The sequence below is a fragment of the Vibrio sp. genome, assembly GCF_038138445.1.
GTDB lineage: Bacteria > Pseudomonadota > Gammaproteobacteria > Enterobacterales > Vibrionaceae > Vibrio.
The window spans coordinates 1-54,566 of the sequence record NZ_JAYQDQ010000014.1; the positions used below are offsets into that span (position 1 = coordinate 1).

Annotated in this window: 51 protein-coding genes and 1 tRNA gene; 30 read left to right on the plus strand and 22 right to left on the minus strand. The window is 42.5% G+C overall.

Annotation, left to right across the window (positions count from 1 at the left end; all coding sequences use genetic code 11):
• Nucleotides 1-92: 92 nt before the first annotated feature.
• From AAFM34_RS06105 to lolB, 6 genes are all read right to left on the minus strand, one after another.
• Nucleotides 93-169, minus strand: a tRNA-Met gene (locus AAFM34_RS06105).
• 268 nt (nucleotides 170-437) lie between these two features.
• Complete coding sequence (ychF, locus tag AAFM34_RS06110; RefSeq protein ID WP_341661003.1) at nucleotides 438-1,529, minus strand: redox-regulated ATPase YchF; 1,092 nt, start codon at nucleotides 1,527-1,529, stop codon at nucleotides 438-440.
• Between the two features lie 10 nt (nucleotides 1,530-1,539).
• Entirely contained in the window at nucleotides 1,540-2,130 is a 591-nt protein-coding gene (gene pth, locus AAFM34_RS06115) for an aminoacyl-tRNA hydrolase (protein ID WP_341661004.1), read from the minus strand.
• A 149-nt stretch (nucleotides 2,131-2,279) separates the two neighbouring features.
• Complete coding sequence (locus AAFM34_RS06120) at nucleotides 2,280-3,224, minus strand: ribose-phosphate pyrophosphokinase (RefSeq protein WP_284190642.1); 945 nt, start codon at nucleotides 3,222-3,224, stop codon at nucleotides 2,280-2,282.
• A 29-nt stretch (nucleotides 3,225-3,253) separates the two neighbouring features.
• Nucleotides 3,254-4,123, minus strand: coding sequence for a 4-(cytidine 5'-diphospho)-2-C-methyl-D-erythritol kinase (gene ispE / locus AAFM34_RS06125; protein ID WP_341661005.1), 870 nt, complete (start codon nucleotides 4,121-4,123; stop codon nucleotides 3,254-3,256).
• Entirely contained in the window at nucleotides 4,120-4,737 is a 618-nt protein-coding gene (gene lolB, locus AAFM34_RS06130; RefSeq protein ID WP_341661060.1) for a lipoprotein insertase outer membrane protein LolB, read from the minus strand. Before lolB ends, ispE begins: the two co-directional genes overlap by 4 nt.
• A gap of 163 nt (nucleotides 4,738-4,900) precedes the next feature.
• Between lolB and hemA the strand changes: the two genes are divergently transcribed.
• The 8 genes from hemA (at nucleotide 4,901) to ybaK (ending at nucleotide 12,778) form a co-directional block, all read left to right on the plus strand.
• Entirely contained in the window at nucleotides 4,901-6,157 is a 1,257-nt protein-coding gene (gene hemA / locus AAFM34_RS06135) for a glutamyl-tRNA reductase (RefSeq protein WP_341661006.1), read from the plus strand.
• 55 nt (nucleotides 6,158-6,212) lie between these two features.
• Nucleotides 6,213-7,301: a peptide chain release factor 1 gene (prfA, locus tag AAFM34_RS06140; RefSeq protein ID WP_341661007.1), complete on the plus strand. Its 1,089-nt coding sequence runs from the start codon at nucleotides 6,213-6,215 to the stop codon at nucleotides 7,299-7,301.
• Nucleotides 7,301-8,170, plus strand: a complete 870-nt coding sequence (gene prmC, locus AAFM34_RS06145) for a peptide chain release factor N(5)-glutamine methyltransferase (RefSeq protein ID WP_341661008.1) — start codon at nucleotides 7,301-7,303, stop codon at nucleotides 8,168-8,170. Before prfA ends, prmC begins: the two co-directional genes overlap by 1 nt.
• A 2-nt stretch (nucleotides 8,171-8,172) precedes the next feature.
• On the plus strand, nucleotides 8,173-8,556 hold the full coding sequence (locus AAFM34_RS06150; protein WP_114786804.1) for a SirB2 family protein: 384 nt from the start codon (nucleotides 8,173-8,175) through the stop codon (nucleotides 8,554-8,556).
• 19 nt (nucleotides 8,557-8,575) lie between these two features.
• Nucleotides 8,576-9,385, plus strand: coding sequence for a SirB1 family protein (locus AAFM34_RS06155; protein WP_341661009.1), 810 nt, complete (start codon nucleotides 8,576-8,578; stop codon nucleotides 9,383-9,385).
• 36 nt (nucleotides 9,386-9,421) lie between these two features.
• A complete protein-coding gene (kdsA, locus tag AAFM34_RS06160) occupies nucleotides 9,422-10,273 on the plus strand; it encodes a 3-deoxy-8-phosphooctulonate synthase (protein WP_341661010.1) in 852 nt (283 codons plus the stop codon).
• Nucleotides 10,274-10,561: 288 nt separating this feature from the next.
• Nucleotides 10,562-12,220 (plus strand): bifunctional UDP-sugar hydrolase/5'-nucleotidase UshA, encoded by a 1,659-nt coding sequence (gene ushA / locus AAFM34_RS06165; RefSeq protein ID WP_341661011.1) that lies wholly within the window; start codon nucleotides 10,562-10,564, stop codon nucleotides 12,218-12,220.
• A gap of 72 nt (nucleotides 12,221-12,292) precedes the next feature.
• Entirely contained in the window at nucleotides 12,293-12,778 is a 486-nt protein-coding gene (ybaK, locus tag AAFM34_RS06170; RefSeq protein ID WP_341661012.1) for a Cys-tRNA(Pro) deacylase, read from the plus strand.
• Nucleotides 12,779-12,871: 93 nt separating this feature from the next.
• Here the strand turns inward: ybaK and AAFM34_RS06175 are convergent, their stop codons facing one another.
• Nucleotides 12,872-14,119 (minus strand): uracil-xanthine permease family protein, encoded by a 1,248-nt coding sequence (locus AAFM34_RS06175; RefSeq protein ID WP_341661013.1) that lies wholly within the window; start codon nucleotides 14,117-14,119, stop codon nucleotides 12,872-12,874.
• Between the two features lie 256 nt (nucleotides 14,120-14,375).
• Here AAFM34_RS06175 and AAFM34_RS06180 point away from each other — a divergent pair, with 256 nt between their 5' ends.
• Nucleotides 14,376-15,581: a DUF2066 domain-containing protein gene (locus AAFM34_RS06180; protein ID WP_341661014.1), complete on the plus strand. Its 1,206-nt coding sequence runs from the start codon at nucleotides 14,376-14,378 to the stop codon at nucleotides 15,579-15,581.
• Between the two features lie 66 nt (nucleotides 15,582-15,647).
• On the opposite strand, the gene AAFM34_RS06185 is transcribed toward AAFM34_RS06180, so the two are convergent.
• The 4 genes from AAFM34_RS06185 to AAFM34_RS06200 all read right to left on the minus strand — a co-directional run bounded on the left by AAFM34_RS06185 (nucleotide 15,648) and on the right by AAFM34_RS06200 (nucleotide 18,565).
• The gene (locus tag AAFM34_RS06185; protein WP_341661015.1) at nucleotides 15,648-16,067 is read right to left on the minus strand and encodes a DUF2069 domain-containing protein; all 420 of its coding nucleotides are present in this window, start codon (nucleotides 16,065-16,067) and stop codon (nucleotides 15,648-15,650) included.
• Nucleotide 16,068: 1 nt separating this feature from the next.
• The gene (wrbA, locus tag AAFM34_RS06190) at nucleotides 16,069-16,638 is read right to left on the minus strand and encodes an NAD(P)H:quinone oxidoreductase (RefSeq protein ID WP_341661016.1); all 570 of its coding nucleotides are present in this window, start codon (nucleotides 16,636-16,638) and stop codon (nucleotides 16,069-16,071) included.
• Nucleotide 16,639: 1 nt separating this feature from the next.
• Nucleotides 16,640-16,984, minus strand: a complete 345-nt coding sequence (arsC, locus tag AAFM34_RS06195; protein WP_341661017.1) for an arsenate reductase (glutaredoxin) — start codon at nucleotides 16,982-16,984, stop codon at nucleotides 16,640-16,642.
• Between the two features lie 126 nt (nucleotides 16,985-17,110).
• Complete coding sequence (locus AAFM34_RS06200; protein ID WP_341661018.1) at nucleotides 17,111-18,565, minus strand: M48 family metallopeptidase; 1,455 nt, start codon at nucleotides 18,563-18,565, stop codon at nucleotides 17,111-17,113.
• A gap of 278 nt (nucleotides 18,566-18,843) precedes the next feature.
• On the opposite strand from AAFM34_RS06200, the gene AAFM34_RS06205 reads away from it, so the two are divergent.
• The 3 genes from AAFM34_RS06205 (at nucleotide 18,844) to AAFM34_RS06215 (ending at nucleotide 22,224) form a co-directional block, all read left to right on the plus strand.
• Nucleotides 18,844-19,080: a sulfurtransferase TusA family protein gene (locus tag AAFM34_RS06205; protein WP_341661019.1), complete on the plus strand. Its 237-nt coding sequence runs from the start codon at nucleotides 18,844-18,846 to the stop codon at nucleotides 19,078-19,080.
• Nucleotides 19,073-20,149 (plus strand): AI-2E family transporter, encoded by a 1,077-nt coding sequence (locus AAFM34_RS06210; protein ID WP_341661020.1) that lies wholly within the window; start codon nucleotides 19,073-19,075, stop codon nucleotides 20,147-20,149. The genes AAFM34_RS06205 and AAFM34_RS06210 overlap by 8 nt, the downstream gene beginning before the upstream one ends.
• A gap of 203 nt (nucleotides 20,150-20,352) precedes the next feature.
• A complete protein-coding gene (locus AAFM34_RS06215) occupies nucleotides 20,353-22,224 on the plus strand; it encodes a methyl-accepting chemotaxis protein (protein WP_341661021.1) in 1,872 nt (623 codons plus the stop codon).
• Between the two features lie 85 nt (nucleotides 22,225-22,309).
• On the opposite strand, the gene hydA is transcribed toward AAFM34_RS06215, so the two are convergent.
• From hydA to AAFM34_RS06240, 5 genes are all read right to left on the minus strand, one after another.
• Entirely contained in the window at nucleotides 22,310-23,752 is a 1,443-nt protein-coding gene (hydA, locus tag AAFM34_RS06220) for a dihydropyrimidinase (protein ID WP_341661022.1), read from the minus strand.
• Nucleotides 23,753-23,805: 53 nt separating this feature from the next.
• Nucleotides 23,806-25,293, minus strand: coding sequence for an NCS1 family nucleobase:cation symporter-1 (locus AAFM34_RS06225; protein ID WP_341661023.1), 1,488 nt, complete (start codon nucleotides 25,291-25,293; stop codon nucleotides 23,806-23,808).
• A 40-nt stretch (nucleotides 25,294-25,333) separates the two neighbouring features.
• Nucleotides 25,334-26,602: a Zn-dependent hydrolase gene (locus AAFM34_RS06230; protein ID WP_341661024.1), complete on the minus strand. Its 1,269-nt coding sequence runs from the start codon at nucleotides 26,600-26,602 to the stop codon at nucleotides 25,334-25,336.
• 185 nt (nucleotides 26,603-26,787) lie between these two features.
• Nucleotides 26,788-28,284, minus strand: coding sequence for a CoA-acylating methylmalonate-semialdehyde dehydrogenase (locus AAFM34_RS06235; protein ID WP_341661025.1), 1,497 nt, complete (start codon nucleotides 28,282-28,284; stop codon nucleotides 26,788-26,790).
• A gap of 19 nt (nucleotides 28,285-28,303) precedes the next feature.
• Nucleotides 28,304-29,626, minus strand: coding sequence for an aspartate aminotransferase family protein (locus AAFM34_RS06240; protein ID WP_341661026.1), 1,323 nt, complete (start codon nucleotides 29,624-29,626; stop codon nucleotides 28,304-28,306).
• A gap of 68 nt (nucleotides 29,627-29,694) precedes the next feature.
• Here AAFM34_RS06240 and AAFM34_RS06245 point away from each other — a divergent pair, with 68 nt between their 5' ends.
• From AAFM34_RS06245 to AAFM34_RS06285, 9 genes are all read left to right on the plus strand, one after another.
• Nucleotides 29,695-30,696 carry a LysR family transcriptional regulator gene (locus AAFM34_RS06245; protein WP_202408469.1) on the plus strand — a complete coding sequence of 334 codons (1,002 nt, stop codon included), beginning with the start codon at nucleotides 29,695-29,697 and terminating at the stop codon, nucleotides 30,694-30,696.
• A gap of 11 nt (nucleotides 30,697-30,707) precedes the next feature.
• Nucleotides 30,708-31,370: a TetR family transcriptional regulator C-terminal domain-containing protein gene (locus AAFM34_RS06250; RefSeq protein WP_341661027.1), complete on the plus strand. Its 663-nt coding sequence runs from the start codon at nucleotides 30,708-30,710 to the stop codon at nucleotides 31,368-31,370.
• 300 nt (nucleotides 31,371-31,670) lie between these two features.
• Nucleotides 31,671-32,816, plus strand: coding sequence for a 7,8-didemethyl-8-hydroxy-5-deazariboflavin synthase CofG (gene cofG, locus AAFM34_RS06255; protein WP_341661028.1), 1,146 nt, complete (start codon nucleotides 31,671-31,673; stop codon nucleotides 32,814-32,816).
• Between the two features lie 20 nt (nucleotides 32,817-32,836).
• Nucleotides 32,837-34,075 (plus strand): 5-amino-6-(D-ribitylamino)uracil--L-tyrosine 4-hydroxyphenyl transferase CofH, encoded by a 1,239-nt coding sequence (gene cofH, locus AAFM34_RS06260; protein ID WP_341661029.1) that lies wholly within the window; start codon nucleotides 32,837-32,839, stop codon nucleotides 34,073-34,075.
• Nucleotides 34,072-35,031 carry a 2-phospho-L-lactate transferase gene (gene cofD, locus AAFM34_RS06265; RefSeq protein ID WP_341661030.1) on the plus strand — a complete coding sequence of 320 codons (960 nt, stop codon included), beginning with the start codon at nucleotides 34,072-34,074 and terminating at the stop codon, nucleotides 35,029-35,031. The genes cofH and cofD overlap by 4 nt, the downstream gene beginning before the upstream one ends.
• Nucleotides 35,031-35,654, plus strand: coding sequence for a 2-phospho-L-lactate guanylyltransferase (cofC, locus tag AAFM34_RS06270; RefSeq protein WP_341661031.1), 624 nt, complete (start codon nucleotides 35,031-35,033; stop codon nucleotides 35,652-35,654). The genes cofD and cofC overlap by 1 nt, the downstream gene beginning before the upstream one ends.
• A complete protein-coding gene (cofE, locus tag AAFM34_RS06275) occupies nucleotides 35,647-36,459 on the plus strand; it encodes a coenzyme F420-0:L-glutamate ligase (RefSeq protein WP_341661032.1) in 813 nt (270 codons plus the stop codon). Before cofC ends, cofE begins: the two co-directional genes overlap by 8 nt.
• The gene (gene npdG, locus AAFM34_RS06280; protein WP_341661033.1) at nucleotides 36,456-37,136 is read left to right on the plus strand and encodes an NADPH-dependent F420 reductase; all 681 of its coding nucleotides are present in this window, start codon (nucleotides 36,456-36,458) and stop codon (nucleotides 37,134-37,136) included. The genes cofE and npdG overlap by 4 nt, the downstream gene beginning before the upstream one ends.
• Nucleotides 37,137-37,160: 24 nt before the next feature.
• Nucleotides 37,161-38,168 (plus strand): TIGR03842 family LLM class F420-dependent oxidoreductase, encoded by a 1,008-nt coding sequence (locus tag AAFM34_RS06285; RefSeq protein ID WP_341661034.1) that lies wholly within the window; start codon nucleotides 37,161-37,163, stop codon nucleotides 38,166-38,168.
• Nucleotides 38,169-38,243: 75 nt separating this feature from the next.
• On the opposite strand, the gene bcp is transcribed toward AAFM34_RS06285, so the two are convergent.
• Nucleotides 38,244-38,711 (minus strand): thioredoxin-dependent thiol peroxidase, encoded by a 468-nt coding sequence (bcp, locus tag AAFM34_RS06290; protein ID WP_341661035.1) that lies wholly within the window; start codon nucleotides 38,709-38,711, stop codon nucleotides 38,244-38,246.
• 12 nt (nucleotides 38,712-38,723) lie between these two features.
• Nucleotides 38,724-39,266 (minus strand): glycine cleavage system protein R, encoded by a 543-nt coding sequence (locus tag AAFM34_RS06295; protein WP_341661036.1) that lies wholly within the window; start codon nucleotides 39,264-39,266, stop codon nucleotides 38,724-38,726.
• A gap of 250 nt (nucleotides 39,267-39,516) precedes the next feature.
• On the opposite strand from AAFM34_RS06295, the gene dapA reads away from it, so the two are divergent.
• Nucleotides 39,517-40,395: a 4-hydroxy-tetrahydrodipicolinate synthase gene (gene dapA / locus AAFM34_RS06300; protein WP_341661037.1), complete on the plus strand. Its 879-nt coding sequence runs from the start codon at nucleotides 39,517-39,519 to the stop codon at nucleotides 40,393-40,395.
• 53 nt (nucleotides 40,396-40,448) lie between these two features.
• Nucleotides 40,449-41,474, plus strand: a complete 1,026-nt coding sequence (gene bamC / locus AAFM34_RS06305; protein ID WP_341661038.1) for an outer membrane protein assembly factor BamC — start codon at nucleotides 40,449-40,451, stop codon at nucleotides 41,472-41,474.
• Nucleotides 41,475-41,544: 70 nt separating this feature from the next.
• Here bamC and AAFM34_RS06310 read toward each other — a convergent pair whose 3' ends face one another.
• Together AAFM34_RS06310 and rnt are read right to left on the minus strand one after the other, a co-directional pair.
• The gene (locus AAFM34_RS06310; protein WP_341661039.1) at nucleotides 41,545-42,870 is read right to left on the minus strand and encodes a Na+/H+ antiporter family protein; all 1,326 of its coding nucleotides are present in this window, start codon (nucleotides 42,868-42,870) and stop codon (nucleotides 41,545-41,547) included.
• Between the two features lie 26 nt (nucleotides 42,871-42,896).
• Nucleotides 42,897-43,556, minus strand: coding sequence for a ribonuclease T (rnt, locus tag AAFM34_RS06315; RefSeq protein WP_341661040.1), 660 nt, complete (start codon nucleotides 43,554-43,556; stop codon nucleotides 42,897-42,899).
• Between the two features lie 194 nt (nucleotides 43,557-43,750).
• On the opposite strand from rnt, the gene AAFM34_RS06320 reads away from it, so the two are divergent.
• On the plus strand, nucleotides 43,751-44,635 hold the full coding sequence (locus AAFM34_RS06320) for an OmpA family protein (protein ID WP_341661041.1): 885 nt from the start codon (nucleotides 43,751-43,753) through the stop codon (nucleotides 44,633-44,635).
• A gap of 58 nt (nucleotides 44,636-44,693) precedes the next feature.
• Here AAFM34_RS06320 and gloA read toward each other — a convergent pair whose 3' ends face one another.
• Nucleotides 44,694-45,110: a lactoylglutathione lyase gene (gene gloA / locus AAFM34_RS06325; protein ID WP_114786836.1), complete on the minus strand. Its 417-nt coding sequence runs from the start codon at nucleotides 45,108-45,110 to the stop codon at nucleotides 44,694-44,696.
• A 188-nt stretch (nucleotides 45,111-45,298) separates the two neighbouring features.
• Between gloA and AAFM34_RS06330 the strand changes: the two genes are divergently transcribed.
• Genes AAFM34_RS06330 through AAFM34_RS06345 form a run of 4 tightly spaced genes read left to right on the plus strand, consistent with a single transcriptional unit; the run spans nucleotide 45,299 to nucleotide 52,092 of the window.
• Nucleotides 45,299-47,743 (plus strand): hypothetical protein, encoded by a 2,445-nt coding sequence (locus tag AAFM34_RS06330; RefSeq protein ID WP_341661042.1) that lies wholly within the window; start codon nucleotides 45,299-45,301, stop codon nucleotides 47,741-47,743.
• A complete protein-coding gene (locus AAFM34_RS06335; RefSeq protein ID WP_341661044.1) occupies nucleotides 47,734-50,124 on the plus strand; it encodes an integrase in 2,391 nt (796 codons plus the stop codon). Before AAFM34_RS06330 ends, AAFM34_RS06335 begins: the two co-directional genes overlap by 10 nt.
• Before the next feature lie 10 nt (nucleotides 50,125-50,134).
• Complete coding sequence (locus AAFM34_RS06340) at nucleotides 50,135-50,716, plus strand: hypothetical protein (RefSeq protein ID WP_341661046.1); 582 nt, start codon at nucleotides 50,135-50,137, stop codon at nucleotides 50,714-50,716.
• Nucleotides 50,713-52,092, plus strand: coding sequence for a site-specific integrase (locus tag AAFM34_RS06345; protein ID WP_341661048.1), 1,380 nt, complete (start codon nucleotides 50,713-50,715; stop codon nucleotides 52,090-52,092). The genes AAFM34_RS06340 and AAFM34_RS06345 overlap by 4 nt, the downstream gene beginning before the upstream one ends.
• Nucleotides 52,093-52,238: 146 nt before the next feature.
• Here AAFM34_RS06345 and AAFM34_RS06350 read toward each other — a convergent pair whose 3' ends face one another.
• Nucleotides 52,239-52,559, minus strand: coding sequence for a helix-turn-helix transcriptional regulator (locus AAFM34_RS06350; protein ID WP_341661050.1), 321 nt, complete (start codon nucleotides 52,557-52,559; stop codon nucleotides 52,239-52,241).
• Nucleotides 52,560-52,662: 103 nt separating this feature from the next.
• Here AAFM34_RS06350 and AAFM34_RS06355 point away from each other — a divergent pair, with 103 nt between their 5' ends.
• Together AAFM34_RS06355 and AAFM34_RS06360 are read left to right on the plus strand one after the other, a co-directional pair.
• Nucleotides 52,663-53,208 (plus strand): hypothetical protein, encoded by a 546-nt coding sequence (locus AAFM34_RS06355; protein ID WP_341661052.1) that lies wholly within the window; start codon nucleotides 52,663-52,665, stop codon nucleotides 53,206-53,208.
• 1 nt (nucleotide 53,209) lies between these two features.
• The coding region (locus AAFM34_RS06360; protein WP_341661054.1) for a DEAD/DEAH box helicase family protein at nucleotides 53,210-54,566 on the plus strand (1,357 nt) is incomplete at its 3' end.

Consider the following 54,566-nt stretch of genomic DNA (forward strand, 5'->3'; position numbering starts at 1 on the left):
CCTTGCGGCGCCAGAACCTAAATCTGGTGCGTCTACCAATTCCGCCACTTCCGCATCTATTCCTAAAGACTTTAAATTAAAGCTTTTAGGAATGGTGGCTACGACGGGATTTGAACCTGTGACCCCATCATTATGAGTGATGTGCTCTAACCAGCTGAGCTACGTAGCCATACCATATTTTGTTCTCTTCAATAACTTAGTTTATTGTTGGGAACGGCGCGCATTATGCGAAGTTGAAGCAAAGCCGTCAATAGTTTTTTTGAATAAATGCCGTGAAATCAACTGTTCGGTTTCTTTTTAAACAAAGAGCCGTGTTAATGAGTAAAAAGTGATGGGAAAATGAAGCACATTTACTAAGTTTATTTATTTGATTACTCGGGTGAAAAAATAAAGCCAGCATAGCTGCTGGCTTTTATTGTCAATGACTTGCGTGGAAATTACACGTTGAAGCGGAAATGCACTACGTCACCATCTTTGACGATGTAATCTTTACCTTCTAAACGCCATTTACCCGCATCTTTAGCACCACTTTCACCTTGGTACTGGATAAAGTCTTCATAGCCAACGACTTCTGCGCGAATAAACCCTTTTTCAAAGTCAGTATGAATTTTGCCAGCGGCTTGAGGAGCGGTAGCGCCAACAGGAATTGTCCATGCTCTGACCTCTTTTACGCCAGCAGTAAAATAAGTATGTAGAGTTAAAAGCTCATAACCTGAACGTATTACGCGGTTTAACCCAGGCTCTTCAATGCCCATGTCTGCAAGAAACTCTTCTCTGTCTTCATCTTCAAGCTCTGATAGCTCAGATTCTATGGCTGCACAAACAGGCACCACAACATTGTTTTCCTTTGCAGCAAATTCGCGCACGGCATCAAGGTACGGGTTGTCTTCGAATCCATCTTCATTGACATTGGCAATGTACATGGTTGGTTTGAGAGTTAGGAAGTTGAGGTATCCAATTGCAGCAAGTTCTTCTTTTGCTAGCTCGACAGTTCGAGCCATACCGCCTTCTGTAAGTACAGGTAGAAGTTTTTCTAAAACGACTAATTCGAACTTGGCGTCCTTATCACCGCCTTTGGCTTTTTTGGCATTGCGTTGGATAGCACGTTCACATGAATCTAAGTCTGCCATTGCCAATTCGAGGTTGATCACTTCAATATCTTCAATTGGCGAAACTTTCCCCGCTACGTGTACGATATTTTCATTTTCAAAACAACGCACTACGTGGCCAATCGCATCAGTTTCGCGGATGTTAGCTAGGAATTTATTACCTAAGCCTTCTCCTCTTGAAGCGCCAGCAACTAGCCCCGCGATATCAACAAACTCCATCGTGGTCGGGATGACTTTCTGTGGGTTAACTATTTTTGCTAGGGCGTCAAGGCGCAAGTCTGGTACAGGAACGACGCCAGTATTTGGCTCGATTGTACAGAATGGAAAGTTAGCTGCTTCGATTCCAGCTTTAGTTAGTGCGTTGAACAGGGTTGATTTACCTACGTTTGGTAAACCAACGATGCCACATTTAAAACCCATGATAATAACCTTATTCTGCTTTGAACGTGTGTAGGCGGTTTTGTGCTTTTGCCAAGCCGTCTTTGAGTAGTATATCTAAGCTGCGTACTGCTTCATCAGTAACAGCGTCAAGAAGCTCTTGCTCCTTAACCGGTGCCTTACCCAATACAAAACCTGCTACTTTGTCTTTGTGCCCAGGATGGCCGATACCTATCCTCAGGCGGTAAAAATCTTTGCAATTACCTAATTTATTTATGGTGTCGCGCAGGCCATTATGCCCGCCGTGCCCGCCACCTTTTTTAAACTTAGCGATACCTGGAGGTAAATCCAGCTCATCGTGTGCGACCATGATTTCTTCAGGCTTTATTTGGTAGAACTTTGCTAAAGCGGCAATCGATTTACCTGATAAATTCATAAACGTGGTCGGGATGAGCAAACGGAGATCTTGTCCATGGATGATCATCCGGCCTGTTACGCCAAAAAACTTGGGTTCATTTTTTAGTATGATGTTATGGGCACGCGCAAGTTCTTCAACAACCCAAGCCCCCGCATTGTGTCGAGTTTTTGAGTACTCAGGGCCAGGGTTAGCGAGTCCGACAAGAAGTTTAATTGATTGGCTCACAGTAAAGATCTCTGTTGGCATCTTAAAAGCGCGGTATGATAACACAGAAATATTCATCTGGGCGAGGCATAGATTGCCTGAGATGAAGTGGAAAAATAAAACACCTCAGTGAGAGGTGTTTAAAATATTGTCTATGTGTCTAATTTGACTTAATTGAACATCGCAGAAATAGATTCTTCATTGCTTATACGGCGAATCGCTTCTGCCAGCATACGAGATAGACTTAGTGTGGTCACCTTGCCTGTTGCTTGCATTTCTTTTGATAGTGTAATTGAGTCAGTGACTATGACCTGATCTAGAACTGAATTTTTGATGTTTTGATGGGCGTTACCGGAGAAAACAGCGTGAGTGGCGTAGGCAAAAACTCGCTTAGCCCCACGTTCTTTGAGAGCTTCGGCTGCTTTACACAAAGTACCGCCTGTGTCGATCATATCATCAACAATTACGCAGTCTCGATTTTCGACATCACCAATCAAGTTCATGACTTCAGACACGTTCGCGCGAGGTCGACGTTTATCAACAATCGCGATATCAATATCGCCAAGCGCTTTCGCCGTCGCACGAGCCCTAACAACACCACCTAGGTCAGGTGATACCACAACAGGGTTCTCAAGTCCTCGAGCTTCCATGTCATCAAGAAGAACAGGTGTACCAAAGATGTTATCTACTGGAACATCAAAGAAACCTTGAATCTGCTCAGCGTGTAGGTCGATGGTAAGTACACGGTCAACACCAACGTTCGATAGAAAATCTGCAACGACTTTGGCTGTAATGGGTACACGTGCAGAGCGCACTCGGCGGTCTTGGCGTGCATAACCAAAATAGGGGATAACTGCTGTAATACGGCCCGCAGAAGCGCGGCGCATTGCATCAATCATCACGACTAATTCCATTAGGTTATCATTAGTGGGTGCGCAGGTAGATTGAATGATGAAAACATCACTACCACGTACATTTTCGTTGATTTGAACAGCGACTTCGCCATCAGAAAAACGAGAAACAGTTGCATCACCAAGAGAGATGTAAAGACGATCAGCAATACGTTGGGCTAGTTCAGGTGTAGCGTTACCAGCAAATAGCTTCATATCAGGCACGGTAGAAACCTCAGGGTTGCGTCCAGTATTTAGATTATATTATGTACTAAGCGATAGTTAGCAAGTGTCTCATAAAGAGGGGAAATATTTTTCCCTCTAGCTACAAAAGCTGAGACATGGTCAGGTAATAATTCAAGAACCTTGTTGGCCTTGTTTTGGCTTGAAAACTCAGCAAAAACGCAGGATCCGGTCCCTGTAAGTCTTGACGGCGCATATTGTAACAGCCATGAAAGTTGCTTATCAACCTCTGGGTACAGCATTCGCACAACTTTTTCGCAATCGTTTTCGTATTGACTATTCAGAAGCGAATCTAGATCACGTTTTGGTGAGTTTCTGTGCAGTTTCGAATGAGAAAATATCTCTGCGGTGGCGATAGATACTCCTGGCCTCACTACTAGGTAGTATTTTTCTTCGGGCTGAGCTTTTGCTAGTTTTTCACCGACACCCTCGGCGAAAGCAGCGAATCCCTGTGTGAATACTGGAACATCAGCGCCAAGAACTAAACCAATCTGTGCAAGTTCATTTTGAGATACATTCGTCTGCCAAAGATGGTTTAGCGCAACAAGCGTGGTGGCGGCATTGGAAGAGCCGCCACCAATACCTCCACCCATGGGTAATTTTTTATTGAGTTTAATATGAGCGCCATACGTGCAGTTCGTCTTTGTTCTTAAGGCATCCGCTGCTCGATAAATAAGGTTATCTTTAGTCGGTACACCTGGAAGTTCAGGTTCAATGGTAATCTCGCCAGTGTGATTGGCCGTTATAGTGAGTTCGTCGCCATAATCTAAAAACTGAAATAGGGTCTGTAAGTCGTGATAACCATTGTCTCTTTGCCCTGTAATGTACAAGAATAGATTAAGCTTTGCAGGCGATGGCCAAAGGGTGGTGTCATGGATCATTGTTCAATATTCCAGTCGGAGATGATGATATTTATTTTGATATTTCCTTGCGTCAACTTGAGTTTGTGTGGCAATGGGAGTGTTTGGTGTTGATATTGAACGTCTTGATAACTTAGATAATCGAGTTGCCAAACTTTACTCTGAACTTGTTTAGTCAGCGATGCTAAAGTATTGGTGTCGTTAAGCACAAAGTTATCGGCGCCTTCAGGACTACCTAAAAACCAACTATTGAGCTGCTCAACCGGCAAATTCAGCCCAGTGAGGCGATAAATAAGTGATTGAGCATCATTAGAGGTAAAAGTTTCATCCTGGTAAGTCTCAATGGAGGAGCCCTCGGGGGTAATTTTTAGGTTGAGTGCTGTTTGGCCAAGAAAAGTAGTTAGCCGCAGCTGTTTAAAGCTTGAGCTGTGTTTCCATTGGAAGTTGAGTGACTGGCGCTGCTCGGGTGAAATATAACCGAGTTTCCCATTGGTATTGTATTTATTTATTGAGGCAAGTTTTTGCTGTTGTGTTTGCCATTCAACATTCGTAGTACTTGGATCAATGGAAGCACAACCTGAGAGAAACAATCCACTGAGCATAAAAGTGATGAAGAGACGAGAATTGACCGTCATTGTGTAATATTTGTCCATACTGAATGGTGTCGGTGGGCCAGAGTATACCATTGAAATCACGAAGTGATGAAAACATATCCTTAATGGCCTTTAATTAAATTGGGGCATAAAGTAAAATTCTGTCCTTGTTCGCTTATTCGCTGCTTCAGAGAAACTTGATTACATGTCATTGCTTGCTATCGGTATTAACCATAATTCGGCTTCCGTTGAACTACGAGAGAAAGTCGTATTTGGGCCGGAAAAATTACCACAAGCACTTAAGCAATTAGGTGATAATCCATATGTAAATGGTAGTGTTATCATTTCTACCTGTAATCGAACTGAAATCTACTGTGATGTTAAAGCATTAGGAAAAAGTAAAGTCATCGATTGGCTTGCTCAATTTCATCAAATTAGTCCTGAAGCCTTAAAGCCCAGCTTATATGTTCATGAAGAGCAGGCCGCAATTCGTCACTTGATGCGTGTATCATGTGGGTTGGATTCTCTTGTCTTAGGTGAACCCCAAATTTTGGGACAGGTAAAGCAGGCATATTCTGATTCGCGTCAGCATCAATCTGTTGACACGGCAATGGATAAACTGTTTCAGAAAGTCTTCTCTGTTGCAAAACGCGTTCGTACAGAAACCGATATCGGTGGTAATGCTGTTTCGGTAGCGTATGCGGCTTGTACACTTGCCAAGCATATTTTTGAGTCACTGCGTGAATCTACTGTTCTGCTTGTTGGTGCTGGCGAAACCATTGAGTTGGTCGCTAAACACCTCGCAAGCAACGGCTGTAGTGATATGATAGTTGCGAACCGAACCTACGAACGTGCCGAGCCTTTGGCTGAGCAATTTGGCGCACAAATTATTGGCTTGCCAGAAATACCTAATCATCTCGCTCGCGCAGATATTGTGATAAGCTCCACCGCTAGTCCCCTGCCCATTATTGGAAAGGGTATGGTCGAGACCGCATTAAAAGCTCGCCGACATCAGCCTATGCTATTGGTCGATATCGCGGTTCCTAGAGATATCGAATCTCAGGTTGCTGAGCTGGATGATGCTTATCTTTATTCAGTGGATGATTTGCAATCGATTGTTGAAAACAATATGGAGCAACGTAAGGTCGAGGCCATTCAAGCTGAAGCGATTGTGAGTGAAGAAAGCGCGACATTTATGTCATGGTTGCGTTCGTTACAGGCAGTCGATAGTATTCGGGACTATCGTAAAGCAGCCAATGATATTCGTGAAGATTTGCTTAGCAAAAGCTTGCAGTCTTTAGCAGCAGGCACAGACCCGGAGAAAGTGCTGCTTGAGCTTAGTAATAAGTTGACCAACAAATTAATCCATGCCCCAACTCGAGCTCTGCAAAGTGCCGCTGAGCAAGGCGAGCCTGCCAAGCTTGCGACATTACGACAAAGTCTGGGTCTTGAAGACTCTTAACACCCTTGGTTGGTTTCTGCCAACCAACTAAATAGAACCCTGAGTTAATAAAACTATGAAAGCCTCAATTCTAACTAAGCTAGAAACACTCGTTGAACGATATGAAGAAGTTCAGCATTTACTTGGTGACCCTGATGTCATTGGTGATCAAGACAAATTCCGCGCCCTGTCCAAAGAATACTCCCAGTTAGAGGAAGTAACTAAGTGTTTTCAAGCTTATCAGCAAGCTCAAGAAGATCTGAAAGCGGCTGAAGAAATGGCAAAAGAAGATGATGCTGAGATGCGCGAAATGGCGCAGGAAGAAATCAAAGAGTCGCGAGAGAGCATTGAGCGCCTCAATGACGAGCTGCAAATCTTGCTCCTACCAAAAGATCCAAATGATGATCGCAATTGCTTCTTAGAAATTCGCGCAGGTGCAGGGGGAGATGAAGCGGGCATTTTTGCCGGAGATTTATTCCGCATGTACAGTAAGTTTGCGGAAAAAAAAGGTTGGCGTATTGAAGTGATATCGTCCAATGAGTCTGAGCAGGGCGGTTACAAAGAAATGATTGCCAAAGTCAATGGCGATGGAGCATACGGTATATTAAAGTTTGAGTCAGGCGGACATCGTGTACAACGAGTCCCTGCAACAGAATCACAAGGTCGAGTGCACACTTCTGCCTGCACGGTTGCCATTATGCCAGAAATTCCAGAAGCGGAAATTCCAGAAATCAAAGCAGCAGACCTAAAAATTGACACCTTCAGAGCTTCTGGAGCAGGTGGTCAGCACGTCAACACAACAGATTCTGCAATTCGTATCACTCACTTGCCGACAGGGACAGTGGTTGAGTGTCAAGATGAACGTTCTCAGCATAAAAACAAAGCTAAGGCTATGTCAGTGCTTGCTGCGCGTATTATTCAAGCAGAAGAAGCTAAGCGTGCCGCCCAAGAGTCAGATACTCGCCGAAACCTACTTGGTTCTGGTGATCGAAGCGATAGAATTCGTACCTATAACTACCCACAAGGCCGTGTTTCAGATCATCGTATTAACCTAACGCTTTATCGTTTGAGTGAGGTAATGGAAGGTGATCTTGTCAGCTTGATTGATCCTGTTATTCAGGAACACCAAGCGGACCAGCTTGCTGCCTTGGCAGAGAATAATTAATGAAGCAATCATCTAGCGTTGAAGATACGCTAAAATCTGCGACTGAAAGATTAACAGTAAGTGGCAGTGAATCGCCTTCTCTCGATGCATCAGTATTGCTCTGTTATGTACTAGGTAAACCTAGGTCTTTTCTTTTGACTTGGCCTAATAAGGTCTTGTCTATCGAGCATGCACAGGCGTTTGAGCAAGTTTTGCAGCGTCGTATCAAAGGGGAGCCTGTTGCCTACATTTTAGGTGAAAGAGAGTTTTGGTCCTTGCCTTTGCAAGTCGCTCCAAGCACGCTTATTCCTCGTGCAGATACAGAACGCTTGGTGGAAATTGCATTAGAAAAAGCGCCTCAATTGCAGGGTGATATTCTCGATTTAGGCACAGGTACAGGAGCTATTGCTTTGGCGATTGCTTCTGAGCTACCTCAGCGTCAAGTTTGGGGTATTGATGTCAAAGAGGAAGCAAGGCAGCTAGCAGAATCAAATGCATTAAAGCTTGGTATCGAAAATGCTGGGTTTCTCTCTGGTGATTGGTTTACCCCTTTGGAGGTGGGCACACAGTTTGCCTTGATTGTGTCAAACCCTCCCTATATCGAAAAGAACGATCCTCATCTTACGCAAGGTGATGTAAGGTTTGAGCCTTTGAGTGCGTTAGTCGCTCAGGACAACGGCCTTGCAGATATCAAACATATTTCTCAGCAAGCAATGGGCTTTTTGTTGCCTGGCGCGTGGCTGATGTTTGAACACGGGTATGACCAAGGAAAATCGGTGAGAGATATTTTAAGCGCTTTGGGTTATCAGAGCATTACCACTTACAAAGACTATGGGGAAAATGACCGAGTGACCGTGGGTCAATTTTCGCTATGCCAGAAAGAGAAATAATTATGTATGAAGGTTTAAAGCATTTTCATTTATTGACAGTGGTCATTAGCGTCACTTTGCTATCACTGCGTTATGGGCTGATGATGGCAAACTCTGGCCTGCTGGAAAAGAAGTTTCTTAAAGTCTTCCCTCATATTAATGACACATGTCTATTACTTTCGGGTATTGGGCTTATTTTTATCACCAATTTTATTCCATTTACCCCTGCAGCGCCTTGGCTAACTGAGAAAATTACTTGTGTTCTTGCGTATATAGCTCTTGGTGTTTTTGCTCTTAAATTGGGTAAAAACAAAATGTTGCGTACATTTGCTTTCTTTGGTGCTTTGGGCTGGATCGCAATGGCAGGCAAACTAGCCGTTACTAAAATGCCAATGCTGCTGGGTTGAGGAGAGTGTAAGAATATCCATGGTAGAGCTATTTGACGAAGATTTTGACGCGATTGAGCTGGCTGAAGGCGCACTGATTTTAAATAAAGCCATCAATCCGAAAACCAATGACATATGGGCGAGAAACGAGCTACAACGTTTGCTTAAAGAGGCTGAACTTGCCCTTAGCCATGAAGTCGATGAACAACAACGATTTGATGCCTTATTACGGCTTTTCTACCATCAGTGGGGGTTTTCAGGTGACCAAGAAGCGTATTACGAATCATCGAATGCGTTCATCGATAAAGTGTTAGAGAGCAGGAAAGGGATTCCAGTCAGTTTGGGTTCGATATTATTATATTTAGGTCGTAAACTCGGTTTACCTGTATCTGGTGTGACTTTCCCAAGCCAATTCTTAATTAAGTTAGAATGGTTTGGTGAGGCGCCAAAGTTCATCAATCCTTTTAACGGTGAATACGTTTCCAAGCAGGTATTGAGAGCTTGGTTGATTGGTCACAGCGGTCCGTTAGCTAAGCTTAAACCTTCGCACCTAAAATCAGTTGACAACCCAACCGTGATTGGTCGCTGGTTAGCTCTGCTAAAGAGTACTTTGTTACGTGAGGAGAGGTATACATTAGCGTTAAAATGTACCGATCTTGCACTGACTTTTGTACCTGATGATCCCTATGAAATCCGTGATAGAGGATTTATCTATCAGCAATTAGATTGCCATCAAGTCGCGCTGAGTGATTACCAATATTTTATCGAACAGTGTCCTGATGACCCGGCCGCTGAGTTACTCAAAAATCAAGTTAATGCAATGAGCTTGACTCAGGTTACTGTGCATTGAGCATGGTAGTAAACAGACAAAAATAGAGACTACAAAATGGATCAAAAAATCGTTCAAGTTGGTGATATCCCAGTTGCCAATGATAAGCCGTTTACCCTATTCGCAGGTATGAATGTTCTTGAGTCTAGGGATCTGGCGATGCAGATTTGTGAGCATTACGTCAAAGTGACAGAAAAACTGGGAATTCCTTATGTATTCAAAGCTTCTTTTGATAAAGCGAATCGCAGCTCTGTGCACTCTTATCGTGGCCCTGGGCTAGAAGAAGGAATGAAAATCTTCCAAGAGATTAAGGATACTTTTGGCGTTAAAATCATTACCGATGTACACACAGAAGAGCAAGCTCAGCCAGTAGCAGATGTGGTTGATGTGATTCAATTACCTGCCTTTTTAGCACGTCAGACCGATTTAGTTGAAGCAATGGCTAAAACGGGGGCTGTGATTAACGTTAAGAAACCGCAGTATATGAACCCAAGTCAAGTGGGTAACCTAGTTGAAAAGTTTGCAGAGTGTGGAAATCAGCAGGTGATTCTTTGTGAGCGAGGTTCTTGCTATGGTTACGACAATCTAGTGGTTGACACGCTTGGCTTTGGAGTGATGAAGAAAGCATCAAATGGTAGTCCGATTATCTTTGATGTGACGCATGCACTGCAAATGAGAGATCCTTCAGGCTCTGCATCTGGTGGCCGAAGAGAGCAGACGGTTGAATTAGCTAAGGCTGGTTTGGCAACAGGTATTGCAGGCCTATTTATTGAGTCACACCCTAATCCTGACAAAGCGAAGTGTGATGGCTCTTCAGCCTTACCGCTCGATAAAGTGGAACCATTTTTAGCTCAAATGAAGGCTTTGGATGACTTGATAAAAAGCTTCGAGCATATTGAGATTAACTAATTAAAAATCATATAGGCTAACGCATACGTTAGCCTTTTTGTACCTGATGAAAAGTAAATGGTCAGTGTGCTAGTGAGATAACATCAACTAGGTCACTTTATTAGGTATTCAATTATCAATTATGGTGATCTAAACAGCATAACTATCAAAACAAGATGCTAGCCTTAACCGCTTAACTTAAACTAGCCCGACCTTTTATTGAGCATGAGCTCACAACAAGTTCGTTAATTGCTCAATGAGTCTAAAACCCCATTCATTAAATAATTCTATATGCTCAAAGGTATGATAATGAAGCAACGTTTGATTTTCAAAACCGCATTAAGTGCCGCTATTCTTACCACTCTTGCTAGCTGTGCAACGGCACCTAAGCCAGAGTGGGAAGCGGATAAAACTTATAAGCTGACCGTTCTTCACACCAACGATCACCATGGCCGTTTCTGGCAGAATAAATATGGTGAGTACGGCATGGCAGCGCGTAAAACGTTAATTGACGAACTACGTGCAGATATAGAGAGTGAGGGAGGCAGCGTTCTTCTTCTCTCTGGCGGTGATATTAATACAGGTGTTCCTGAATCTGACCTTCAAGATGCCGAACCCGATTTTAAAGGTATGAGTAAAATCGGCTACGATGCGATGGCCTTGGGGAATCACGAGTTTGATAACTCACTGGATGTGCTTTTTAAGCAAATAGAATGGGCAAACTTCCCAATGCTATCTGCCAACATTTATGACAAGAAAACGGGCAAACGCATGTTTCAGGCATATCAGATGTTTGAAAAGCAAGGAATAAAAATTGCCATTATTGGTCTAACAACCGAAGATACTGCCAAAATTGGTAATCCTGAGTTTATCAGTGGTATCGATTTTAGAGATCCGAAAGAAGAAGCAAAGAAGCTGATTGCTGAAATCAAAAAAACTGAACACCCTGATCTAATTTTTGCCGTAACCCACATGGGGCACTACGAAAATGGTAATCGTGGCATTAATGCGCCTGGCGATGTGGCATTAGCGAGATACCTCAATGAAGGTGATTTAGACATGATTGTTGGCGGGCATTCACAAGAGCCTGTTTGCATGGAAGGGCCAAACATTGTCAACAAACGCTTTAAACCTGGCGATGAATGTAAACCCGACTTTCAAAACGGTACCTATATTGTGCAAGCGCATGAATGGGGTAAGTATGTTGGACGTGCCGATTACGAGTTTCGTAATGGAGAGCTGGAGATGGTGAGTTACAACTTGATCCCAGTTAACTTGAAGAAAAAAGTAAAAATTGATGGCAAAAAGCAGCGTGTCTTTATTCAAGATGAAATTGCAGAAAATCAAGAGATGCTAGAGTTTCTACGTCCATATCAAGAAAAAGGTAAAGCACAATTAGAGGTAAAAATTGCTGAGTCTAATGGCAAATTAGAAGGTGATAGAGATGTGGTTCGCTTCCAGCAGACTAACCTTGGGCGTCTAATTGCAACTGCTCATATGGAACGAGCGCAAGCTGACTTTGGTATTATGAACTCTGGCGGTGTGCGTGATTCTATCGAAGGTGGAGATATCACTTATAAGGATGTCCTTAAAGTTCAGCCATTTGGTAATATATTGACCTACACGGATATGACTGGCAAAGAAGTACTGGATTACCTGAATGCGGTTGCAACTATGCCTGTGGACTCTGGCGCTTATGCCCAGTTTGCGGGTATTTCAATGACAGTATCTAATGATAAAGTCTCGAATGTTTTCATCGGCGGTAAGCAACTTAGATTAGATAAAACATACCGTTTTACAGTACCTAGCTACAACGCGGCTGGTGGTGATGGTTACCCTAAAATCAGTGACCACCCTGGCCATGTTAACACTGGCTTTGTGGACGCTGAGGTATTAAAAGAATACCTTCAAGATAACAGCCCGATTGATGTAAATAAGTTTGTATCGAATGAGGTTGTATATAAATAATTGTACAATCTAAAATAATCAAGGCGCTGCATTTATTGTTCAGCGCCTTTTATTTTTCAAAATGGAACCTTTATGACACCCGCCATTAACCTTGCTAAGAAGAAGAAAATCCCACATACCATTCATGAATATCAACATGACCCTCGTGCAGAAAGTTATGGACTGGAAGCCGTTGAAGCTTTGGGGCAAGACCCTAGTGATGTGTTTAAAACTCTATTATTTAGTCTTAATGGTGATGCAAAAAACCTAGCGGTAGCGGTTATTCCTGTCGATCATAAACTTAATCTAAAATTGGCTGCCAAGGCCGCTAAAGCGAAAAAAGTAGAGATGGCAAATCCTGAAATTGCTCAAAAGATAACAGGGTATGTAGTAGGGGGGATAAGCCCTTTAGGACAAAAAAAAGCTTTGCCTACCTATATCCATCAGAGTGCCCAGAGCAAAGCAACTATATGTGTTAGTGCTGGGAGGCGTGGGGTCGAAATCGAACTTGATCCACAAGATTTAGTCTTGTTAACAAGAGGTCAGTTTGCTGAGCTTTGTTTGAAAATAGATGAGTAATATTAAGCTTTATTTTGTCTTTACAAAGGAAAGCTGACGGGTTGGCTCTTGGTATGATGACCACAAACTTAACCCGTGTATTGCTATAGATACTTAGTTTATTTCGTCTTCAATTTGTGCGTTATCCACGATGTGATTTTCGCCTAAGCTTTTCGGTAGGATTAAGTTAAGCAATATAGCCACAATGCCACACAGGCTAACTCCTTGCAGGCTAAACTCTCCAATTCCAAAAGCCATGCCGCCAATACCAAAAACAAGAGTGACGGCAACAATCACCAAGTTACGAGATTGGTGTAGATCAACCTTATTCTTAATTAAAGTGTTTAAACCTACCGTAGCAATTGAACCAAATAGGAGAATCATGATCCCCCCCATGACTGGCATAGGAATGGTTTGCAATACAGCACCAAGTTTTCCTACTAGGGCAAGGATAATGGCTGTCACAGCTGCCCAAGTCATGATAATGGGATTAAATGCCTTGGTAAGCAATACTGCGCCTGTTACTTCTGAATAGGTTGTGTTTGGCGGAGCTCCGAGCATGGAAGCCGCCATTGTTGCAATACCGTCACCAGCTATCGTGCGATGTAAACCCGGTTTTTTGAGGTAATCTTTGCCAGTCACATTTGATATCGCGAGCATATCACCAACGTGTTCAACGGCCGGAGCGATGGCAACAGGAATCATGAATAAGATGGCATTAATGTTAAATTCAGGCGCTGTGAATTTAGGTAAGGACAGCCAAGCTGCTTGAGTCACTGGGCTAAAGTCAACGATGCCATAAGCTAGGCTAGTGAGGTAGCCTGCCAATATACCACCTAGAATGGGCATTAATTTTACAAAGCCTTTCGCGTATACACTGATAGCGATGGTCGTTATAAGAGATACGCAGGAAATCACTATGGATGCGTTTGCATCTAGCAGTTGTGCTCCATCGCCCCCTTTTCCAAGCGCCATATTAACAGCCACGGGTGCTAGGCCTAAACCAATAACCATAATGACAGGCCCGACAACAACGGGAGGAAGAAGCTTATGGATAAATCCAACGCCTCTTACTTTGATAAAAGCGCCTAACACGACATAGACTAGGCCCGCTGCCATGAGTCCGCCCATAGTTGCTGGTACACCCCAGGTTTGAACTCCGTATAGGATAGGGGCGATGAAAGCAAAAGAAGACGCAAGGAAAATAGGAACGGCTCGACGAGTAACAAACTGAAAAAGTAGTGTCCCAAGGCCTGCGCCAAAAAGAGCAACACTAGGATCTAAGCCAGTTAATAATGGTACTAATACCAGTGCACCGAATGCAACAAAGAGCATTTGTGCTCCTTGGATGGCATTTTTCATCTTACATTTTCCTTTATCGACATGGACTGATAGGGTGGCGCGAAGCCAGCCACAAAATTTGCCGGATTCTATCACCTCAGCAAACGATTGCAATCTGTGTTGGATCAAATAAAAGTCAGTATGACTCAGTAAATCTAGCAAAACCGCGAGGCAGACCAAAGCGTATTTGAAGATAAAAAATGCGCTTTAGTTGCTCCGCAGGAGATAGTTGCTTATCATCGTAAGCTGGAAATGATTAAATGATGTTAGGACAGCTATGCGCCGTTTAGCTTCTTTGGTTTTGGTATTTGCATGCTTTCCCGTGCTTGCTCTAACCAATGTAGATTTATATCAGACTGAGGTTGTACTCGACTCAGGGGTTGATGATGCAGATGCAAGAGCCCGAGTGAGTGGAATGAAAGAGATTATTGTGCGGGCATCTGGTGATATAGATGCGACGTCTAATCCTGTTATCCAGAAAGCTCTAAAGCAAAACTCTCAGTATCTATCGCAAATTAGCCATGGTCAGCGCGAAGGCCAGCAAACGTTAAGAATGGGATTTAGTGGGCCCCACATTCGTTCTCTTCTCAGCCAAGCGCAAGTGCCAGTATGGCCAGCCGCTCGGGCTAATGTTTTAGTTTGGTTGGTTGAAGAGGAGCAATACGATAGAAGCATCACTTGGGAACACTCTGAGTCTTTAGTGCTGACGCAAATGAGAACTGAAGCGGTCAAACGAGGTTTGCCACTTACCGTTCCTGTTGGTGATTTTGATGATATCACTGGCGTTGCAGCCTCAGATCTTTGGGGCGGTTTTACACGCCCGCTTGGTGAAGCCAGCCAGCGTTATCCTGTTGATGCAGTGTTGTTGGTTAGATCAGATGGTACTTCGCTTCGTTGGACCTTATATGATCAAAAACCAGCAACTATTGGTGTGACACGTCAAGCTCCCCTTTCTGGATCAAACTCCGGAAATGCGGGCGTGGCAAAGATGATCAATCAAATTAGCGATTACTATGCTAAGAAAAGTTCAGTTGTCGTAGCTAGTGAGTCATCGGAAACGGTTAAAGTCCGTTTTACCACTTTAAAGAATGCCGTAGACTTCTTTAACTTAGAAAAGAGCCTCAAGAAATTAAGCTCGGTTGCCTCGCTAGATATTCTAAAAATCCAAAGCGATCAAGTAACCTTTAATGTGCACTTATTAAGCTCCCAAGCTCAGTTTGAACAAGAGCTTGGTCGTATGGACAGAGTTATTCCACTTAATAATGTACAAGACACTATGCCTGCTAATGCTCAGGAAGATGACTTTTCAGACACTATATTGGATCCTGACGTGAACTCTTGGGACGACAATAATGTTGACCTTATTCCTTCAGAGCAAGTTCTGATGTTTGAATGGAAAAGTACACCTATTGTTGCAGCGACTGAAGAACCACAAGAAGTGGATTCCACTATTGAGTCAAATGAAAGTGTGATTGAATATTAAAAAGGTCTGGCTTTTGCCAGACCTTTTTATTTTCAGCCTTAAACTACTTATTTCAGTCGTTGGTTATCACTCAAACCTTTGTTTTTCTTCTTTTTCGACTTTAGATAGCCGTTTTAGCTTAAGGCCTAGCTCTTGTCCACGAAGTCGTGCGAACAGAATATTACTGACAAAGGCAATACTCGTTAGAGCGAGCTCTACAGCAGCAAGCCATCTTTCACCGTTATCAACATATAAGATGGTGAATGCATGCAGAAAATACAGCATGAGGAAGAAATTTGCCCATGCATGGGTATACGGTTTACCCATTATTACTCCGGGTAAGGCCAAAATCAGTGGAACACACCAGGCTACTGCTAGTGCGACATGATTAATATGAGGGTGTGGAGATAAGTAAAATTGCCATGCAAAAACCCAAGTAAGTAATCCCAAGTTTCCACACAAAGCTAGGATGCGGAACAGTTTTGTGCGGGAGTGCATTTCCTGCATTCTAACTTCCTCTCAGGTTTAGGGCAGTGGTGGCTAGACGTTTACCCAGATTCTGCGCAAGCTCGATTTCTTCTTTAGTGAGAGTATTTTTGCCATGGCTGACAGTCGTCGCCCCATAGGGGGTTCCGCCAGATTGAGTAGTATGTAGTTTTGGCTCTGAATAAGGTATACCCATAATAAGCATGCCATGGTGAAGAAGCGGCAACATCATGGTTTGCAATGTCGTTTCCTGTCCTCCATGTAAAGTAGAGGAAGAGCTAAATACACAAGCAGGTTTATCGATTAAGTCGCCGGCTATCCATAAACTAGAGGTTTGGTCCCAAAAGTGTTTTAGAGCTGCTGACATATTGCCGAACCAAACGGGGCTCCCCATTGCTAACCCGTCACATGACTTAAGTTCATCTAATGTGACTATGGGATCTTGAGTATTTCCTTCTGACTCTATGCCATCGACTGTTCTGATCCAAGCTTCACAATTGGGAATGGATTCGATACCACGGGCAATTTGCCTTGCTAGGTTACGAGTAGCGCCGTGACGACTGTGATAAAGGACCAGAAGCTGACATATCATATTATAAGATCTCAAGTACCTGTTCAGGTGGACGGCCATGCTTTGCTTGACCATTTTTCACGACAATGGGGCGTTCAATCAGTTTAGGGTTACTGGACATAGCTTCAAAAAGCTTTTCATCGGATGCATCGGCGAGATTAAGTTCTTTATATATATCTTCTTTGATGCGCATCATATCGCGGACCTGATTCAGGCCGAGTTGTGAATATAAGGCCTTTAGCTCTGGCACTGTTGGCGGTGTTTCCAAGTACTTAATAATTTCAGGTTGGATATTTTTTTCTTCTAACAGCGCTAGTGTTTGGCGACTTTTAGAACAACGTGGATTGTGATAAATCACGACTGACATAACTTAAATCTCCGATCAGTAGATGAGTCAACAAGCTTAAAAGCTGACTGACTCTTTTGAAATATGATAACCAAAAAATTTATTAAAAACAGAATATTTCTACATACTTTGTGGTTAGGGAATGGTTTATTGTAGCGTCATAAATCTGTCTCTAGCGGCGATTAGTTGGTCAATTCGAGCGTCATATCTAGCTTGCTTGAGGCTACCTAACTCGGCAATTTGGCCTGCTTGAGTATAGTACTGAATGGCTTTGTTCCAGTTGGCTTTAAGAGCGAGTATTTCTGCTCTTGAAGCGAGATCTTCATCTCTACGCCCAAGATGAATGTTTGCTTCAGAAAGAAGATGCCATCCATTGATATCATTTGGGTTATCATGAGTGTAGCGCTGGAGAGTACGCACAGCTTCTTCATTTTTGTCTTGTTGCATTAAGACATTGGCATAGTTTATCGTCAGTACAGGATTGTTTGGCTTAGACTTCAAAGCATTTTTAAGCATGGCTTCTGCTTTAGGTGCTTGGTTCTTGGCTAAATAAAGGTCAGTCATCGCATCTAAGTAGAAGTTATTGTCTGGTTGCTGTTTGAGTAATGCCTGCAGAAGTTCTGCCGCTTTATCAAGTTGTTTGTTATCTAAATAAACGAGAGCGCGACCATATTGAAAAGAAGGCTTGATGTCGTTTGGTGCTTTTTTTTCGGTGCGAGCAAACCAATCCAAGGCAGATTCAGTGTTGATATCAGCATATCTTGCTACAACTCTGGCGCGAGCTAGGTTGTAATCAATTGAAGGAACAACTTTTTTATCAGGATAGCTGCGAGCTCTAGCACGGCTATCGGTAATTCTATCTTCTGGAAGCGGGTGAGTAAGCAGCATTGGCGGCGGAGTACTTGCATAGCGGTATTCGTCAGCAAGTCGAGAGAAGAACCTCGGCATAGCATTCACATCAAAGCCAGCCTTCGCGAGTGTCTCTATACCGAAGCGATCGGCTTCTTTTTCGTTGCTTCTTGTATAGTTTATTTGACCTTGAATATTACCGGCCGTCGTTGCTGTTATCGCTGCAATACCCGCCTCTGGTGCTGCTATCGCGAGTAATAATGAACCCGCTAAGGCAGCCAAAGTCGCTGGAGTGCGACGAGCTTGGTCTTCCATACCTCTCGCTAGATGGCGTTGAGTGACGTGCGATATTTCATGGGCCATGACTGATGCAAGCTCACTTTCTGTCTTTGCATGGAGAAATAAGCCACTATGTAAAGCGACATAGCCACCGAAAAAGGCAAATGCATTGATGTTGCGGTCGCGAATCATAAAAAAAGTGAAGGGCGTTTTTACGTCGTTAGCATTTGCAACCAGTTGATGACCAAGGCTGTCAATGTACTCATTGATAACAGGATCGCTGATGATTGGCTGGCTACTACGTAGCATACGCATATAGGCATCACCATATTGAAGCTCCTGATCTATGGTTAGTGTACTGCTAGCAGTAGTACCAATATCAGGTAAATCGATATTATTTGCGTAGGTAGGGAGTTGCATGCCTAGAGAGGCCGCTACACATAAGCAGACGAGTGAGCGTGTACGTTTAAACATATATTACTGAATGTACTCCATAATCATAGGGCATTTTGGTGAGCCTACTATCTATAATAACAGGGTTGAGTATGGGATATCGAGTTCGACTCTCTTTTTGTGATAAGGTTTCACTTGCACTTATGCACTCTATCGACCTGTTGACATCAAATATTAGGGTAATTTCGGCTCCGATGGTCAGTATAATGTGAAACTTGCATTGTTGAGGGGATTTGCCCTGACGTTGAAAAAAAAACACTATACAATACTCGACTCAATGTTACACATCAGGCTAAATAATGGAACAGAATGTGTTGGACTTACGTGATGAGCGTTGTCCAATGGCTTTATTGCTAGTGAAACGTCGTGTCAAAGATATGGATATAGGCCAAAAGGCGACTATTTATGTAGCAGACCAGCAGTCTTTCTTTGATATAAGACGTTTTTTGCTCAAGCAATCTTTTCATGTTTTCTGTGAAGAGTCTGATGGTTATTATCGTGTACAGCTAATTAAAGGAACCCTACCGAATGTTTGAAATGGTGAGTCGCTGGTATAAACGACGCTTTTCCGATCCGCATGCCGTAAGCTTGGTCGCGATCCTATTGGTTGGCTTTGTTACGATTTATTTTTTTGGTGATTTAATTGCGCCGCTTTTGGTTGCGATTGTTTTGGCATATTTATTAGAGTGGCCAGTAACGCAACTTTCTCGCTTTCATATTCCCAGAAACCTATCTGTTATATTGGTGATTGTCGGTTTTACTAGCCTAATGCTCCTTGCTGTATTTGGGCTGGTCCCGACCATTTGGAAGCAGGTCGGAAATTTAATTAATGATATCCCAACCATGTACCAGGGAGTGCAAAAAGCGATTGCAGAGCTGCCGAAGCGATACCCTGAATTAGACAATTTTCAGATTGTCGAGTCGGTTGTAACTAACGCGAAAAATCAAATTATTGTAATGGGAGAGACAGTGGTAAAAGGGTCACTTGCATCCTTGGTAAGTATTGCAACCTTAGCTGTCTATCTGATTTTGGTACCTTTGCTGGTCTTTTTCCTCCTCAAAGATAAGCAAGAGATGATTTCCCTTGCAAGCGGAGTACTGCCGAGAAACCGTAAGCTAGCAACCAAGGTTTGGCATGAAATGAATGAGCAAATCTCAAACTATATTCGCGGAAAAGTGATGGAGATACTCATTGTTGGTAGCGTAAGTTATGTGACATTCGCTCTTTTGGATCTGCGCTATTCTGTATTGCTTGCTGTTGCCGTTGGCCTCTCGGTACTGATCCCTTATATAGGAGCGGCTGCAGTGACGGTTCCCGTAGCAATCGTTGGCCTGTTTCAATGGGGTTTTACTCCGCAGTTTTACTGGTTACTTTTGGCATATGGCATCATACAAGCGCTCGATGGTAATGTGTTAGTCCCAATTCTGTTTTCTGAAGCAGTCAATTTACACCCTGTAGCGATTATTGTTGCCGTATTAGTATTTGGCGGTTTGTGGGGGTTCTGGGGGGTCTTTTTTGCCATCCCTCTGGCCACTTTAGTCAAGGCTGTATGGAATGCTTTGCCAAGTCACGACGAAGAAGATGCTTATAGCCATCCAGGTTAATGATAAATTTCATACGTTTACAATAAAAAGCTCGAATGCATATGCATTTGAGCTTTTTTATTGCGTAGAAGGTATATACTTTTTAAAAGAGTGTTTTACAAAACATCAGTTTTGTAGGAAATTTCTTAAGTCTGCGTTGGTTAGGACGATAATAACAAATGACAAGATAACAACTACAAACGAATTACTCTTTGAGGGACACTATGAGATTCAGTCAAAAGATCGTTGCAGCATCTTCACTGCTGTTGTTGGTCACCGTTGTGTTACTGTCTATTCAGCAGTTAAGCACTGTTAAAGAAGAAGTTGAAGACTTGGTTGATACCAGTCTAACGGAGATGGTGAAAGGGGTAAAAAACACCGTCGTATCTGAAATGGCGAGTAAAAAATCCCTCGCTATGTCAACCACCGAAGTACTGGAGCTTGATCCGCAGAACAAAACTCGAGTCAAGGATGTACTTGAAAAGCCCAACCTTAAAGGCACTTTTTTAGCGGTCGGTTACGCCTATGAAGCTGATGGCTTTGTAGTTGAAAATGATGACGGCTGGGAAGCTGGGCCCGATTATGACCCAAGAGTCCGTCCTTGGTATAAGGCGGCTAAAGCACAGGGCAAGTTAGTCGTAACCGCGCCTTATGTCGACGTTTCCTCCAAAAAGGTCATCATATCAATTGGTACGCCAGTTAAAGACAGCGGCCAATTTACCGCCGCAATGTTCTACGATTTGGAATTAACAGGCTTGGCTGATTTGGTCAATAGTGCAAATCTTCTAGATGCTGGCTATCTTTTTATTGTGTCATCTGATGGAACCACTATTGCCCACCCTGAAGCGGAGAACAACGGTCAAAAGCTATCCACTTACCTTCCCGATATTGCACTTAAAGAAGGTGAGCAACGTTTTGAAAAGGATGGCCATTCTTATTTGGTTCACTTTACACCAGTTCCGAGTGAAAATTGGTTTATAGGCGCTATTGTCGATGAAGATATTGCCTTTGCCGCCGTTTCAGATATGCGTAACAGCTCTATTCTTTATACCATTATCAGTGTTGTATTAAGTGTCATTGTACTTAGTTTCTTAATTAAAGTGCTGATGCGCCCACTTGGTACCTTAAACGAAGCGATTAAAGATGTTGCTTCAGGTCAGGGAGATTTAACTAAGCGCTTAGATACCAATACAGATAAAGAGTTTGCTGAACTTGCTGAAGGCTTTAACACCTTTACTGAGACACTGCAAAAACAGATTCAGCAATCTAAGGCAATTGGCGCTGAAATCTTACGTGGTACAGAAATGACAGTTCAGGGCTCGGAAGAGTCTGCTGAAGCGATGCGCAGTCAGCTTCAAGAGCTAGAGCAGTTAGCAACAGCGATGAATGAAATGGCTGTGACAGCAACTGAAGTTGCCAATAACGCTCAAGGAGCTGCGGGAGCGGCTAAAGAAGCGGACGAGGCGACGCAAATGGGCTCTTCTGTTGTCAGTGATACCACTGCATCAATAGATACTCTATCAGAGCGAATTGATCAGGCAGTAGAAGAAGTGCAAGGTCTTGAGTCGGCAACGGCAAACATCGAAACCATTTTGAAAGTGATTAACGATATTGCCGACCAAACCAACTTACTTGCATTGAATGCTGCAATTGAAGCCGCAAGGGCTGGTGAGTCTGGCCGAGGTTTTGCGGTGGTTGCTGATGAGGTAAGAACTTTGGCCCAGCGCACTCAGGAATCAACAACTGAAATTCGCAGTATGATTGAGCAGCTACAATCTGGTGCGAGTTCAGTATCCGCTGCGATGCGTGAAAGTAAAACTACGGCTGTTGATGCGGTGGAAAAAGCAAAAGCTGCTGATGAGTCTCTACAGCGCATTCGCGAGTCAATTCAGAGTATCACAGATATGAATATGCAGATTGCTTCAGCGGCAGAGGAACAAAGCTTAGTGGCAGAGGAAATTAATGCGAACACAGTGAAGATTAAAGACCTGTCCACTCAAGTTGCCGATGCTGCAGAAGACGCCAATGTTGCAATGCAAGTTCAAACCGAAAACGTGCGTGAGCAAGATTCTATCTTGAATAAATTTATTGTTTAGAGCTTTGATAAAAGTAAAACGCCAGCGACATCGCTGGCGTTTTGTTTTTAGTGCCTACCATGACTCACTTTATTAACAGTAACGCTTAGCGACTCACCGCTTCTGGTTCTTCAAGCTGATTGCGCTTGAGTTGACTTTGATAGAAACTCGCATACGGAGGACGTGTAACATATTGACCATCACCTGGTGCTGATTTCAGCTCTCCTTTATCCCAAGCAACCTTGCCGTTGCAGATGGTCGTAACGGGTTTACCTTGTACTTGCATACCTTCAAAGATATTGAAGTCAATTTTAGACATCTGCTCGTTAACAGTGAAGGTTTTCTCTTGCTTAGTGTCCCATATAACGATATCGGCATCGGACCCAACAGCAATCACGCCTTTACGTGGGTATAGATTGAAGATTTTGGCAGCATTGGTGGATGTCATTGCAACGAACTCATTGGGGGTAAGTTTGCCTTGATTAACGCCTTTATCCCACATCACCATCATGCGCTCTTCCACTCCAGATGTGCCATTTGGGATCATGGTGAAATTGTCTTTGCCCATGGCTTTTTGCGAGGCGCAGAAAGCGCAATGATCAGTGGCTGTGGTCTGAATAGCATCACTTTGCAATCCTTTCCACAAAGCATCTTGATGCTTTTTAGGCCGGAAAGGGGGGCTCATTACGTGCGCGGCAGAATAGTTCCAATCGGAATTCTGATAAACGCTATCATCAATGACTAAGTGGCCAGCGAGGCATTCGCCAAATACGATTTGTCCATTGTCTTTGGCGTATTTTATCGCATCAACGGCTTCTTCTGTTGAAACATGCACTAGGTAAATAGGCGCTCCTAAAGTGCCTGCGATATTGATGGCACGATTAGCAGCTTCACCTTCAACTGCTGGTGGGCGAGAGAGTGGGTGTCCTTCGGGACCAGTGATCCCTTTTTCTAACAGCTTTTGTTGCAGATGATGAACCAGCTCACCATTTTCTGCGTGTACAGTCGGTATTGCTCCTAATTCAAGGCAGGTACTAAAACTTGACACCAAAATATCGTCTGTAGCCATAATGGCATTTTTGTAGGCCATAAAGTGCTTAAAGCTGTTCACACCATGGTCTGCAACAAGGGTTTTCATTTCATTTTTTACCGACTCATCCCACCATGTAATCGCAACATGAAAGCTGTAGTTACATTGAGATAGAGACGCCCAATCTTGCCATTGGTGATAGGCTTCGATTAATGATTGTTTAGGAGAGGGAATAACAAAGTCAATAATGGTTGTGGTGCCGCCAGCAAGGGCTGCTGCTGTTCCTGAGGCAAAATCGTCCGAAGCCACAGTGCCCATAAAAGGCAATTGCATGTGAGTGTGTGGGTCGATTCCGCCAGGCATGACTAACTTACCATTGGCATCAATGATTTCAGTGTCTTCAGGAATATCAAGGCTTTGACCGATCTGGCTTATTTTACCATCTACGCACAGTATATCGGCTGAGTAGGTTTGTTCATGGGTGACGATATCGCCCCCTTTGATTAAAAGATTCATCATAACTCCTTGTTTAATATGGCCACTAGCGCCAAGCACTAGTGGCCTTTTCTTGTTCAGACTTTTTCCGGTTGAGTATTGATTGCTGGATGTGTACTGGCCGAGGCGATTAGGTAGTACAAAATTGCCCCAGAAAAGGCGCCGGTAAACCATCCGTAGTTGTAAAACCAAATTAAGACATCAAAAGTGAGGGCAATAATGGTTAGGGTGACTGGGATGAAGAAGGCAATGAAGCCAGCATAGTTAATCGATGGGCTTAGTTCTTGGTCAGAGTAGAGTGCGGGAATGTCTAAGTGTTGTTTTTTGATCAGAAAATAGTCGACAATCATGATCCCTGCTATTGGTCCGAGAAGGCTAGAATATCCAAGTAGCCAATTAGAATACATAGCTTCGACACTGACATCAGATTCTATCCAGTTGAGTTTTTTTAGAAGCTCCCAACTCATCAAACCTAAACCAACCAGTCCTGTGAGCATGACTCCGCGAGTATGGTTGATTTGTTTGGGAGCGATATTTTGAAAGTCATTGGTCGGCGATACCACATTGGCTGCCGTATTGGTCGATAGTGTCGCAATGATAATCAAAACCATGGCAATAACGACCCAAAATGGGCTTTCAATTTTACTGATCAGAGTGATGGGATCAGATATGGTTTGGCCGAACAGTGTGTATGAGGCAGAGGTAAGTACAACGCCTAATGCAGCAAAAAAGAACATGGTCAGAGGCAGGCCGATGATTTGCCCGACAATTTGATCTTTTTGCGATTTTGCGTAGCGACTAAAGTCTGGAATATTGAGCGATAGCGTTGCCCAAAAGCCGACCATAGCCGTGAGTCCTGCAAAGAAGTAACTGGCTAGTCCCGCTTCTTCAGGGCGGTTGGCTGGGGTCATAATGATTTCTGTATAAGAGACTTTATCACTTGCCCAAAATATCAGACCGAATCCCACAGCCAGTAGCAGCGGTGCTGAGAGGGTTTCGAGCCATTTTATAGACTCAGAACCTTTGAGCACTATACCGATATTGAGCACCCAAAAGATAAAGAACCCAAGTACTTCTCCGACACCTGCAAGGTTGGCCCAGCTTGTCGAAAGTTCTGACAAAAGTAGGTGAATGGCTAAACCACCGAACATGGTTTGGATACCAAACCAGCCACAAGCGACTAAGCCTCGGATTAGACATGGAACATTAGAGCCGAGAGTACCAAATGACGAACGCAGAAGAATAGGAAAAGGTATGCCGTATTTGGTACCAGCAAAGGCATTGAGAGTGAGGGGGATTAATACAATGATATTAGCAAGTAAAATGGTAAACAAGGCTTCAAGTACTGACAGGCCAAAGTAGGCCGTGAGTATGCTTCCCAGTGTATAAGTTGGCACACAGATGGCCATACCAACCCACAATGCGGCAATGTTTACTTTACTCCAAGTACGCTCCGAGACTTTGGTGGGTGCTAGGTCTTGATTAAAGTATTTACTATCGATTAAATCTTTGGCGACCTCTAGTTCGTAGAAGTCGCCAATTTTTTTCATGCTTGATTGCTTCATTAACTTCTCATCCAGTTGAGAATTTGTTTCGAGCAGAGACTTACTCTGCGGTATCATATTCAACTGAGCCAACAGATTCTTTTGCAATCCGTTCGCTCGCTTCGAGCATGGTATGGAGAAGAACGTTAGCTCCCGCCTCACACTCTTGAGGAGAAGTATTTTCGATTTCGTTGTGACTAATGCCATTTTCACAAGGCGTGAAGATCATGCCAGTTGGAACTAGATCAGCCATATAGCAAGCATCGTGTCCTGCGCCTGCGTAGATATCCATATTCGAATAGCCAAGCTTTTCTGCAGCAGATTTAACATTGTCAGAGGCATCAAATTCAACTGGGGCAAAATACCAGAAGGGATCAATATCGATTTGTATCTCGCGCTCTTTTGCTACCGATTCGCAGTACTTGGTAAATACGCTGTCCATCTCAGCCAGTGTATCGGCGTTGGGGTTGCGTAAGTCGACACTAAAGGTAATTTCGCCGGGGATCACATTGCGAGAATTTGGGAAAACTTGCATAAAGCCGACTGTGCCGAGTCCATTTTCGTAGCGGTGAGCTATTTGTTCTACCTCTGTAATAATTTTGGCGCTCGCTACCATGGCGTCGTTACGCAAATACATAGGCGTGGTGCCTGAATGAGACTCACGACCTTTAATTGTTACGTTATACCAGCGAATACCTTGCCCCAGTCGCACAATACCTATGGTTTTTCCTTGGTCTTCTAAGATTGGGCCTTGCTCTATATGGGTTTCAAAAAAGGCGCCAATGTTGCGGCTTCCGGGCTCTTCCTTACCTAAATAGCCGATTGTCTCTAGCTCGTCTTTTAATCGAATACCATCAACATCTGTTTTATTTAACTCTGTTTCTAAATCGAACCGACCAACATAGACGCCAGAGCCTTGCATGGCTGGCTGAAACCGAGAGCCTTCTTCGTTGGTCCATACCGTAAACTCCATTGGCGTTTCGGTAACAATATTGTTGTCATGCAAGGTGCGCAGTACTTCAACTCCTGCCAACACACCAAACACGCCGTCAAATTTACCGCCAGTTGGTTGAGTATCTAAATGACTACCCGTTGCAACGGCTGGCAGTGAATTGTTTTTGCCTTCACGGCGGGCGAAAATATTACCCATTTTGTCGACACTGATAGTGCAGCCGCAGGCTTTGCACCAGTCGACAAACAAATCTCTGGCTTTACCATCTAATTCGGTTGCGGCTAAGCGAGCACATCCTCCTTTCTCCGTTAATCCAAATTGAGCCATCTCCATAAGGCTTTGCCATAGTCGATCGCCATTGACGCGTAAGTCTTGCATACAAACTCCTTTTTTACTTGTTTTTAGGCCATGCTCAGGCCGTTAACTCTTGGCCGTCATTCATCGGAATAACAGAGCTTGAGTGTTCAAATAGACAATAAATGGATACCTTAAATCTGACATTGGCCTGCGGATTGTTCAGCCGCAGGCCAATGTTAGGTTTGATAATTTGGTATTGTTACAGGTTACAAACTTGGGAATGAAAACAAGGTTCCATCCTTCGCTTCGCCTGATGGCCACCTTTGGCTGATGGCTTTGCGTCGGGTGTAGAAGCGAACCGAGTCAGGACCATAAGCATGTAAGTCACCAAACAAGGAGCGTTTCCAGCCACCAAAACTATGGTAAGAAACAGGGACTGGCAGAGGTACATTGATCCCCACCATACCAACCATAACTTGGTCTGAGAAATAACGGCTTGCCTCCCCATCGCGGGTAAATATACAAGTGCCGTTACCATACTCGTGTTGGTTAATAAGGGAGACCGCTTCTTCCAAAGAGTTGACTCTTACCACCACAAGCACAGGGCCAAATACCTCTTGTTGATAGATGTCCATGTCGGGTGTTACTTTGTCAAACAGCGTGCCGCCAAAGAAGAAACCTGACTCATAGCCTGGAACAACAAGGTTTCTGCCGTCAACAATAAGCTCGGCTCCTTGCTCAACGGCTTGAGTCACATAATTGGTGACTTTGTCCTTTTGTGCTGAAGTGATAAGAGGCCCCATCTCGTTGCTGTCATCACTGCCAGGACCAACTTTAAGCGCTTCTACTTGATGCTTGAGCTTGCCTACAAGGGCATCGGCAACCTTATCACCAATAGCAACCGCAACTGAGATAGCCATGCAGCGCTGACCGCAAGAGCCGTAGGCTGCTCCCATTAAAGCGCTGGTTACATTGTCAAGATCAGCGTCTGGCATAATGACCGCATGGTTTTTTGCACCGCCCAGAGCTTGGCAGCGTTTCCCTTTCTCTGATGCGCGCTGATAAATGGTTTCTGCAATTGGGGTCGAGCCGACAAAGCTAATAGCTTGAATCGTGTCATCATCAATCAGTTGATTGACTGCATCAGCACCCCCGTTAACCACGTTAAGTACCCCTTTGGGTAGGCCTGCTTGTTCAGCGAGCTGAGCAATGTATAGCACACAGGAAGGGTCGCGCTCAGATGGTTTGAGCACAAAAGTATTGCCACACATTACTGCACTTGGCCACATCCAAAGTGGTACCATGGCTGGAAAGTTAAAGGGGGTAATCCCAGCCACCACGCCCAAAGGCTGAAGCTCGCTCCAGGCATCAATATCGCGTCCTACATTGCGGCTATGCTCTCCTTTGAGTAGCTCTGGGATCCCACAAGCAAACTCGACATTTTCTATACCACGAGCCAATTCGCCTTTTGCGTCGCTAAGTACCTTGCCATGTTCTCGCGAGACCAATTCACAAATGGTGTCTTGGTTTTCTTCTAGTATTTGTTTAAAGCGATACATAACTTGCGCTCGAACCGCTGGTGGAGTGCTTCGCCAAGCAGGATAAGCTTGCTTAGCCGAGCTAATTGCCATAGCGACAGTTTGTTCTGATGCCATACATACTTGCGCACATGGCTGACCCGTTGCTGGGTTATATACAGCTTGCGCTTGTGTTTCTTCTGAGTGGATCTCGCCGTTAATCAGATGACCAATACTTTCTAACATGTTTACTTCCTTACTGGGTTTAAGCTGTTTGCTCTATGGCGTCGCCCATTGCATTGATTAGGCGGTCTATTTCATGTTCTTGAGTGATAAAGGGCAGACCGAGTTGAATGGTGTCTCCTCCATAACGGACATAGAAACCCTGCTGCCATAAAGTGGTGGCGATTTCGACAGGGCGAATGGTTGGGTCTCCATCACGTGGGGCTATGGTAAGGCCTGCGGCAAATCCAAAATTACGAATATCTAAGATGTGTTTGGTGCCTTTAAGACTGTGGATAGACTTTTCAAATACTGGAGAAAGCTCAGCAACTTGCGGTATAAGCTGCTCTTTTTCCAATATATCTAAGGTAGCCAGTGCACAAGCGCAGGCGACAGGGTGTCCAGAGTATGTGTAACCGTGAGGTAGTTCGATATTATGTTCAGCCCCTCCAGCATGCATGAAAGTGTCATAAATACCTTGTTTAGCCAACACGGCTCCGAGAGGAATGGCGCCATTGGTTATTTGTTTAGCAATACAAATTATGTCAGGAGTGACGCCAAAAGTTTGCGCGCCGAAGTAGTCGCCAGTTCGGCCAAAGCCTGTGATCACCTCATCGAAGATAAGCAGAATGTCATGTTGATCACAAATAGCTCGCAAGCGCTGTAAGTATCCTTCGGGAGGCACGATAACGCCAGCCGAACCAGAAAAAGGTTCGATAATGACAGCAGCAATGTTGGAGGCATCATGCAGTGTGATAAGTTCAAGTAACTCGTCAGCCATCTCTGAACCTGTGGGCGCCATACCTCTAGTGAACGCCATGTTAGGCTGTAGCGTGTGAGCGAGGTGGTCTGCTTCCATTGCTTGCCCCCACATTTTGCGATTGCCGTTGATGCCTCCCCAGCTTATGCCTCCCCAACTCGCGCCGTGGTAGCCCTTGATACGGCCGATAATGCGAGTTTTAGTGGGCTCTCCTCTCTGGCGCCAGTAAGCGCGAGCAATTTTGGTTGCGGTATCCGAGGCCTCAGAGCCTGAGTTAACAAAAAAGACTTTATTGATATCTTCTGGTGCTAAAGCTGCCAAACGTTCGGCCAGTTCAAAGGCTTTGGGGTGGCCATATTGGAAAGCGGGTGCATAGTCGAGTTTGAGGAGTTGCTTCTCTACTGCATTGGCGATTTCTGTTCGATTGTGACCAGCACCACATGTCCATAAACCGGAAAGACCATCAAATATCTTGCGTCCTTTATCGTCTATGTAGTAGGCACCCTGAGCGCCAGTGATGATGCGTGGATCGGCTTTAAATCTTCTATTTGCGGTGTACGGCATCCAGTAGGCCTGCATTCCATATTCACTCTGTTGAGTGTCCATATACTGTGACTCTCCCTTATTAATTTTCTATTTTCTTTGTAAAAAAACATGGACTTGGCTTTTACTTTATGCACGAGATTTGGTTTGATAAATCACAAATAATCGAACTAAAGATGCGGGTTTACGAAACAATGAAGGCGTTATTGGGACAGTTATCCGATATGGATATTCGCTTGCTGCGAGTGTTTATGGCAGTGGTTGACAGTGGTGGCTTAAGCGCGGCAGAGATGGAGCTTAACATTGGACGCTCTACCATTAGCCGCCATCTTAAAGACTTAGAACAACGTTTGGGGTTAGTACTTTGTTTGCGAGGACGTTCGGGGTTCTCTCTCACCAGCGAAGGGCTTCATATTTATGAATCAGCACAGCGTTTGGTGCTTTCTATGGATGAGTTTCGTCATGAGGTAAACGGTTTACATCACAGCTTAAAAGGGCACCTTATTATTGCCATGTTTGATACTACGGTGACCAATTCCATGTGTCAGGTAGACAAAGCGATTGCAGACTATGCTTCGAGAGCGCCAGATGTAGCAATCGATATCCATGTCTTGCCTGTTAACGAAATTGAGAAAGGGGTGTTGGAAGGCAAGTACCATATTGGAATTATCCCACCTCATCGCCGCTCGGCCAGTCTTGAGTACTTGCCTTTATTTGGTGAGCAGATGTATATGTACTGCGGAAAAGGCCATCCATTGTTTGATGTTCAAAGATTAGTCAGTGATGACGAAGTCATGGCGCAGAAATATGCGGGATTAAGTTTTAGTAGCCCAAATATGGAGATTGGACGAGCACTTAACTTAGATAAGAGCGCAACGGCAACCAATCAAGAAGGAATCGCGACACTGATTCGATCTGGACAATATATTGGATTTTTACCCGAACATTTTGCCGCGATTATGGTAGTGCAAGATAAAATCATTAGAGTAAATAATCCAAATTTCTCGTATTATTGCCAATTTACTGCGATTCATCGAAAGTCGCCTAAACCGACTCGAATCGTACAAGAGTTTCTCGATTCGCTAATGCGCTCAAAAACCTTGGTTGATGAGGAGCAGCAACAATACACCTAAGGTGAGTGATTATGGCTATTATCTCTTCTCCGTTGCCGGCACCAAAAAGACAAGACACCAGATCTTCGTCTACCCGTTTGGCAATGGAAGCCAAGATACAAAAAGCAGCAGAAAGCGTGTTTGCTGAGTTTGGTTACATGGGCTCAACCATGGAGCGAATTGCTCAGCAAAGCGGTATATCTAAGCAGAATTTGCTTTATTATTTTTCATCCAAAGAGCTACTTTACCGAAAAGTCTTACAGAATATTGTCGATCTTTGGTTAGAAAGGATGGTATTTGCCGAGCAGAAAAATGCCACACCAGAGCAGCTGATAGAGGCTTACATTCGAGGAAAGTTACAACTTTCACATGACAAGCCAGAGGCCTCCAAAGTCTTTGCTCAGGAAATCATAGCTGGCGCTCCTATGCTGCGTGATTACCTGAGAACCCATTTAAAGCCACTTTTTGATAGTAACATCCATTTGGTACAAAGCTGGATGGATCATGGTCAGCTGACGAATATTGAGCCCGAGCACCTGTTCATTTCAATATGGGCGATGACGCAAACGTATGCTGATTTTGCTACCCAAATAGAGTTGGCGCTTGATAAGAAAAAACTCGAACAGCCGGATTTTGATCGGGCAGCTAAATTTCTCACCCATATGGTTTTACATGGTGTTTTAGCGCATAAATAAAGCCCTTTGGTTTTAAGGGGCCAATGCCCCTTTCTGATCTGTCGGTTATCCAAGAACACCATGCTCTATTTATTTTTCTAACAAAAGTGTATGAATTTAATTGTCACTAAATCATTGTAATTAAAGACTTTTATCAATACATTTCCTTTATTTAGACTGCGATTACATAACAAGAATTCTTCCATCTGTTTTTTTTGCCATTTGGTAAAAAGAGTGTTAGTTCTACCTGCGAATAAGAAATGTGTAGTTTTTAGGGTCTTATCCAAGCATCATTTTAGGGCTAGGTGAGAGGACTCATCTATGGAGAAAAATATGCTGAGCAAGGATAAAGCACTGCAGTTAGGTAATGTCACGAGTGAGCAGCTAGGTAGTCTCTGTCAACAAGCGAGCGTTCTGCGTGACAGACACTGGGGAAAAAAGGTGTCCTACTCACGTAAGGTATTTATTCCATTGACCAATATGTGCCGTGATACTTGCCGCTATTGCACTTTTGTCAAAACACCCGAATCGGGCCAAGCTGAGTTGATGACGCCCGAGCAGGTTCTGACGACGGCACTTCAAGGTCAGAGAATGGGATGCAAGGAAGCGTTATTCAGTTTAGGTGAGCAGCCTGAAAAGCGGCATAAATTGGCTAGACATCTTCTCGCTGAGCAAGGGCATAAGACGACGGTTGGATATCTTAAGGCAATGTCTGAACTTGTGTTGCAGAAAAGCTTGCTTGTACCTCACATCAATGCTGGAGCACTTTCTTATCAGGAGTTAGAAACACTCAAACCTGTCGCTGGCTCCATGGGAATGATGTTAGAGAGTTTAAGCCCAGCCTTAACTAAAAAAGGCGGGGCGCACTATGGTTGCCCAGATAAAACGCCTCAACGTCGTATTGATACCTTAGAGGCGGCTGGCGAACTTGCTATTCCTTTTACCACGGGTTTGCTGATTGGGATTGGTGAGTCATGGCAAGACCGAATCGAAAGCTTGTGTGAGATTGACCGTTTACATGCCAAGCATGGCCATATCCAAGAGGTTATTATTCAGAATTTTCGTGCCAAAGCCGGAACGGCAATGGCGGATGCTCCTGAGCCTTCCAAAGTCGATATGCTGCGCACTTTGGCTGCGGCTCGCTTGATCCTATCGCCCTCAATCAGTTTGCAGGCACCGCCTAACCTAGAGCAGGACTATCAAGACTATTTGCGCGCAGGGATTAATGACTGGGGCGGAATTTCGCCACTGACCAAAGATTTTATCAATCCCGAACGCGCTTGGCCGCAGATAGAGCGTTTGGCACAGTACTGCCAAGCGGCTGGCTATGAATTAATAGAGCGCTTAACCGTTTACCCAGAGCATCAGTCACCTATAGAAACAATGACTGATAGTTTGGTCCATTCAAGAGTCCGTTCACAGGCGTCAGTTGATGGCTTTGCCATGGTACAAAGCCATACCCATTAAGTTGTAAAGCCAAGGAGAAGATGATGTTGTCACGGAGCGACCAGCCTACAGCTACTCATATACCATTTAGCCAGTTGAGCCCGGAGATTAGAGATATTCTCCGACGGGCATTGGATGGCAAGGAAATATCGGCAAAACAAGCAATAAACCTCTTCAATGCACAAGGGCGTGATCAACAAGCCTTGCTTGATGTGGCCGATCAGGTTCGTCAAAATTTGTGTGGTGATAGAGGCAGTTTTGTCATCACCCGAAACATCAATTTTACCAATGTGTGTTACATGGGATGCAAGTTTTGCAATTTTGCTAAGCCAATAAAACACAAAGAAGCGGAACTTCTCTCTTTGGATGAGATAGCAGAACGCGCCCAGCAAGCTTGGGATCGCGGTGCGACTGAGGTATGTATTCAAGGTGGGTTGCATCCGCAGATAGGTGCTGATTTTTATCGCAATATTGTTTTGGCCATCAAAGCACGCTTGCCAAAGATGCATATCCATGCCTTTTCCCCGTTTGAGATTTGGTATGGCGCGCGTCGTGCAAAGGTGAGCTACAAAGAATTTTTGCACGATCTCAAGTTATGCGGTTTGGATACCATGCCAGGTACAGCGGCTGAGATTTTGGATGTCGAGATTCGCCAGCAATTAACTAAAGACAAGCTCAGTACTCAAGATTGGGTCGCCATTATTAAAGCGGCGCATGAAGTAGGTATTAAGACCACATCAACCATAATGTATGGCCATATCGACCAGCCTTACCACTGGGCAAATCACCTTGAATTACTGCGCAATACCCAAAAAGAAACGGGTGGTTTTACCGAGTTTGTTCCCCTTGGGTTTGTGCATTATAAAACCAAGCTCTACAACGAGAACCCAGGAAAAGTAAGGCCAGGCCCGACACGCAGTGAGCATTTTAAAATGCATGCTGTAGCGAGGCTTATGCTGCAAGGCCATATCAATAATATTCAGGCTTCTTGGGTCAAGATGGGTTCTGATGTGGCAATACAAATGTTGCGCTCTGGAGCCAATGATCTTGGCGGTACCCTGATGAACGAGAGCATATCTCGAGCAGCAGGTGGCGAACATGGCCAAGAAATTCAACCACAAGATATGGTGAACTTTATCCATCAAGCGGGGTTAGATGCCTTTCAGCGCTCTACTTCCTATCAGGTGTTAGAGGAATACCCTTTACAAGCTCAGAAAAAGAATAGAAGCCAGCTGGTTTTGCCCTCTCAAGAGATTGCGCGTTTTGAGGCCGTATTATGACAAGTCTTAATATCACGCTACTTGCTGGCGGTGTTGGCGGGGCGAAAGCGGCGGAAGGTTTAGCTAAAAGTACTTATGCCGATGGCCTAAAGATTATTGGCAATATCGGCGATGACCAAGCTTTTCATTGTTTGTGGGTCTCACCGGATATCGACACCCTTATCTACACTTTGGCTGAGCGGATCGATCGCAATCAAGGTTGGGGAATCGCGGGCGATCAGCAAAATGTCTTAAATGGGCTCAAACAACTCGGTGTCGATACATGGATGCAATTAGGAGACATGGATTTTGCGACACATATCTTTCGTACAGAGCAGCGCTACCAAGGTATTCGCGCACAAAAAATCACTGAGCAAATTGCCGCTGTAAATGGCGTAAATGTGCCGATATTGCTACCTACTGATGATGTAGTGCAAACCAGGCTTAAATCAGAGGGGCAATGGCTGAGTTTTCAGGACTATTTTGTTCGTCTTCGATGCCAAGCAAATGTTGAAGAAATTCGTTATCTCGATTGCGAGAAGGCGGTGGCAACACCTGAATCTCTTGAGGCCCTGCGCGGTGCTAATTTGGTATTGATTGCCCCGAGTAATCCACTTCTTAGCATTGGCGCTATCTTGTCAGTTAGTGATATTCGTTGTCAATTACAAGCGCTTTCAAAGCCGATTGTTGCCATCTCTCCGCTCATTGGCAACCAAGCGATTAAAGGACCAGCAGTCGAGTTAATGCAATCACTTGGTTACCGCCCAAATGTTGTAGGAGTAGCGACTTATTATCGCGAGCTGGTCGATACATTAGTCATTGACCCAACCGATGCACATCATGCGCTAGAGATTGAAGCCATGGGGATAAAGGTCATCATCCAGAACATCTGGATGCGTGATGAAGCCGAGAAGGTTGATGTTATGACCAGTATTGTTGATGAAGTGCTTAAGCGACAATTGGAAAGGGCAAGCTGATGTTAGATAAGCTCAATATTGTGATTCCAATGAAGGCTTCGAGCCGAGCTAAGCAGCGTCTTATGGGCGCACTTAATATCTCCCAGCGTGAGGCTCTTGCCTTAAGCCTTTATCGTCAAACACTAGAGTTTTTTGCCCAGCACTATCCACAGGTCAACTGCCTTGTGGTGACAAACTCCCTCAAAATTGCCGATATTGCATCAAGCTTCGGTGCCACCCCCTTAATCGAAAGGCAAGCAAAAGGCTTAAATGCAGCCGTTGAACTAGCAACTCATTGGAGCCTTAAGTTGGGGTATCAATTTCAAATGGTTGTTCCTGCTGATATTGCAAAGCTTGATTGCTGTGAGATAGATACCTTGTTTCAAGTTGTGCAAGCGGGCAATCAGGTAGTGATAGCAAGAGCTAAGGACTTAGGGACCAATGCGCTTATCACCACACCACCCAATGCGATTGAGTTTCAATATGGTTGTCAGTCTGCGTTTGCCCATGTTCAACAAGCGCACATCAATGGGCTCAAGGTTGAGGTATTAGACCTTCCAGATTTGAGCCAAGATATCGATTTACCTAAGGATTTGATCAAAGCCTTTCCTGATTATCCAAATAAGGAATATTGCTATGAATAACTGTGCAATGACAAAACCTAGGGTAGTACCAGAAGCCAATTCTATGCAGATGTTTCGTGTGTCTGGTCTACCAGATTTTAAGCCTGGTATGGATTTAGCTCAGCATGTGATTCAGGCATTAACTGCAGAGGGGCAATCACTGCAGCATGGCGATATCTTAGTCGTAGCGCATAAAGTGGTGTCGAAAACTGAAGGTGCTGCGGTGGATATTGAAACGGTATCTGCGAGCGCTCAAGCCATTGAGCTTGCTCAGCAAGTCAACAAAGACCCGCGTAAAGTCCAAGTCATACTCGACCAATCAACTCGTATTGTGCGCAGTATTAAACGTGCAGAGCAAAATGAGGGCCTTTTAATCGCCGAGCACAAGCTTGGCTTTATTTGTGCCAATGCAGCGGTTGATGAGTCCAATGCGGATTTCGAAGGGCAGTTGATCACGCTACCAGAAAATCCTGACCGTAGCGCCATGCAATTATGTGAGCGCTTGGAAGCGCATTTTGACTGTCAATTAGGTGTGGTTGTGAGTGATACCTTTGGCAGACCTTGGCGCCTTGGTCAAACCAATGTGGCGATTGGATTAGCGCGCGTACCTGCCATCCAAGAAATGTGTGGTGATGATGACGCATGGGGACGTGAGCTTAAAGTAACTGCGCCCGCTTTTGCTGATGAACTAGCAGGTGCATCTGGGCTTTTAATGGGCAAAAGTGATAAATGCCCAGTGATTATTTTTCGTGGATTGAACTGGCAAGCATGCAACAGCTCAGCCAAGCAAATCCTAAGACCGGTCAAGGAGGATTTATTCCGATGAATGAAAATAACAAGATAGCAATTTTGGGTGGTACAGGCCCGCAAGGAAAGGGATTGGCTAAGCGCTTTGCTCTGGCTGGTGTGCCTGTTGTTATTGGTTCGCGTGACAGCGTTCGCGCTGCTGAGGTCGCTGCTGAATTGAACGCAACATTACCGCAAGGAAGTGTAAATATAGAGGGAATGGAAAATTTAGAAGCGACAAAAATGGCTAACGAGATGGTTATCTTGTCTGTGCCTTATTCAGCACATGATGCGACGCTGGCTGATATCAAGCCGTTACTGAGCGGCAAAATATTAGTCGATATTGTCGTGCCACTAGCGCCTAAAAATCCAAAAGCTGTGGTCATGCCACCAGAAGGTTCGGCAACAGAAGCGGCTCAGGCACTATTGGGCGATGAGATTTCAGTAGTCGGTGCTTTGCATAATGTATCTGCGGTGACGCTAAATAATACCGATCAGCCTATCAACTGTGACGTTCTCGTCTGTGGCAATCAGCTTGAAGCCAAAAAGTCAGTTATGGCGCTTATCGAAAAGTTAGGAGTTAAAGCCTACAACGCAGGCCTTGCGGAAAGTGCTCGCTGTATCGAGGCGCTAACTCCAATCTTAATCAGGCTCAACATCTCAAAAGACGTGCCTTTTACCCATGCTGGCGTCACCATTGCGCCGCCTGTTCACTAACCTTATTACGAAAGGAAATAAGAGATGGAATTTGGAATTACCTTCAAAGGCTTTGTAAGCCCAAATCGTGCACGAAACTTAGTACGTCAAGCGGAAGAAGCGGGTTTTAGCTACTGCTGGTTCTATGACTCACACATACTATGGCGTGAGTCTTTTGTGGCTATGGCGATGTGTATGGAGCACACTAAAACCATGCGCTTTGGTCCATGCGTGACGAACCCTAATATCCGAGACTGGTCACTTGCAGCAAGTTTATACGGAAGCTTGGCATTGCAAAGTGAAGGGCGTTTTGATCTCGGTCTTGGACGGGGTGACTCATCGATGCGGGTTATGGGCAAAAAGCCCGCCCCTCTGGCTCGCTTGGCTGAATTTACTCATAAAGTTAAGGCCATGGTGAAAGGTGAAGCCCCCGTGAATTATGATGACTGCGCGTCAGAGGTGAAATTTCCATGGGCGGTTGGTTACGATCTTCCTGTCTGGATAGCTGCTTACGGACCCAAAGCTCTAGCGACCGCCGGCGAGCATGGCGATGGTTTGATTCTTCAGCTTGCTGAGCCAAGTTTGGTGAAATGGTTTACTGACCAAACATTAGAAGCGGGAAAAAATGCTGGCAAGGACATGAGTAATTTTAAAGTGCAGGCAGCGGCTCCGGCTTACTTTGGTGACAAGCAAGAGTGTTTAGATAAAACCCGCTGGTTCCCTGCCATGGTAGGTAACCATGTCGCTGATATTGTTGAAAAATATGGCAGTGACTCAGGCTTGGTTCCCAAGAGCCTGACTGACTATATCGAGAAGCGCAAAGGTTATGATTACTCCAAGCATGGTCAAAGTGATAACCCTTATCTAGAGTTTATTTCTGATGATATCATCGAAAGCTTCTCTGTTCTGGGCAGTCCAGATGACCATATCGCTAAAATCAAGCAGCTTGAAGAAGTCGGTGTCACTCAGTTTAATATCTACTTAGATAATGGTGACGAAGAGAACATCATTGCCCAATATGGCCAACATATTATTCCAGAATTTAGTCAGTGATTACTGGACCTTTAGGCCCTTATTTATGATACAAAACAGCCAGTGATAGTGACTGGCTGTTCTATTCGGTGGGTATTACTTGCTGTTTAGGTAATCCAACACCACCTCATGGTGATCTTTGGTTTTAAACTTGTTAAATACATGCTCAATCACACCTTCTTCGTTAATGAGAAAGCTGATGCGATGTAGTCCATCAAATGTTTTACCCATGAATTTCTTTTCACCCCACACACCGAACTGTTCAGCGACTGCGTGATCTTCATCAGAAAGCAAAGTGAAGTTGAGATTATCACGTTCAATGAACTTACCCAGACGTTTAACAGGATCGATACTCACACCCAATACGACGATATTGTGCTTGTCTAATTCTGCTTTTACATCGCGCAGGCCTTGTGCTTGAACTGTACATCCCGGCGTCATGGCTTTGGGGTAGAAGTAAAACAGTACTTTTTTGCCCGAGAAATCACTGAGTGAAACCGTATTATCATTTTGATCTTGAAGCGAAAAAGCTGGGGCCTTAGCGCCTGCTGTTAGCGTGTTCATTAGTTGTCCTTTTTATTGACTGTTTTTGATAAAATTGAGTGAGCCTTGTACTTTAAGATTGGTGCATAAATCGTCAAACTCTTCGTTAAGTTGCATCAGATTATAGTGGGCATCAACCTTAGCGGTAATAGCAATATGAAATTGGTTTTTTGCCGATACAGCTTTGTCTTTGTGAATCGTTTGAGCACTCAATGATGAAAGGCCAATGCTTTTATCTGCAAAAAATTGAGTAAATTTCTCAGTGATACCTGCTTGGTCTTCTGATTCTATGAATACCTCAACGTGATAGGAATCATCAGTTTGCTCATGCTCAGATGTACGTTTCATCATGGTAATTAGATCAAGTTCTTGAGCTAGCAACGGCAGCCTTGTTTCGACACGAGTAATCGTGGCGTTTGTGCCTGAAAGTAACATGATCAGGGTGAACTCATTGCCAAAAAGAGCAATTCGGCTATCAATAATGTTACAGCCAGATTTTGTCACCAGTTGCACAATGTGGTTACAGACTCCTGGTCGGTCTGCTCCTACCGCTGTTATCACCAAATGTTGAGTCATAGTATCACTATCGAATCATAGTTATGGGTGTTAACCAAACAGCTTAGCATAGTTAGTCTGGGGTCAATAGACCTAGGTAAAAAGTACGATTTATGACCTTGTCATGACACCTATTGCGGGCTTAATTTGGCAAAGTTCTAACATCTGGTAAATATTCATTCAAATAGGTGATTTAAGCGGCTTTAATCGCTTGTGTTTGTTAATCGCCTTACAGTAACATGCAATCAGTATCTATATTAGGGAGAAAGACATGTTTTCGGGAAGCATTGTAGCGCTAATTACCCCCTTTACCCATGATGGCGAAGTTGACTACGTTAGCCTGAAGAAATTGGTCGATTTTCACGTTCAAGCAGGTTCAACTGGCATAGTTGCTGTTGGCACAACGGGAGAATCGGCAACGTTAACCGTTGAAGAGCATGTCAAAGTTGTGACTAAGACAGTAGAATTCGCCGATGGTCGAATTCCTGTTATTGCCGGAACAGGCGCGAATGCAACGCATGAGTCAGTTACTTTCAGCAGACTACTCAACAATTCTGGTATTTCAGGTTGCTTGAGTGTCACACCATATTATAACAAGCCGACTCAAGAAGGTTTGTATCAGCACTATAAAGCCATAGCTGAAGAAAGTGATGTTCCACAAATTCTCTATAATGTACCTGGCCGAACTGCGGTTGACTTGCTGCCTGAAACGGTTGCCCGTCTATCAGAGATTGAAAATATTGTTGCACTTAAAGATGCAACGGGTGATTTAAGTCGAATTGAAATTCATCGTGAACTTTGTGGCGAAGATTTTATCTTACTTAGTGGCGATGATTCGACTGGCCTAGAGTTTGTTAGACAAGGTGGGCAGGGGGTTATCTCTGTAACTAATAATATTGCTGCAGCTGATATGGCAACCATGATGAAACTTGCCCTTACAGGCAACTTCGATGAAGCTGAAGCGATCAATCAGCGCCTAATGACACTGCATAAAAACTTGTTTGTTGAGTCGAGTCCGATCCCTGTCAAATGGGCAGCACATAAAATGGGCTTGATAGAGTACGGTGACTTGCGATTACCGTTAACTGAGTTATCGGAGTCTGCTCGTCCAATTGTGACACAAGCTATGGCAGACGCCCGTATCGACTAAATTTAATATAAATTGCCGAAGATGACTTCGGCATTTACTTATCAGGAGTTTCAATGAAATTGTCTCATCAGCTAGTCGTGAGTTCGCTAGCTGTTTTTGTTTTGAGCGCATGCTCTGGTGGACCAACTCAGCGCCGCCAAGCCAAAGATGACTTTGAGTATCTTGATGCTAAGCCACTAACAGAGTGGAAAAATGTTGCAGGGGCTGAAACCCGAGTTTACCCCAACTACCAGATCCCGTCCGGGAATTTTTCTGGAGGAGTCGGGAAAGATGTCGATATTCGTCCTCCTCAGCAAGTGCTTGAACTTATCCCAGGTGCTCGTGCTGAACGTCACAGCGGAGAGGTGACGTTATGGCTGCTGAAAAAAGATGAGCTAGATAATGTTTGGCAAACCGTACAAACCATGCTTGCAGAACGTAAGGTTTCTATTCGTGACAAAACTGATGATCGTATCGAAACTGACTGGGTGACCTGGGTTTCGGAAGACGAAGATGGAGAAATTGGTTCCCGTTACGAAATCACTAAAATGGAAGCAAATGGTCGTTATGGTTTTAAAATTTCCTTAATTGACTGGCGTGAAGCTGGGAAAACAAAGCCTGTATCTTTGACCAACAAAGAGCGCTACAACGTACTAATGACTAACTTAGTGACGGCTCGTTATGATCTAGAAGCTCGTCAAGAAGCTGCTCGTCGAGCAGAACAACTGGTTAAGAATATACCAATTACCATGGGTACGGATCGCAGTGGCTTCCCTGTGATTATTGCACGCTCCCCATACAATACACTCTGGTCTCGCTTACCTAAACTATTGCCAGAAATGGGGTTCACCATTGAAGATCGCAACCAGTCTCAAGGAACCGTTAAGGCAAAATATGCCGAGCCTAACGATGAATTCTGGACTAAAGTTGGCGTCAAGCCGATCAACTTGCCATCGGGTAAATATACTTTCCTATTTGGTGACTTAGGCAACCGTACTTCAATTAATGTGACCGACTCGTCTGGAAAACCAGTCGAAGAGAAGTTATTAAAAGATATGGTGCCTGTATTATCAGCAGTTGCAGATAAGCACACTGACTAGCGAGTTTGGATGCTTGAAAAGAAAAAAGCTGACTATTTATAGTCAGCTTTTTTTATTGTAGCTCATTAATTTACAGAACCATGGCGGCTACCCAGCCAAATAGGATCAAAGGAATGTTGTAGTGGATAAAGGTTGGAACCACAGTTTCCCATATGTGTTCATGTTGACCATCGGCGTTGAGACCTGAAGTCGGGCCTAAGGTTGAATCAGAGGCAGGTGAACCTGCATCTCCTAATGCGGCTGCAGTACCCACAAGGGCGATAGTTGCCATTGGTGAGAAGCCAAACGCGGCGGCTAGAGGAACATAAATGGTTGCAATGATAGGAATGGTTGAAAAAGATGAACCTATACCCATGGTGACAAGCAGGCCAACAACCAGCATCAGAAGCGCAGCTAGAGGCTTGTTATTACCAATGCTTGTTGAAAGCGCTTCGACTAGAGACTCAACACCACCTGTCTGTTTCATTACCGCAGCAAAACCTGCTGCTGCAATCATGATAAAGCCGATCATAGCCATCATGTGCACCCCTTTGGTGAACACATCATGGGTTTCTTTCCAAGCGATGACGCCACCAAAGGTAAAGACCATAAATCCTGCTAACGCACCGATGATCATGGACCCGGTAGTTAACTGAACTGATAGGGCTGCTAAAATACCAACTGCGGCAATCACAATATTTTTCTTATTGATTGACGCGGTATTTTCTTCCACATGAGTGAGTTCAGTTTCTTGGTATTGGCGAGGACGACGGTAGCTAAAGAAAATCGCAACCAACAGGCCAAAGATCATACCAGCCGCAGGCAGCAACATAGCGACAGGAACCTGACTTGCAGTAACGGATTCTAGGCCATTATCATGAAGATTTTTGAGCAAAATGTTGTTTAAAAAGATGCCACCAAATCCAACCGGAAGTACCATATAAGGAGTGACCAAACCAAATGTTAGGACACAGGCGATCATTCGACGGTCAAGGTTGAGCTTGGCAAATACCCCAAGTAATGGCGGGATAAGAATTGGAATAAATGCAATATGTACAGGAATGACATTTTGTGAGGACATAGTAACTAGTACTAATGCAACGATTACCGCGTATTTTAGCCCCGTAGATGCGGCGCCGTTCTCTTTGCCATGGATACGCTTGATGACACTATTGGCTAACAAATCGGTAATGCCAGATTTAGAAATCGCCACGGCAAAGGTACCCAGCATAGCGTAGCTCAGTGCTATAGTTGCACCTCCACCTAGCCCACTTTCAAAGGCTGCGACAGTGTCATTTAATCCCATGCCTGCGACTAGTCCACCTATGATGGCACTGAATGTCAGGGCGACCACGACATTCACGCGCATCAGTGCTAGCAGCAGCATGATACATACAGAAATTACTACAGGATTCATAGTTTACTCATTAGTTGTGTTTACTTTTATTTATTATTTTCAGCATCTAGGTCAACAATAGGCCAGCCGCCTAGCGCTTTCCATTTGTTAACGATGCCGCAAAATAGCTCTGCTGTTTTTTGTGTATCGTATAGTGCAGAGTGGGCTTCTCGGTTGTCAAAGTCCATCCCAGCGACTTTACATGCTCTCGCTAATACGGTCTGGCCATAGGCAAGTCCGCTAAGTGTTGCAGTATCGAAAGTGGCAAAGGGATGAAAAGGGACGCGTTTAAGCTTGCTACGTTCACTGGCCGCCATCACAAAATTATGGTCAAAAGTGGCGTTATGGGCGACTATGATAGCGCGGCTGCAGTCAGCTGCTTTTTGTTCTTTGCGTACAAGCTTATAAATTTCTTTGAGTGCTTCAGACTCTGTCACCGCTCCTCGTAGAGGGCTAAATGGGTCGTGAATACCATTAAAGTCGAGTGCCTCTTTTTCTATGTTTGCACCTTCAAATGGCTCAACGTGGAAATGCATGGTTGAGGCAGGTTTTAGATCACCATTAGCATCCATGGCTAGAGTGACAGCGCAGATCTCCAAAAGAGCATCTGTCTTGGCGTTAAATCCTGCTGTTTCGACGTCTATTACCACCGGGAAATATCCGCGAAAGCGTTTTTTAAGCGTTAAAGCTTCGTTTTCTGCACTCATGTTGGCCTAATATTATGTGACAAAGCCAGCATTATTGCAGATTCTTGGGATAAGAAAAACCTCATAATCACTTATGAGCAAGGTCGATTCTATTAAATATGGCTGTGTACATTCTGGCGAGGATTTTGCATTGCTTCTGCTGTAGTAGTGCCGACGGCAATAATAAGCCGCATTTGTAAGAGAGTCTCCAAACGATGAAGAAACGGTTAGCCACTCATTTAGCAGCTGTTGTTATTAGCTCCATTGCCACTCCTATTATGGCAATGGACGTGCATTATGGTGCTAAACCAGAGCAGTCAAAGTGGCAAATGATTACCAATACTCCTTTGGAGTGTCGTATGGTGCATCCAATACCCAATTATGGAGACGCGGTTTTTTCTTCTCATGCGAGTAAGAAAATTAACCTCGATTTCGAGCTTAAAATGAAACGTCCGATGGGCAAAACAAGGGATGTCTATTTGGTGTCTCAACCCCCAGCTTGGCGGCCGGGTGACAGAGGTGACCGTATTACTAACATCCAGTTTTTCCAACAGTTTGATGGGTATGTTGGTGGACAGACCGCTTGGACCTTGCTAACCGAATTAGAAAAAGGGCGTTATCCCACCTTTAGCTATCAAGAATGGCAGAGCCGAGATCAGCGTATTGAGGTCGCCTTGTCATCGGTGTTATTTCAAAACTCATATAATGTGTTTAGTGATTGTATTGCTAACTTGCTACCTTATAGCTTTGAAGACATCGCATTTACCATTTTGCACTATGACCGTTCAAGTGTAGAGCTAAGCAAAGCTTCACAAAAACGCTTAGCCCAGATAGCTGAATACATAAAACACAATCAGGATATAGATTTGGTCTTAGTCTCTACCTATACAGGTAACGAAGATCCTAAGAGTGTGAGCCAGAATTTATCTGAGCAGAGAGCAGAAGTGCTGCAAACGTATTTCCAGTCTTTAGGCTTACCTGAAGATAGGATCCAGGTGCAAGGATACGGCCGACGTCGCGCTGTAGCCGATAATAACTCACCGCTAGGTAAGGATAAAAACCGCAGAGTGGTGATATCTTTGGGTAGAACTCAGGCCTAGTAGTGACTCTACAGATGAGAAAAAGGCAGCGATCGCTGCCTTTTTCAATTGTGTTTGGTTATCCAGCCAAGCCAGCAGAGGCTTGTTTGTTTTGGATAAGTTCCAACATGTATCCATCAGGGTCTTTGACAAAGGCAATATGTGTTGAGCCACCTTTCACTGGTCCCGGTTCGCGAGTGACATTACCCCCCGCAGCTTTGATAGCATCGCATGTTGTATAGATATCATCAACACCAATAGCAATATGTCCAAAAGCTGTGCCTAGGTCATACTCAGTTTTTCCCCAATTATAAGTGAGTTCAATTACAGCACCCTCTGACTCGTCACCAAAACCTAGGAAGGCTAGCGTATATTCGTATTGCTTGTTTTCGTTGGTGCGTAGGAGTTTCATTCCCATCACTTTCGTATAAAACTCGATTGACTTATCTAAGTCACCAACGCGCAGCATGGTATGTAAAATACGTCCATTTGACATTGCTATTTTCTCCTAATTCTCAGGGTAAACCTTAGCGTTGTTTTCCAGATTTAACTTAGTTATCAATTTTTGATTAACTAACTGATTTACAACGCTATTTATTTGTTCTTGATGTGTTTTGTATTATTGACAATTATCAATGTTTATATAACCTATCTAAATGAAATGGTTTAATTAGGTTAGTTAATGTGAATACAAAACAGTTAAATTTTTACCCAAAACTTAAATTAGTTCTAGGTGTTGGGTATCGTAATGAGTTATTGGATATTATGCAAAAGATACCGCGCATAGTAAAAAAGGATATGTATGAAACCTATATGAATATTTATTCACTATATGTAAGTGTCGTGACTCAACCATCAAATACTGCATATAGTGCGCTCGATATCCGAAACAACGAAAACAAATTAAATGAGCACCTCTCTGCTTTGATTGGCTTTCTGTATAGTGAGCATGTAGGCTTTTCAAAAGGAGATAGCTACAATTATAGCATAGGCTTTATCAAGATCTTTTCGCACTTTTCATTATCATATAACATTACTCTAAATAATTTTAAATTATCAGATCGTAGAGAAACACCAGATGAATTAGTTTGTATTCGAATATTTCGTTCATTTAGTTTAAATCAGGAATTGCTTTCATATTATTCAGGATGGTATTACCAAGATAAATTGGGAAACCAGCGAAATCTTCATCTTGCATCTATTTTTGATTGTTATGGAGAAGTATTTACATCTTATATACATTCAGTAATCAATAACTTTACTCGAACATTAAAGAGAGATACTGCAAGAAATGCTGTTAACAACCTTATTATGCTATTTAATGAATTTACAAAACATTGTACGACTTTGGAAAATTTAGAGCATTCTTTAAAATCTGAAAACTCTACAGTATTTATGGAAGGTATTTTTAATTCTCTCTTATTCCAGACAATGATAAGCGGTAATGATGTTAAGACATTCCATTTACAATGGACAGCAATTGTTAGTCATTTTACGCAGTGTTTCATTGATACAAATGTATTTGAGGAGCCGATTAAACCATTCCTTATTCCTTCCTTTAAAGAGCCATCCGACAATGAAAATTGTATATCTATCGGCGGAAAATTAAGTAAAAAAGAAGAGGATCGTTGGTTGGTTAATATGCCTCTTGAAATAAAAGATGAAGAAGTATTACAGTTAATACATGATCAGCTTAATAGAGATCTTAAGCATATTAGACTTGTTAGCCATAAATTATTTAAACAGATATCAGAGCGCCACATGAGAAATGTGGATTATATTAAGAGTGGTCAAGTTAAACCTCTTCCTCGTGATGGTATAAGATTACAAGGTTATCCGATTGTTATTAATAACTTAGATAACGTAGTTGCCACATTTTATCACTATGGTTTTGGTGTTGGAGGCGTTTCAGGTAGAACTGGATTTTTAGGTTTTTCCGGTGAAGGAGATCAGTTATTAAAAGAGCTTAATTTACCAACAATATCTACATTAAATGTATTAGTATCTCTTTTGGTATTAGAACACCCTAAAATAACGCCAGCTTGGCTCCAAGAGTGGGAGCTCTATGATAAAAATAGTAATAAAGTTGGTTTTAAACAAGTAGGAAAACTATGGGTAGCAGTTAGTTTTAAAAACCGAAAAGGAGCTTCCATAGCCCAACAAGAAATTATTTTAAACGATTATTCTAAATCAATTATTAATTTATTAATTGAACATACTAGTTATGTAAGAGACACATTAAAAAAACAAGGAAGAAGTGATTGGAGATATATGATGCTAAAAGCATCATTAAATAAACCTGAACGACCAAATAACCTTGGGCATGCATTAGCACATCAAGGTGCCTATCATAAATCACTAATTATTAATACATATTGTAATAATCCAAAAAACATTCCGTTCAAAATTAATATTAAGCCATTTTTATCTATATATAAAATTCATACGAAGGTGTTAAATAGAGTCTTAACTAAGTCTGAGGCAAAAGAGTTAGCTGCTATTGTAACTCCTCGCAGCATTCGCAAAGCTAGGGCTTTACAAATTTATCTTGAAACTCATTCATTAAAGGCAGTTGCAGAAGCTCTGGGGCACAAGGACGTGAATTTCGATATGTTAGAAAGTTATTTACCAAAACCTCTTATGGACTATTTTAATCAACGTTGGATTCGTCAGTTTCAAAACGCAATTATATTCGAAGCTTTGAAAGAATCACCATTTCTCTTTGATGCTTTAGATTTTGATGAGAATAGTTTGGAAGAGTTTCTGTGTAACCACGGTCTAAAAGAGTTACCGGCGAACCTTGAACAAGCAAAAACATGCTCTGTCATCGAAGATAATCAATCTATTATAGAAAATATTGATGAATTAGTTTTTACGTTAACGACCCCACTTTTTCAAGTTTTGATAGCAATACAGAGTATGATGGATTCTGCATCACAACATGATGTATTTAAGCCAATTGTAGAGAGGTGGCACCAAGCTGCAATATTTATTCTTAGTCATTTTTCTCTTGATGGTAAGGCAACTAATTATCGAAGGGCAGATAAAGACTTGATTCCTCTATATAAAGCAGCAATTGATAATCCCCTTGATATGAATTGTTTTAAGGAAAACTTAGTATGTCATTAACTTTAATTGATAATGTATTAAATGGTTCTATAAAGTTATCGGAGATGACAAAAGAAGAACTCACTAATCTGCATAGAGTTTCGGTAGCTAATGGTGATTTTCGGGCATTAAAAATTGCAACAAATAACGTCACAGGCATTTATAATTATAATGAACGCCAACCGTACTGGTTGTTAAATAATTTTTTTGATCCTGTCTGGTATATAGAAATTAAAAATGGGGATAAAAGACCATTTTGCAAGACGATAGAATGGGATTCAGTTATTTTAAATGATGGCCTGAAACTTACTGATACAAAACACATTCCGTTGTTAAATGGTTTTAAATATTGGGTGACAGCTACTGATAATCCATTGGAAAATAGTGGTAAATTAAGAAAAGGTCATACAGTTTATCAGTCCATTTTGAAAGTGATATCACTTATCAATGCACTTTTGATTTATGGCGAAAATATTAATATTTCTACTCGTCATTTATCAGGGTTATCAGATGATTTTCTGATGGCGGTGATGGTTAAATTGGCAGAAGAAGGCGATACAACAAATGGAATTTATGATTATACCAATCAGGTAAAAAAATATTTGAAACAACATATCCTTTTAATTGATGGAATTGAATCGGCTCAATTTGCAGATGAACATCCATATATTACTAGATTGTTACTGAATGAAGAGCAATTATTGGGGTTTTCAACAACAGAAAGGGTTAAGGCATGTTATTGGTTAAATACAGTCGGATATTATACAAGTCAACTGAAAAGTGGCAAGCTTTCACAAAAACCTCAAGGCAACAGTAATATTCTTTTCTGGCAGTTTTACAAAGGAAAAGTTATTCCTTTTGATTTTTCTGCCGAATGTATCGAAGAACTAAAACTATCCGACAAAGTAGAACAAACAGAATTTAGGCCTATTCCTAACCGTGATGTTTCAGAAGGAATGGGTAAAGAAGCGATTAAACAATACTTACATAGCTTAAAATTACTTAATGTAGTGCATGGTAAAAAGGGGGTTAGCCAATTCTCCCCTCGTACTATGAAAAGACTCACTACAAAGCGAATTAGTGAGCATGTTAAACTTAAAAAAGTGGGACGTTATAAAACATTACCACCTCGATTAGTATTTGATCTAATTAGAGATTGTTACGACTTCACCAAATTGAATCTGGATGTGATTTTGAGTTCTGTGCTGTCTGTACTAAAAGAAGCAGCAACGAAGAGTACAGGTAAAAATTCTAACCCCAATTATATCTATGAGGGCTGTAAAGGGCATAATCCTGAGGAACCCCGAACAGAACGTGCGGCATGGGTTAAAAAAGAAGCTTTAAATTTTATAGATAGCACACTATTGGATATGGGAGTTCAGTGTATATCGGTATCGGCTAGGGATGTAAATCGCTTTAAAAAAAGGCGTAACAATGAAGGGATGTTTGATCTTTTTGGTGTTCTAATTGGCTCTATTCAGACTTTAACTGGTGTTATTATGGCAAAGCGACAAGATGAACTATCTAGTCTCACAAGTCATGGTAATTTATCACCCAATATCGATCCTGGCAGTAAAGAAGGAAAAAAGACTGATTACCATCTTATAGCTAAATTAAAAAAATCGGGAAACGGTGGGAAACATGGTCAAAATACTACGATCAAACGTCCAATACCTCGATCTTTTGCTTTAATTATCTGGAAATTGGAGCAATTCAATATAGCTGCAGCTAACTCCGGAATTTGTAAGAATACACTCTCGTTATTCCCCAATCTGAATAAGAAAACTTATCAATTAGAGAAGATAGATCAAAATCTATATAATAATTATCTTGACTTGGTGTGTGATTATTTTGAAACACCTCTAGTGGAATGTGAAGATGATGAATTACGTCGTTATTATATTCGTCAGCATCAACTTCGCCGTTTTTTTGCAATGGTTTTTTTCTGGTCAAAAGGGTTTGATCACGCAGGTATGGAGACACTTCGCTGGATGTTGGGGCATACTGATATACAGCATTTATATCATTATATTACCGAAAGTGAAACCGGTAGGGTATTAAATGGTATAAAGGCAAGTTATATCGTTGATGAACTAGGGAAACAGCAGCTTCACGATATACAGGGATTATCAGAAGTACTGGAAAAACGTTATGGTGTTTTAAAAGAAAATATATCTATTTCAACATTTACAGCCGCGATTGAAGATTATGAAAATACAGATGACTATCAAACCATTCCTCATATCGATGAGTTAAAGAAAAGAGAAAAATTGGAGTCTCAAATCCTTGAGTTATTAGAAGATGAAGTAATAACCCTTGAACCTGATTTTTTTACCATTGAAAAAGATGGAAATAAAATAAATGACTTCACATTAATACTTCAAGTAAAAGAATTAGATTAGAGGCAAAAAGATGAAGGCATTAGAAACTAATCAGAAAAAAGTTATCGAAACAAAAAAATTACTAAAGAACATTATTGAATCCCCTTCAGGTTTTATAAATAATGAAATAATTAAATCCGCTTTAAAATCACAAGGAAACTTAGCAAAATACACTGACGAAGACCGAGATATTACAGCCTGTTCTCTAAATACCTTAAAAAATGCTAGTGAATCTCTGCTTGAGCGAGGGTTTTCTGAGCTAGATTATTTAAGGAAAAGTGCTTTAGATTCGCCTGAAAACAGTATGATAGATGTCGATAGTAAAGTGAATAAATCAACTAAAGTAGGGTTAAGGAATATGGTTGATGAGTTAGAAACTAGTCTTTTGAAGATGCGGCAAAGTAATTTCCTACTAACTATAATGATTAGTGAACTCCGTGGAGATTTAAAGCGAATGGCCGAATCAGACGATTCGATAGATGATAAGCGATCTAGCTATAAAGAGATTAATAGGAAAGTCGAAGAAAAATTTAATTATATATTAAAAATACGAGATTTTGAAAACTTTGGTATTTGTACTGAGTGTATTGAATTGCTTAAAGGAGACCGATGATGGGGGCGGTTAATTATTTAGGTGATTTTGAACGTTGGGATTTTTATTCTCCATTGGACCATAAGTTATATATGGTTGAAGCGAGTGATACTCCTTTTATTACCTATGCTAGCGGGGTGCCATGCTATGAAGCTAATATGTATATGCATAGACTTTTAACTCATAATCGAACAGCTGGGACATTAAGGACTTATGCTAATCAAATAATTCATATAGTGAAATTTTGTCATGAAAACCAGATAAGGTTTAGTAATCTTACCGATTCCTCGTTTAGGCTTTTTATACAATACTTACAAGCTGAAAAAGATGAGTTTGGAGAGAGAGCTAGAACAAACAATCATGTAATTAATATAGCTAGAAGATGCCTAGACTTTTTAGTATTTGTCCAGGAACTCCATGAAATCGAAAATTTTATCGGACAAGGCAAAGAAAATTCTATTATTGTAAAGATAACAAAATCTAAAAAAGTCATTGAAGGATCTAATTATAAAAGAGAAGAAGAGATATTTAGCCATGCTTCTTTTCCTAGTAAGGATGCAGTTAAGAAAAAATTATCTGTTAGTGAAGATGATGCCTTAAAAGTTTGGAACTATATTCAAGACCAAGAAAATAGAAATAAGCGAATGCGTGATATAGCGTTATACCAATGTATGGAGCAGCTTGGTGCTCGTGTTGAGGAACTTCATTTGATTACGGTTGATGATGTAAAAAATGCGATAGGATCTAGTGTTGAGCCACATTTGACTTTAACTAATTTAAAAAGGAAAGATGATAATACCACTCGTAGTATTCCTGTTACTTCAGCATTATTAACTGATATTAAAAGTTATATTAATAAAGTTAGAAAAAAGGTGATTAAATCTACAATAGGTAAAGAAAATGATCATGGTTATCTATTCATATCATTGACAACAGGAAAGATATTAAAAAGTGCTACTTTAACGAGATATATGAATAAATGGAAGAGAGATTTAGGAATCGAAGGGGAACTTCATGCTCACTTATACCGGCATGCCTTTATTACTAACAAGCTTAAAGAAATTATTTTACAGCATAAGGAAATTACATCAGTTGATAAGTTTAGAGAGCATTTATTACATACAGAAAAATTTAAAATGCAGCTGAAAGAATGGACTGGACATACCCGGATCTATTCTCTTGATATTTATATAAATCTTGTTTTTTCGGAGCTGAATGGCTATAGCGAAATTTATAATGCAGTTAAGTTAAAGGATTCAGTAACTATTGTTCAACGTCAAGTGCAAAGCCTTAAACAACAATTGAAGGATAAAAGCATTACCATGACGGAAGGGTTATTACAGATTGATATGATATTATCTGCATTTGAATATGATATTGAAAATTCATTATGTTAGTGGCAGGTAACTAATATGGAATTAATGCTTATCGTATTAAATAGGCTAATTTTTAATACAATTAGTTTGGTGATATTATTCAGAATAGTCAATTAAAATCAATAAGATAATATTTGATAGTTTAATGATTAGAAAATTTCTAGAATCTATTTAACCTCATTTTTAAGACTATAAATAAAATTAAGCACCTGATTTCGCTGATCTTCGGATAATTTTGAAATAGCAGTTGCTATCTCGGCAGTTGAGTCATCCTCACAAAAGAAATAGCTCAAAGGAACCCCTAACTCTTTAGCCATCAGCTTAAGCGTACGAACATCAGGAGTATGTACCCCTCTCTCATACTGGTTCATCCGTGGACTTGCTACGCCTTCATCAAGGCCGATACGAACCCCCAATGTTTTCTGAGAGACCTTCACTTTTTTTCGGGCTTCTTTGAGTCGCTTGGGAATTGGGTTGTCTGTTGACACTGATGTTTCATGCTTGTTTGACTCTTTCTTACTAAGATTTTCTTAGTTTTACTTATTTATGTATACTAAGCAATACTTAGTTTTTGTGTTGTTCGAGTAGTAAATGAAACGTTCTCAAAAAATAAATGAATATATTTATAAGTTGTTGATAGAAAAGAACATGGATGGGTTTTCAGTTGTAGAAGCCAGAGATGTTGCACGTGTGTTCCCCGAAAGCCCCAAAGATATCAATGAACTCCGTAAGATTGTTTATCGGCAATTATTAAAGTGCATAGAAAGCGGGTGGTTACGCTGTGAAGGTTCTCACAGAGAAAAACGTTACTTCAAAACGGATGAATTCAACTCGCTCTCTTTTGAGCCTCGTAAACCCAAATCACGCGGAAGAAAGAGCCTCCCAAAAGCTTCCGTTACCAACCAAGATAGTAACGATTACTCTGAGCTAACGGTTGAGCGCAACAGATTAAAAGGAGAGTTGGAAGTCACTTTGAGTGAAATAGATAAGTACAAAAGGTTAAAAGAACAATATCCCGAGCAACTTCAGCTTCTTGAACGTCTGCATTGTGCCGCTAACGAAAAGGCTGCTTTGTTTATGGGCAACATTAATGCCATTACAAATATGCTAAATTCGTTGTCACATGAGAGAGCATAATATGCTAAGAAAATGGCAAGCTGAATGCGTCGCTCAAGCTCTGAAAAAGTACGAATCCGGTTCTAACCATTTCTTCTGTCAGGCAACGCCTGGAGCCGGTAAAAGCATCATGTCTGCCACACTGGCTAAGACATTACTCGAAAAAAATATGATTGACCTCATTCTTTGCTTTTCACCCTCTATCTCTGTCGCTGATGGCTTGCGGGCTACGTTTTCAATAACCACTAAATGTCCATTTAACGGTAGTCTTGGTTCAATTGGTCAGTCACTGACTTATCAGTCCATTCAGTATTTAGGCGACGACTTTTGGCGAACTATTGAAAAATATCGATTACTTGTCGTCTTCGATGAGATACATCATTGCTCCGGTGATGAGCTAGAGAGAGCCAATATTTGGGGACAACAAATACTGGCGCGTATACAGGGGGTTGCCACCTATACGCTAGCTCTGTCAGGTACTCCTTGGCGCTCCGATAAATTTCCGATTGTTTTGGCCGAATATAGTGATCCAGAAGGTAAGTTGTTTTGTGATTACCAGTACGGTCTAGCACAAGCGATTGCAGATAGTGTGTGCCGTAAGCCGAAAATAGTTCTGGTTGATAATGAGCATTTAACGATTTCAGAAGGCTTTGAGAAGAAATCATTTGCTTCTATTTTAGAGCTGCTTAAGCAATCAAAAACATCATATCAGGACGTGATACATAATACTCAAGCGATGGAATATATTCTCAGGTTGGGGTGCCAAAAACTGAATGAAATCCGGAAAGAGTCATCAAGTGCGGGAGGTCTCGTTGTTGCCTCATCCGTGAAACATGCAAAACAAGTTCAAAAAATATTGATTGAAAAATTTGGTCAGTCGACAGCATTAGTCACCTACCATCATGACGATCCTCAATCTGAAATCAAGGCCTATCAAAAAGGAACAACCCAATGGATCGTCAGTGTCGGCATGATAAGCGAAGGTACCGATATTCCCCGTTTACAAGTGTGTTGCCATATCAGCGCGGTAAAAACAGAACTTTACTTTAGGCAAGTACTAGGGCGGATATTGCGCGTCAACGATAGTCCCAATCAGCAAGCTTGGCTTTATACGTTCGCTGAGGAGAATTTAATTGAATACGCGGAACGTATAGAACATGACATTCCCGAAACCTGCCTCTTTGCAAAAATTGGTAAAGGGGACAGTGCACCAGCTCTGATCGTAACCCATCAAACCAGTGACGTCGAATCTGCACCGATTAAAGCTATCGAAGGTTACAGCCAGTTAGACTGGGGAATCCAATCCAAACATTCCTTATCTGGTCGGGGTTCTGAGGATGTTTTCGATGAAATCTGGTTAGGACGATTTCGTGAGCGTG

Coding starts and splice junctions, on each gene's coding strand:
- ychF (WP_341661003.1), bottom strand. CDS start 1,529: ATGGGTTTTAAATGTGGCATCGTTGGTTTACCAAACGTAGGTAAATCA.
- ispE (WP_341661005.1), bottom strand. CDS start 4,123: ATGATCCATGACACCACCCTTTGGCCATCGCCTGCAAAGCTTAATCTA.
- lolB (WP_341661060.1), bottom strand. CDS start 4,737: ATGACGGTCAATTCTCGTCTCTTCATCACTTTTATGCTCAGTGGATTG.
- hemA (WP_341661006.1), top strand. CDS start 4,901: ATGTCATTGCTTGCTATCGGTATTAACCATAATTCGGCTTCCGTTGAA.
- prfA (WP_341661007.1), top strand. CDS start 6,213: ATGAAAGCCTCAATTCTAACTAAGCTAGAAACACTCGTTGAACGATAT.
- prmC (WP_341661008.1), top strand. CDS start 7,301: ATGAAGCAATCATCTAGCGTTGAAGATACGCTAAAATCTGCGACTGAA.
- AAFM34_RS06150 (WP_114786804.1), top strand. CDS start 8,173: ATGTATGAAGGTTTAAAGCATTTTCATTTATTGACAGTGGTCATTAGC.
- AAFM34_RS06155 (WP_341661009.1), top strand. CDS start 8,576: ATGGTAGAGCTATTTGACGAAGATTTTGACGCGATTGAGCTGGCTGAA.
- kdsA (WP_341661010.1), top strand. CDS start 9,422: ATGGATCAAAAAATCGTTCAAGTTGGTGATATCCCAGTTGCCAATGAT.
- ushA (WP_341661011.1), top strand. CDS start 10,562: ATGAAGCAACGTTTGATTTTCAAAACCGCATTAAGTGCCGCTATTCTT.
- ybaK (WP_341661012.1), top strand. CDS start 12,293: ATGACACCCGCCATTAACCTTGCTAAGAAGAAGAAAATCCCACATACC.
- AAFM34_RS06175 (WP_341661013.1), bottom strand. CDS start 14,119: ATGAAAAATGCCATCCAAGGAGCACAAATGCTCTTTGTTGCATTCGGT.
- AAFM34_RS06180 (WP_341661014.1), top strand. CDS start 14,376: ATGCGCCGTTTAGCTTCTTTGGTTTTGGTATTTGCATGCTTTCCCGTG.
- AAFM34_RS06185 (WP_341661015.1), bottom strand. CDS start 16,067: ATGCAGGAAATGCACTCCCGCACAAAACTGTTCCGCATCCTAGCTTTG.
- wrbA (WP_341661016.1), bottom strand. CDS start 16,638: ATGATATGTCAGCTTCTGGTCCTTTATCACAGTCGTCACGGCGCTACT.
- arsC (WP_341661017.1), bottom strand. CDS start 16,984: ATGTCAGTCGTGATTTATCACAATCCACGTTGTTCTAAAAGTCGCCAA.
- AAFM34_RS06200 (WP_341661018.1), bottom strand. CDS start 18,565: ATGTTTAAACGTACACGCTCACTCGTCTGCTTATGTGTAGCGGCCTCT.
- AAFM34_RS06205 (WP_341661019.1), top strand. CDS start 18,844: ATGGAACAGAATGTGTTGGACTTACGTGATGAGCGTTGTCCAATGGCT.
- AAFM34_RS06210 (WP_341661020.1), top strand. CDS start 19,073: ATGTTTGAAATGGTGAGTCGCTGGTATAAACGACGCTTTTCCGATCCG.
- AAFM34_RS06215 (WP_341661021.1), top strand. CDS start 20,353: ATGAGATTCAGTCAAAAGATCGTTGCAGCATCTTCACTGCTGTTGTTG.
- hydA (WP_341661022.1), bottom strand. CDS start 23,752: ATGATGAATCTTTTAATCAAAGGGGGCGATATCGTCACCCATGAACAA.
- AAFM34_RS06225 (WP_341661023.1), bottom strand. CDS start 25,293: ATGAAGCAATCAAGCATGAAAAAAATTGGCGACTTCTACGAACTAGAG.
- AAFM34_RS06230 (WP_341661024.1), bottom strand. CDS start 26,602: ATGCAAGACTTACGCGTCAATGGCGATCGACTATGGCAAAGCCTTATG.
- AAFM34_RS06235 (WP_341661025.1), bottom strand. CDS start 28,284: ATGTTAGAAAGTATTGGTCATCTGATTAACGGCGAGATCCACTCAGAA.
- AAFM34_RS06240 (WP_341661026.1), bottom strand. CDS start 29,626: ATGGACACTCAACAGAGTGAATATGGAATGCAGGCCTACTGGATGCCG.
- AAFM34_RS06245 (WP_202408469.1), top strand. CDS start 29,695: ATGCACGAGATTTGGTTTGATAAATCACAAATAATCGAACTAAAGATG.
- AAFM34_RS06250 (WP_341661027.1), top strand. CDS start 30,708: ATGGCTATTATCTCTTCTCCGTTGCCGGCACCAAAAAGACAAGACACC.
- cofG (WP_341661028.1), top strand. CDS start 31,671: ATGGAGAAAAATATGCTGAGCAAGGATAAAGCACTGCAGTTAGGTAAT.
- cofH (WP_341661029.1), top strand. CDS start 32,837: ATGATGTTGTCACGGAGCGACCAGCCTACAGCTACTCATATACCATTT.
- cofD (WP_341661030.1), top strand. CDS start 34,072: ATGACAAGTCTTAATATCACGCTACTTGCTGGCGGTGTTGGCGGGGCG.
- cofC (WP_341661031.1), top strand. CDS start 35,031: ATGTTAGATAAGCTCAATATTGTGATTCCAATGAAGGCTTCGAGCCGA.
- cofE (WP_341661032.1), top strand. CDS start 35,647: ATGAATAACTGTGCAATGACAAAACCTAGGGTAGTACCAGAAGCCAAT.
- npdG (WP_341661033.1), top strand. CDS start 36,456: ATGAATGAAAATAACAAGATAGCAATTTTGGGTGGTACAGGCCCGCAA.
- AAFM34_RS06285 (WP_341661034.1), top strand. CDS start 37,161: ATGGAATTTGGAATTACCTTCAAAGGCTTTGTAAGCCCAAATCGTGCA.
- bcp (WP_341661035.1), bottom strand. CDS start 38,711: ATGAACACGCTAACAGCAGGCGCTAAGGCCCCAGCTTTTTCGCTTCAA.
- AAFM34_RS06295 (WP_341661036.1), bottom strand. CDS start 39,266: ATGACTCAACATTTGGTGATAACAGCGGTAGGAGCAGACCGACCAGGA.
- dapA (WP_341661037.1), top strand. CDS start 39,517: ATGTTTTCGGGAAGCATTGTAGCGCTAATTACCCCCTTTACCCATGAT.
- bamC (WP_341661038.1), top strand. CDS start 40,449: ATGAAATTGTCTCATCAGCTAGTCGTGAGTTCGCTAGCTGTTTTTGTT.
- AAFM34_RS06310 (WP_341661039.1), bottom strand. CDS start 42,870: ATGAATCCTGTAGTAATTTCTGTATGTATCATGCTGCTGCTAGCACTG.
- rnt (WP_341661040.1), bottom strand. CDS start 43,556: ATGAGTGCAGAAAACGAAGCTTTAACGCTTAAAAAACGCTTTCGCGGA.
- AAFM34_RS06320 (WP_341661041.1), top strand. CDS start 43,751: ATGAAGAAACGGTTAGCCACTCATTTAGCAGCTGTTGTTATTAGCTCC.
- gloA (WP_114786836.1), bottom strand. CDS start 45,110: ATGTCAAATGGACGTATTTTACATACCATGCTGCGCGTTGGTGACTTA.
- AAFM34_RS06335 (WP_341661044.1), top strand. CDS start 47,734: ATGTCATTAACTTTAATTGATAATGTATTAAATGGTTCTATAAAGTTA.
- AAFM34_RS06340 (WP_341661046.1), top strand. CDS start 50,135: ATGAAGGCATTAGAAACTAATCAGAAAAAAGTTATCGAAACAAAAAAA.
- AAFM34_RS06345 (WP_341661048.1), top strand. CDS start 50,713: ATGATGGGGGCGGTTAATTATTTAGGTGATTTTGAACGTTGGGATTTT.
- AAFM34_RS06355 (WP_341661052.1), top strand. CDS start 52,663: ATGAAACGTTCTCAAAAAATAAATGAATATATTTATAAGTTGTTGATA.